Origin of the sequence: Saccharothrix lopnurensis, assembly GCF_042658445.1 — a bacterium.
GTDB classification, from domain to species: domain Bacteria; phylum Actinomycetota; class Actinomycetes; order Mycobacteriales; family Pseudonocardiaceae; genus Actinosynnema; species Actinosynnema lopnurensis.
The window spans coordinates 1-57,671 of record NZ_JBHSQO010000056.1; the positions used below are offsets into that span (position 1 = coordinate 1).

Here is a 57,671-nt window from a genome sequence, read left to right on the forward strand (position 1 = left end):
GTGGGGGGCCGGGGCCGGGCCGCCGCGGCGGGGGCGGACGCGGTGGCGGAAGCCCTGCTGCTGCGCCGCCGGGCCGCCGGGCGACCCGGGACCGCCGTCGCCTGGGCCGAGTGGGCGACCGGGCGCGGCGCGGAGCCGGCCGGGGCGCCCGGACTGCCCGCCCTGGCGCCGGACCGGGCGCTCGACGCGTTCGGCTCGGCCCTCGCGGGCGGGTGGGCGCAGCTCGTCGTGGCCGACTTCGGCTGGGAGCGGTTCGCGGCGTGGTTCGCCGCCGAGCGGCCCAGCCCGCTGTTCGCCGACCTGGAGGCGTTCCGGCGGGCCCGCGCCGACGCCGGACCGGTGGGCGGGCCGGCCGCCGAACCGGCGGACCTGCCCAGGGCGCAGGCCGTGCGCCGCCTGCTCGACCTGGTGCGCGACACCGCCGCCGCCGTGCTCGGCCACTCGTCCGCCGCGGACGTGCCCGCGCGGCGTGCCTTCAGCGAGCTGGGCTTCGACTCGTTGACCGCCGTCGAGCTGCGCAACCGCTTGCGGGCCGCCACGAACGCGCCGCTGTCCGCGACCGCCGTATTCGACCACCCCACGCCCGAGGCCCTGGCCGCGCACGTGGCGGAACTCGTCCTCGGGCCGGCCACCACCGCCCCGGCCGCCGCCGCCCCGACCGCCGCCGCCGGCGACCCCGCGACGAGCGATCCGATCGTGATCGTCGGCATGGCCTGCCGCTACCCCGGCGGTGTCGCGGACGCCGACGGGCTGTGGCGGGTGGTCGCCGAGGAGCGCGACGTGGTGACCCCGTTCCCCACCGACCGCGGCTGGGACCTGGCCGCCCTGACCACCACCAGCGCCACCGCCGAGGGCGGTTTCCTGGACGACGTGGCGGGCTTCGACGCGGGCTTCTTCGGCATCTCGCCGCGCGAGGCGCTGTCGATGGACCCGCAGCAGCGGCTCCTGCTCGAAACGTCGTGGGAGGCGCTGGAGCAGGCGGGCGTCGACCCCGTCGGCCTGCGCGGCTCGGCGACCGGCGTGTTCGTCGGCGCGGTCGGCACCGACTACCGGCCACCCGCCGACCCCGGGGGCCACCACCTGGCGGGCACGGTCGCCAGCGTGCTCTCCGGCCGCGTGTCGTACGTCTTCGGGCTGGAGGGCCCGGCGATGACGGTGGACACGGCGTGTTCGTCGTCGTTGGTGGCGTTGCACCTGGCGGCGCGGTCGCTGCGGTCGGGCGAGTCCTCGCTGGCGCTCGCGGGCGGCGTGGCGGTGATGTCCACGCCCGCCGCGTTCACCGGGTTCACCGCGCAGGGCGGGATGGCCGCCGGCGGGCGGTGCCGGTCGTTCGCCGACTCGGCCGAGGGCACCGGCTGGTCGGAGGGCGTCGGCGTGCTGGTGCTGGAGCGCCTGTCGGACGCGCGCCGCAACGGTCACACCGTGCTGGCGGTGGTGAAGGGCACCGCGGTCAACCAGGACGGCGCCTCCAACGGGCTCACCGCGCCCAACGGCCCCTCGCAGCAGCGGGTCATCCGCGCCGCGCTGGCCGATGCCGGCCTCGCACCGTCCGAAGTGGACGTGGTCGAGGCGCACGGTACCGGGACCACCCTGGGCGACCCGATCGAGGCGCAGGCGGTCCTCGCCACCTACGGTCAGGACCGCGACGAGCCGCTGCTGCTGGGCTCGATCAAGTCGAACATGGCGCACGCGCAGGCCGCCGCGGGCGTCGCCGGCGTGATCAAGGTCGTGCAGGCCATGCGCCACGGCCTGGTGCCCCGCACGCTGCACGTCGACCGCCCGTCCCCGCACGTCGACTGGTCCTCCGGCGCGGTGCGGCTGGTCACCGAGGCCGTCGCGTGGCCGGAGACCGGCAGGCCGAGGCGGGCCGGCGTGTCGTCGTTCGGCGCGAGCGGCACCAACGCGCACGTCGTCGTGGAGCAGGCCCCGCCCGTCGAGGTCCGCCCCACGACGACCGCGGGCCCGGTGCCGGTGCTGCTGTCGGCGGCCACCCCCGAGGGGCTGCGCGCCCAGGCCGAGCGGTGGCTGGACCTGGACGCCCGCCCGCTGGGCGACCTGGCCTTCTCGGCGGCCACGACCCGCGCGCACCTGGAGCACCGGGCCGCCGTCGTGTGCGCCGACCCGGCCGGGCTGCGGCACGGCCTGACCGTGCTCGCCGCCGGCGACACCGCGCCGGAGGTGCTGGTGGGCCGGGCGGACCGCGCGCCGACGACCGCGTTCGTGTTCGCCGGGCAGGGCGCGCAGCGGGCCGGCATGGGGGCGGAGCTGACGCGGTTCCCCGTGTTCGCGGCCGCGTTCGACGAGGTGCGCGCGCGGCTCGACGTGGACGTCCGGTCGGGCGACCCCGACGACACCGGTTTCGCGCAGCCCGCGCTGTTCGCGTTCGAGGTGGCGCTGTTCCGGCTGCTGGAGTCGTGGGGCGTGCGGCCGGACGTGCTGGTCGGCCACTCGGTCGGCGAGATCGCCGCCGCGCACGTCGCGGGCGTGCTGTCGCTGGACGACGCGTGCCGCCTGGTGTCGGCGCGTGCCCGCCTGATGGCCTCCCTGCCCGCGGGCGGCGCCATGCTGTCGGTGCGCGCGCCCGAGGCCGCGGTCCTGCCGCTGCTCCCGGACGGCGTGGTCGTCGCGGCGGTCAACGCCCCGGACGCGGTGGTCGTCGCGGGCCCGGCGGACGCGGTGGCCGAGGCCGGGCGGCGGCTGGCCGGGTTCCGCACCCGGCCGCTGCGGGTCAGCCACGCGTTCCACTCGCCCCTGGTCGAACCCGTGCTGGACGACCTGCGCGCCGCGCTGGCCGGCATCGCGTTCGCCCCGCCCGCGATCCCGCTGGTCTCCACGGTGACCGGCGCGCCCTCGGACATGTCCACCGCGGACTACTGGGTGCGCCAGGTGCGCGAGCCGGTGCGCTTCGCCGACGCGGTCGCCGCGCTGGACGCGGACACCGTCGTCGAGGTCGGGCCGGACGGCTCGCTGTCCGCCGCCGTGCGGGACACCGCCGGACCGGACGTGCTGGTCGTGCCCCTGGCCCGCCGCGACACCCCCGAGGACACCGCCCTGCTCGCCGGCCTCGCCCGCCTGCACACCCGAGGCGTCCCGGTGGACTGGGCGGCCGCCCTGCCCGGCAACCGGGTCGCGCTGCCCACCCACGCCTTCCGGCACGAGCGGTACTGGCCGACCCGGTTCGCCGCCGACGAGGTGGGCGCGATCGGCCTGGACGCCACCGGGCACGCGCTGGTGGGCGCGGCGACCCCGCTGCCCGACCCCGGCGGCGTGCTGCTCACCGGCAGGCTGTCCCGGCACACCCACCCCTGGCTGGCCGACCACCGCGTCGGCGACACGGTCCTGTTCCCCGGCACCGGTTTCCTCGACCTGGCCTTCCGCGCGGGCGACGAGGTGGGCTGCCCGAGCGTGGCCGAGCTGACCCTGGAGCAGCCGCTCCTGCTGCCCGGGGACGGCGCGGTGCGCGTGCAGGTGGTCGTGGGCCCGCCGGACGAGGGCGGGACGCGCGCGCTGGCCGTGTTCGGCCGGCCGGACGGCGAGGACGCGCCGTGGACCCGGTACGCGGGCGGCCTGCTGTCCCCCGAGGCGGTGGCGGGCGAGGCGCTGGACGGGCCCTGGCCGCCCGCCGGGGCCGAGCCGATGGACCTCGACGGCTTCTACGAGCACCACGCCGAGCGCAACTTCCACTACGGACCGGTGTTCCGCGGCCTGACCGCCGTGTGGCGGCGCGGCGAGGACGTGTTCGCCGACGTCGTGCTGCCCGACCACGACCGGGGCGCGGCGGAGGGCTTCGGCCTGCACCCGGCGCTGCTCGACGCCGCCCTGCACGCCATCTCCTTCGCCCACCCGGACACCGACCCCAAGCAGCTGCCGTTCTCCTGGTCCGGGGTCGCCCTGCACGCCACGGGCGCGGGCCGGCTGCGGGTGCGGCTCGCCTCGTCCGGGCCCGACTCGGTGACCTTGACCGTCACCGACACCGCCGGGGCCCCGGTCGCGACGATCGGCGCGCTGGTGCTGCGCCCGGCCGACACCGGCTCCCCGCGCGGCCGGGTCGACGGCCTGCACTCGCTGGTCTGGACACCGGTCGAGGCCGCCGGGACGGTGGGTGCCGGGACGGTGGGCGCCGGCGACCCGGTGGTGCTCGGTCCGGGCGCGCCCGACCTCCCCGGGCGGAGGGTGGCCGACGCCGCTGCCCTGGCCGCCGAACTCTCCCTGGCCGACCTCTCCGGGCCTGAACTCTCGGGGCCCGACCTCTTCGGGCCCGACCTCTCCAGGGCCGGCCTCTCCGGGCCCGGCCTCTCGGGGTCCGACCCTTCCGGGGTGACCCCCGCTTTCGCCGTATTGCCCGTGCCCGCCGAGGAGGGCGTCACCGCGACCGTGCTGGAGGTGCTGCGCGACTGGGTGGCGCGCGACGAGCTGGCCGCCGTGCCGCTGCTGGTGCTGACCCGCGACGCGGTGGCGGCGAGCCCGTCCGACGCGCTGACCGGGCTCCCGGCCGCCCCGGTGTGGGGCCTGGTGCGCTCCGCGCAGTGGGAGGAACCCGGCCGGTTCCTGCTCCTCGACCACGACGGCAGCGCGGACGCCGCCCTGCTGGCCGCCGCCGTCGCCTCCGGTGAGCCGCAGGCCGCCGTGCGCCGGGGCGCCCTGCTCGCGCCGCGCGTGGTGCGGCCCGCGCCCGGTGACGTGGTGGCCCTGCCGTCCGCGTTCGGCCTCGGCGGGGGCTGGCGGCTCGACGCGACCGGCAGCGGCGCGGTCGACGGCATCGCGGCGGTGCCGGTGGACGTGCCGGCCCCCGGCCCCGGCGAGGTGCTGATCGGGATGCGCGCGGCGGGCGTGAACTTCCGCGACGTGCTGTCCGTGCTCGGCCTCGCGGCGGGCGCCGAACCCGGCCCGCTCGGCGTCGAGGGCGCGGGCGTGGTGCTGGGGGTCGGGTCGGGCGTTCCCGACCTCGTGCCCGGCGACCGGGTGATGGGCGTGCTGTCCGGCGCGTACGGTCCGCGCGCGCTGGCCGACCGCCGCACCGTGACCAGGGTGCCGGACGGCTGGTCGTGGACCGACGCGGCGACCGTGCCGATGGCGTACCTGACGGCGTACTACGCGCTGGTGGACCTGGTGGGGCTCAAGCCGGGCGAGTCGGTGCTGGTGCACGCGGGCGCGGGCGGCGTCGGCACGGCCGCCATCCGCCTCGCCCTGCACCTGGGGGCCGAGGTCTACGCCACGGCGAGTCCCGGCAAGTGGGCCGCGCTGCGCGAACTGGGCCTGCCCGACGAGCGGATCGCCTCGTCGCGGACGCTGGACTTCGCCGAGCGGTTCCGGGCCGCCACGGGCGGGCGCGGCGTCGACGTGGTGCTGAACTCGCTGGCGGGCGCGTTCACCGACGCCTCGCTGGAGCTGCTCGCGCCCGGCGGTCGGTTCGCCGAGATGGGCAAGTCCGACGTCCGCGACCCCGCCGACCACCCGGGCATCACCTACACGGCGTTCGACACGGTCGAGGCGGGCCCGGACCGGCTCGGGCGGATGTTCGCCGAGCTGCTCGACCTCGACGCGGTCCGGCCGCTGCCCGCGACCACGTGGGACGTCCGGCGCGCGCCCGAGGCGTTCCGGTACGTGAGCCAGGCGAAGCACACCGGCAAGGTGGTGCTCACCCTGCCCGCGCCGTGGCGGGCCGACGGCACCGTGCTGATCACCGGCGGCACCGGCGCGCTCGGGTCGAGGCTGGCCAGGCACCTGGTCGCCGAGCACGGCGCGACGCGGCTGCTGCTGCTCGGCCGGCGCGGACCGGACGCGCCCGGCGCGGCCGAGCTGTGCGCGGAGCTGGGCGCCGCGGGCGCGCGGGTGGACGTGGTGGCGTGCGACGCCGCCGACCCGGGCGCGGTGGCCGCCGTGCTGGCCGCCGTGCCCGCCGAGCACCCGCTGACGGCCGTGGTGCACGCGGCGGGCGTGCTCGACGACGGCGTGCTGTCCGCGCTCACCCCGGACCGGCTCGCGACCGTGCTGCGGGCGAAGGCGGACGCGGCGCTCGTGCTCGACCGGCTCACCCGGGACGCCGACCTCGCCGCGTTCACCACCTACTCCTCCGTCGTCGGCACGGTCGGCGGCCCCGGCCAGGGCAGCTACGCCGCCGCCAACGCCTTCCTCGACGCCCTGGCCCAGCACCGCCGGGCGCGCGGCCTGCCCGCCCAGTCGCTGCGCTGGGGCCCGTGGACGGCCGAGGCGGGCATGACCGCGACCCTCGGCGGCGCGGCGGGCCGCTCCGGCACCCGGCCGCTGTCGTGGGCCGACGGGCACGCCCTGTTCGACGCCGCCTTGGCCGCCGCCGACCCGTCCCCGCTGCCCGTGCGGTTCGACCAGGCCGGGCTGCGCGCCAACACCGACCTGCCGCCGCTGCTGAGCGGCCTGGTCACCGCGTCGGCGCGCCGGTCCGCGGTGACCGGGGAGGTGGACGCGGGGTCCTTCGTGGACCGGCTGGCCGGCCTGACCCCCGGCGAGCGCAGGCGGGCCCTGGTCCGGTTCGTCCGCGAGCAGGTGGCCACCGTGCTCGGGCACCGCTCCGCCGACGCCGTCGAGGCCGACCGCGGCTTCACCGACCTCGGGTTCGACTCGCTGACCGTGGTGGAGCTGCGCAACCGCGTCAACGGCGCGACCGGGCTGCGGCTGGCCGCGACCACCGTGTTCGACCACCCGACCCCGACGGCCCTGGCCGCCCACCTGCTGTCGCTGCTGGAACCCCGCTTCGAGACCGTGCCGGACGCGCACCTGGCCGACCTGGCCGCCCTGGAGGCCGCGGTGTCCGGCGGCCTGCCCGAGCCGGCCCGGGACGAGGTGGCGGGCCGGCTGCGCGCCCTGCTCGACCTGCTCGGCGGCGGTGGGGCCGCCCCGGCACCGGTCGCCGCCGGGACGGGGTTCGTCGACGTGATCGACGACGCCAGCGACGACGAGATCTTCGAGTTCATCGACCGCGAGCTGCGCGGTACGTGACGCCCGACCGCGAGAGGGACCCCGATGGCCAGCGAGAACCAGCTCCGTGACTACCTGAAGCGGGTCACCGCCGACCTGCACCGCACCAGGACCCGGCTCGACGAGGTGCGGGCGCGGGCCGTGGAGCCGGTGGCCGTCGTCGGTGTCGGCTGCCGCTTCCCGGGCGCGGCCGGGCCCGCCGCGTTCTGGGACCTGGTGGCCTCCGGCGCGGACGCCACCACGGCGGTGCCCGCCGACCGGGGCTGGCCCGCCGCGCACCGGCGGTGGCGCGGCGGGTTCCTCGACGGCGTGGACCTGTTCGACGCCGACTTCTTCGGCATCCCGCCGCGCGAGGCCGTGACCATGGACCCGCAGCAGCGCCTGCTGCTGGAGACGACGTGGGAGGCGGTCGAGCACGCCGGCGTCGACCCGTCGTCGCTGCGCGGGTCGCGGACCGGCGTGTTCGTCGGCACCAGCGGCCAGTCCTACCCGGAGCTGCTGCGCGGGTCGGCGCAGCGCGACGAGGGGCACGTCAGCACCGGCAACACCGCGAGCGTGCTGTCCGGCCGCATCTCCTACGTGCTCGGGCTGCACGGGCCCACCGTCACGGTGGACACGGCGTGCTCGTCCTCGCTGGTGGCGCTGCACCTGGCGGTGCGGGCGCTGCGGGGCGGCGAGTGCGACCTGGCGCTGGCGGGCGGGGTCGCGGTCGTCGCCGCGCCCGAGGTGTTCGGCGAGTTCGACCGGCAGGGCGGGATCGCGGGTGACGGCCGGTGCAAGGCGTTCTCCGCCGACGCCGACGGCACCAGCTGGGCCGAGGGCGTCGGCGTGCTGGTGCTGGCCCGGTTGTCGGTGGCGCGGTCGCTCGGGTACCCGGTGCTGGCGGTCGTGCGCGGGACGGCGGTCAACTCCGACGGCGCGACCAGCGGGCTGACCGTGCCCAACGGGCCGGCGCAGCAGCGGGTGATCCGGGCGGCGCTGGACGACGCCGGCCTGGCGCCGTCCGACGTGGACCTGGTGGAGGCGCACGGCACCGGCACGTCGCTCGGGGACCCGATCGAGGCGCAGGCGTTGCTCGCGACGTACGGGCAGGGGCGGGCGACGCCCGCGTGGCTGGGGTCGGTGAAGTCGAACATCGGCCACGCCCAGGCGGCGGCCGGCGTCGCCGGGGTGATCAAGGTCGTGCAGGCGCTGCGGCACGAGCTGCTGCCGCGCACCCTGCACGTCGACCCGCCCACCCCGCACGTCGACTGGTCGGCCGGCGCGGTGTCGTTGCTGGCCACCGAGCGCGCGTGGCCGCGTGGTGAGCGGGTCAGGCGGGCGGCGGTGTCGTCGTTCGGGTTCAGCGGCACCAACGCGCACGTGGTCCTGGAGGAGGCCCCGCCCGCCGAGGAGCCCGCCGAGGAGCCCGCCCGGAGCAACCCGCAACTGCCCTTCGTGCTGTCGGGCCGCACCCCCGCGGCGTTGCGGGCCCAGGCGGCGGCGCTGGCCGGCTTCCTGGAGCGGGCCGACGGCGCGCGGGACGCGGACGTCGCCCGTGCCCTGACGACCGGCCGCGCGGCGTTCGAGCACCGGCTCGCGGTGGTGGGGGAGGACGCGGCGGCGCGGCGCGCGGCGTTGGGCGGGTGGCTGGCCGGGGGCGCGGCGCCGGGAGCGATCACCGGGACCGCCGCCGACGACCCCGGTGTGGTGTTCCTGTTCGCGGGGCAGGGTTCCCAGCGGCCGGGCATGGGTCTGGGGCTGGCGGCCCGGTTCCCGGTGTTCGCGGCGGCCCTGGACGAGGTCGCCGGGATCGTCGACCCGCTGCTGGGTCGCCCGCTCCGCGAGGTCCTCGCGGCGGGCGGGTCGGACACGGCCCTGGTCCAGCCCGCCCTCTTCGCGGTCGAGGTGGCGCTGTTCCGGCTGCTGGAGTCCTGGGGCGTCCGCCCGGACTCCCTGGTCGGCCACTCGGTGGGCGAGTTCGCGGCCGCCCACGTCTCCGGCGTGTTCAGCCTTGAGGACGCGTGCCGCCTCGTGGTGGCGCGTGGTCGTTCGATGGCCGCGCTGCCCGGGGGTGGCGCGATGGTGGCCGTCGAGGCGTCCGAGGACGAGATCACCCCCTACCTGGGCGACGAGGTCGCGTTGGCGGCGGTGAACGGCCCGCGCGCGGTGGTCCTGTCCGGGGTGGGGTCGGCGGTGCTGGCCGCCGCGTCCGAGTTGGCCGGGCGTGGTCACCGGACGCGCCGGCTCGCCGTGTCGCACGCCTTCCACTCGCCCCTGGTGGCGCCGGCGCTGGCGGAGTTCCGGGCGGCGTTCGACGGGGTGTCGTTCGGCCCGCCCTCGATCCCGCTGGTGTCCTCGGTGACCGGCTCGGTCACCGAGGTGGCGAATGCCGAGTACTGGGTGCGGCAGGCCGTCGAACCGGTGCGGTTCGCCGACGCGGTCCGCGCGGCCGAGGTCGGCGACGGGTGCGTGCTGGTGGAGGTCGGACCGGACTCGACGTTGAGCGCCGCCGCGCCGGGCGCGGTGCCGTTGCTGCGCAAGGGGCGCGACGAGGAGCAGGCCGTCTTCGGCGCCGTGGCGCGGCTGCACGTCGCGGGGCTGCGCGTCGACTGGCCGGCGTTCCACGGCAGCGGCGCGCACGTCGACCTGCCGACCTACCGGTTCCAGCGCGAGCGCTTCTGGCCCGACCCGCTCGACCGGCCCGCCGACGGCCTCGGGCACGAGGTCGAGTGGGTGCCGCGCGAGGTGGACGGCCCGCTCCGGGGCTCGTGGCTGGTGCTCGGCCCGGACGCGGGTCTCGCCACCCACCTCGGCGCCGACCACCTCCCGCTCGACGGCGGCGCCGACCGGGCGGCGGTGGCCGCCCTGGTGGGGGCGCGGCGTCCCACCGGGGTGGTCGTGACCGGTGGCGCGGCCGAGTTCCTGGCGGTCTGCCAGGGACTCGGGGACGCGGGCGTCACGGCCCCGGTCTGGTGCGTCACCCGGGGCGCGGTCAGCCTGCCCGGCGATCCACCCGCCGACCCGGCCCAGGCCGCGCTGTGGGGCCTCGCGGCCGTCGCCGCGGTCGAGCACCCGGACCGCTGGGGCGGGGTCGTGGACCTGCCCGCGCACGACAACCCCCGGCGCGCGGCCGCCGCGCTGGCCGCGGGGGAGGACCAGGCAGCGGTGCGCGGCGACCGCGTGTTCGCCCGGCGGCTCGTCCCCGCGGCCCCCGAGCCGACCGGGGCCCCCGAGCCGACCGGGGCGCGGGAGCACGGCACCGTGCTGATCACCGGCGGCACGGGCGCGGTCGGCCGGCACCTCGCCCGCAGGGTCGCCGACGCCCGGCGGGTGGTGCTGGTCGGCCTGCTCGGCGACGCCGACGACCTGACCGCCGAACTGGAGGGGCTCGGCACCGAGGTCACCGCCGTCGCCCTCGACCTGGCCGACCCGACCGCGCTCGCCACCCTCTCCGCGCTCGGCCCGTTCACCGGCGTCTTCCACGCCGTCCGCACCACCACCGGCGGGGTGCTCGACGACCTCGACCCGGCCGGCGCCGCCGCCGCGCTGGACCACGCCGCCGCCTGCCTGCGCACGGCCGCCGCCCTGGCCGGTGGCGCGGCCGAGTTCGTCGTCACCGTTCCGCTCGCCTCGCTGCTGGGCGCACCGGGCCGGGCGCTCGACGCCGCGGTCGGCGCGCTCGCCGGAGCCGTCGCACCCGACTCGACGGTGACCTGGTCGCCGTGGGCCGGGACCGGTGACGCGACCCGGGAGCGGATGCGGCGGGCGGGCATGGCGGTCCTCGACCCCGCCGACGCCCTGGCCGCGCTCGACCGCGCCGGGGGCCGGGTCGTCGTGGACGTGGACTGGGCCCGGTACGCCGCCGTCCTGCCCCGCCCGAACGCCCTGCTCGCCGCGATCCCGGCGGCGCGGACCAGGCCCCGCGCCGAAGCGCCGCCCACGGCGGACCTCGTCCACCTGGTCCGGGCCAGGGTCGCCGACGTGCTGGGCCACGGCTCGCCGGACGCGGTGGACCCGCGCCGCACGTTCCAGTCGATGGGCTTCGACTCCCTCACCGCCGTCGAACTGCGCACCGCGCTGGCCGCCGACCTGGGCCGGCGGCTCCCCGCGACGCTCGTGTTCGACCACCCCACGCCAGGGGCCCTGGCCGCGCACCTGGCCGGCGTCGACGGCGCCCGCGAGGTCCGCGCGACCACCGCCGCGGCGGACGACCCCGCCGGCACCGATCCCGTCGTGATCGTCGGCATGGGGTGCCGCTACCCGGGCGGCATCACCTCGCCGGAGGATCTGTGGCGGCTGGTCGCGGAGGGCCGGGACGGCATCACCGGCTTCCCGGTGGACCGGGGCTGGGACCTGGCCGCCCTGTTCGACGGCGGCGGCTCGGCCACCCGGCACGGCGGGTTCGTCGCGGGCGTGGACCGGTTCGACGCGGCGTTCTTCGGCATCTCGCCGCGCGAGGCGCTGGCCATGGACCCGCAGCAGCGCCTGCTGCTGGAGGTGACCTGGGAGGCGGTCGAGCGCGCGGGCATCGACCCGAGGTCGCTGGCCGGCACGGCGACCGGCGTGTTCGCGGGCAACAACGTCCACGACTACCCGCAGCTGCTCGCCGGGGCCGGCGCGGACGTGCTCGCCCACGTCGGCCTGGGCAACGCCACCAGCGTGCTGTCCGGCCGGGTCGCCTACCTGCTCGGACTCGAAGGCCCGGCGGTGTCGGTGGACACCGCGTGCTCCTCGTCGCTGGTCGCCCTGCACCTGGCCGCGCAGTCGCTGCGCTCGGGCGAGTGCGACCTGGCGCTGGCGGGCGGCGTGCTGCTGATGACCACACCCGCCGCGTTCATCGACTTCAGCACGCAGGGCGGGCTCGCGCCGGACGGCCGCTGCAAGGCGTTCTCCGACGCCGCCGACGGCACCGGCTGGTCCGAGGGCGTCGGCGTGCTCGTGCTGGAGCGGCTGTCCGACGCCCGCCGCAACGGCCACGAGGTGCTGGCCGTGGTCAGGGGCAGCGCGGTGAACTCCGACGGCGCGTCCAACGGGCTGACCGCGCCCAACGGGCCGGCGCAGCAGCGCGTGATCCGGCAGGCCCTGGCCAACGCGGGGCTCGCGCCGGCCGAGGTGGACGTGGTGGAGGCGCACGGCACCGGCACCGTCCTGGGCGACCCCATCGAGGCGCAGGCGATCATCGCCGCCTACGGGCAGGACCGCGACCGGCCGCTGCTGCTGGGCTCGCTCAAGTCCAACCTCGGGCACGCGCAGTCCGCGGCCGGTGTCGCCGGGGTGATCAAGGTCGTGCAGGCCATGCGGCACGGTGTCGTGCCGAAGACCCTGCACGTGGACACGCCCACCACGCACGTCGACTGGACCGCCGGGTCGGTGGAGCTGCTCACCGAGGCCCGGCCGTGGCCGGAGACCGGCGCCCCGCGCCGGGCGGGCGTGTCCTCGTTCGGGGTGAGCGGCACCAACGCGCACGTCGTGGTCGAGCAGGCCCCCGCCGCGCCGCCGGCGCCGCGCGGACCGCGCCGCGCCGTGCCGTGGGTGCTGTCCGCCCGCACGCCCGCCGCGCTGCGCGACCAGGCCGCCCGGCTCGCCGCCCGCCTGCGTGACGCCGACGCGGACCCGCGCGACGTGGCCCGCGCGCTCGCGGTGGGTCGTGCCGCGTTCGACCACCGCGCCGCCGTGTCCGGTGACGCCGGCACCCTGCTCGGGGAGCTGACCGCGCTCGCCGCCGGTGGGCCGGCGCTCGACGGGGTGGTGTCCGGGCCGGCCCGCGTGGGCCTGCTGTTCTCCGGGCAGGGCGCGCAGTGGCCGGGCATGGGCCGCGAGCTGGCGGAGGCGTACCCGGTGTTCGCCGCCGCGCTGGACGACGTGCTCGCGGACCTGGACCGCGCGCTCCCGCGCCCGCTGCGGCCGGTCCTGTTCGCCGGGCCCGGCACGCCCGAGGCGGCCCTGCTCGACCGCACCGAGTTCACCCAGCCCGCGCTGTTCGCGATCGAGGTCGCCCTGTTCCGCCTGGTCGAGTCGTGGGGCCTGCGGCCGGTGGCCCTCGTCGGGCACTCGATCGGCGAGCTGGCCGCCGCGCACGCGGCCGGTGTGCTGTCGCGGGCCGACGCGTGCGAACTCGTCGCCGCGCGCGGCGCGCTGATGGGCGCGCTGCCGCCCGGCGGGGCGATGGTCGCGGTCGAGGCGACCGAGGAGGAGGTGTCGCCGCTGCTCACGGCCGGTGTGGCGCTCGCGGCGGTGAACGGGCCGAGGTCGGTCGTCGTGGCCGGCGACGAGGGCGCGGCGGGCGCCGTCGCCGCCCGGTTCGCCGCGCTCGGCCGAAAGACTAGGCATTTGCCGGTCTCGCACGCATTTCACTCACCCCGTATGGACACCGTGGTGGAGGACCTGGCCCGGACGGCGCGCGGCGTCGTGACCGGACGGCCCGCCGTGCCCGTCGTGTCCACGGTGACCGGCCTGGTCGCCGGGGACGACTGGGGCGGCGCGGAGTACTGGGCCGGGCAGGCGCGCGCCACCGTGCGCTTCGCCGACGCGGTCCGCACCGCCGCGGACCTCGGCGTCGACGTGTTCCTGGAACTCGGCCCGGACGGCGCGCTGGCCGCGCTCGCGGGCGACACCACCGGCCGGCCGGCCGTGCCGCTGCTGCGCCGCGACCGCGCGGAGGACGCCGCCGCCGCGTCCGCGTTGGCCCACCTGCACGTCCACGGCGTGCCGCTGGACTGGGACGCGGTCTTCGCCGACCTGGGCGCGCGTCCGGTCGACCTGCCGACCTACCCGTTCCGGCACCAGGGCTTCTGGCCCGAACCCGCCCGCGAGCGGCCGCCGGTCGCCGACGACTGGTGGACCGCCCTCACCGCCGACGACCCGGCCACCGCGCTCGGCGTCGACCCGGCGGCCGTGGCCGCCGTCCTGCCCGCGCTGACCGCGTTCCGCGACCGCTCCCGCGACCGCGCCGCCGCCGACCACAACCGGTACCGGATCGCCTGGACCCCCGTGCCCGACCCGGCCCCGGCCGACCGCTCGGGCCGGTGGCTGGCGCTGGTGCCGAGCCGGCTGGACCGGGCGTGGGTCGACGCCGCCCTGGCCGACCTGGGCGAGGTGGAGGTGGTGGAGGTCGACGGCCTCGACGCCGGCGGCCGCGACCAGCGCCGCGAACTGGCGGAGGCGGTGCGCGGCCACCACGACCTGCGCGGCGTGGTCTCGCTGCTCGGCGCGGACGACGACGGCCCACCGTCGGCCCCGGCCGGTGTGGGCGCGACCGTCGCGCTCGTGCAGGCCCTGGGCGACACCGGCGTCACCGCGCCCCTGTGGTGCCTGACCAGGGGCGCGGTGTCCACCACCGGTGACGAACCCCTCCGCGCGCCCGCCCAGGCGGGCGTGTGGGGCCTGGGCCGCGGGGTCGCGCTGGAGCACCCCGACCGCTGGGGCGGCCTGGTGGACCTGCCGGTCGAGGTCGACGCCGCCACCGCGGGCCGGCTGGCCGACCTGCTCGCCGGCCCGGCGGGCGAGGACCAGGTGGCCCTGCGCGGCGGCGGGGCGCACGCCCGCCGGCTCGTGCCCGCGCCGGGCGGCCCCGGCGACACCGACCCCGCCGCCGAGGGCACCGTCCTGATCACCGGCGGCACCGGCGCGCTCGGCGGCTGGATCGCCCGCGACCTGGCCCGCGCCGGCGTGACGCACCTGGTGCTGACCGGCAGGCGCGGGCTCGACGCGCCGGGCGCGGACGCCTTGCATTCGGAGTTGGAGGGGCTGGGTGCGCGGGTGGACGTGGTGGCGTGCGACGCCGCCGACCGCGACGCCCTGGCCGGCGTGCTCGCCGGGCTGCCCGACCTGACCGGGGTCGTGCACGCGGCGGGCGTGCTGGACGACGGCATGGTGGACGACCTCACCCCGCGGCGGCTGGACGCGATGCTCGCGGCCAAGTCCGCCGCCGCCTGGCACCTGCACACCCTCACCGAGCACCTGGACCTGACCCGGTTCGTGCTGTGCGCGTCCATCGCGGGCAGCCTGGGCGCGGGCGCGCAGGGCAGCTACGCCGCCGCGAACGCGCTGCTGGACGCCCTCGCCGAGCACCGCCGCGACCGGGGCCTGGCCGCGCTGTCGGTGTCGTGGTCGCCGTGGGGCGAGGCGGGCATGGGCGCGGACCCGGCGGTGGAGGCGTGGATGCGCCGCGCGGGCGTCACGCCGATCACGCCCGCGCTGGGCGTCTCCGCGCTCAACCAGGCGCTGCGCCTGGGCGACACGACGCTGACGCTGGCCGACATCGACTGGTCGGTGTACGGGCCGGGGATCACCACCGTGCGGCCGACGCGCCTGTTCGACGCCATCCCGGCCGCCCGGCCCGCGACCACCGCCGCCGAGCGGCCCGAGGACGCCGACGACCTGACCGCGCGCCTGGTCGCCATGCCCGAACCCGAGCGGGTGTCCACCCTGACCCGGCTGGTGCGCGGGGTCGCGGCGGCCACCCTCGGCTACGGGGGCGCGGACGAGGTGACGGCCGGGCAGGCGTTCACCGACCTGGGCTTCGACTCGCTGACCGCGGTCGAGTTCCGCAACCGGCTCGCCGCCGCCACCGGACTCGACCTGGCCCGCACGGTCGTCTTCGACTACCCGTCACCGGCCGCGCTCGCCGAACGGCTGCGCGCCCTGCTCCTGCCCGAAGTTGCCGAGACGAGTCCCGACGACCGGGTGCTCGCCGAGGTCGACCGGCTGGAGAAGGCGTTGGCCGACCTCGGACCGGGCGACCCGGCCGCCCGGGGCCGGGTCGCCGAACGGCTCCGCGCGCTCGCCGCCCGCTGCGACGGCGCACCGCGCGACACCCCGGACCTCGACACCGCCTCCGACGACGAGGTGTTCGAGTTCCTGGGCTCGGAGTTCGGCATCTCCTGACGCCGCACCCGTTCCCGCACGTCACCACCCGCTGGTCCCCGAGGGAGTAGACACCGATGGACAACGAGGAGAAGCTGCGGTACTTCCTCAAGCGGGTGACCGCGGACCTCCGGCAGACCCGGCAGCGGCTGCGGGAGGCCGAGGAGGGGACGCAGGAGCCCATCGCGATCGTCGGCATGTCCTGCCGGCTGCCCGGCGCGGACACGCCCGAGGAGCTGTGGGACCTGCTGGTCGAGGGGCGCGACGCGGTCGGCGGGTTCCCCACCGACCGCGGCTGGGACCTCGACGCGGTCTACGACGCGGACCCGGAGAGCCGCGGCACCTCCTACGTCGACCAGGGCGGCTTCCTGCGCGGCGCGGCCGACTTCGACCCCGGGTTCTTCGGCATCTCGCCGCGCGAGGCCGTGGTGATGGACCCGCAGCAGCGCCTGCTGCTCCAGGTCAGCTGGGAGGCGCTGGAGCGGTCCCGGATCGACCCGACCGGGCTGCGCGGCAGCCGCACCGGCGTGTTCACCGGCGCGAACTACCAGGACTACAGCGAGTTCGTCGCCCGGCTCCCCACGGGCGCGGAGGACTTCCTGGCCACCGGGCTCGCCGCGAGCGTGCTGTCCGGCCGGGTCGCCTACGCGCTCGGGCTGGAGGGCCCGGCGCTCACCGTGGACACGGCGTGCTCGGCGTCGCTGGTGGCGATGCACCTGGCCGCGCACGCGCTGCGGCGCGGCGAGTGCGACCTGGCGCTGGCGGGCGGCGTGACCGTGATGGCCACGCCCGGGTTGTTCATCGGGTTCAGCCGGCAGCGCGGCCTGGCCCCCGACGGCCGCTGCCGGTCGTTCGCCGACGCGGCCGGCGGCACCGGCTGGGGCGAGGGCGCGGCCGTGCTGGTGCTGGAGAAGCTGTCGGACGCGCAGCGCAACGGGCACCCGGTGCTGGCCGTGCTGCGCGGGTCGGCGGTCAACTCCGACGGCGCGTCCAACGGGCTGACCGCGCCCAACGGGCCGTCCCAGGAGCGGGTGATCCGGGCGGCGCTGGCCTCGGCCGGGCTGCGGCCGTCCGACGTGGACGCGGTGGAGGCGCACGGCACGGCGACCGTGCTCGGCGACCCCATCGAGGCCACCGCCCTGCTGGCCACCTACGGGCAGGACCGGGACGAGCCGCTGTGGCTGGGTTCGGTCAAGTCCAACCTCGGGCACACCCAGGCCGCCGCCGGCGTGGCGGGCGTGATGAAGGTGGTCCTGGCCCTGCGCCACGGCCTGCTGCCGCGCACCCTGCACGTCGACAAGCCGACCGGGGCCGTGGACTGGTCCACCGGCCGGGTGCGGCTGCTGACCGAGGCCGTGCCGTGGCCCCGGACCGACCGGCCGCGCCGGGCCGGCGTGTCGTCGTTCGGCATCAGCGGCACCAACGCCCACGTCGTCGTCGAGCAGGCGCCCGACCCCGAGCCCGCCGACGAGGCGGGGCGGTGGCACGCGCCCGTCGTGCCGGTGGTGTTCTCCGCGAGGTCGGCCGAGGGGCTGCGCCTCCAGGCCGGCCGGCTGCTGTCCTTCGTGGACGGCGCCCGGCCGGAACTGCTCGACCTGGCCCGGTCCGCCGCGACCACCCGGGCCGCGCTGCCGCACCGCGCCGCCGTGGTCGCCGGCGACGCGGGCGAACTGCGGGCCGCCCTGGACGCCCTCGCCTCCGGTGCGCCGACCACCGCCCGCACCGCGCAGGTCAAGCCGGGGCACTCGGCGTTCCTGTTCAGCGGTCAGGGCGCGCAGCGCGCGGGTATGGGACGTGGGCTGCGCGCGGCGTTCCCGGCGTTCGCGCGGGCCTGGGACGAGGTGTGCGCGGTCCTGGACCCGCTGCTGCCCGTGCCGCTGGACGAGGTGCCCGCCGACCGCGTGCACGACACCGCGTTCGCCCAGACCGGGCTGTTCGCGTTCGAGGTGGCCCTGTTCCGGCTCCTGGAGTCGTGGGGACTGCGCCCCGACTACCTGATCGGCCACTCGGTCGGCGAGGTCGCCGCCGCGCACGTGGGCGGCGTGCTGTCGCTGGCGGACGCGTGCGCGCTGGTCGCCGCGCGGGGTTCGCTCATGGGCGCGCTGCCGCCCGGCGGGGCGATGATCGCCGTCGAGGCGACCGAGGACGAGGTGTCGCCGCTGCTCACGGCCGGGGTGTCGATCGCCGCCGTGAACGGGCCGCGCTCCGTCGTCGTGTCCGGCGAGGAGGACGGGGTCGAGGCGGTCGCCGCCGCGTTCGCCGACCGCCGCACCACCCGCCTGCGCGTGTCGCACGCGTTCCACTCGCCGCGCGTGGAGCCGGTGTTGGCCGACTTCGAGCGCGTCGTCCGCGGCCTGACCTTCAGCGCGCCCGTCGTGCCGATCGTCTCCACCGTCACCGGCCGCGTCACCGACCTCACCGACCCCGCCTACTGGGTGGGGCAGGTCCGCGCCGCGGTGCGCTTCCACGACGGCGTGCGCTGGCTCGCCGAGCGCGATGTGACCCGGTTCCTGGAAATCGGGCCGGACGCCGTGCTCAGCGCCCTGGTCGACGACGGCGTGCCCGCCGCGCGCCGCGACCGCCCCGAGGCCGCGTCCCTGCTCACCGCCCTGGTCGACCTGCACGGCCGCGGCTGGTCCCCGGACTGGTCGGCGGTGTTCGCGGGCTCCGGCGCGCGGGTGGTGGACCTGCCGACGCAGGCGTTCGAGCTGGAGCGCTACTGGATCGACGTGCCGCTGACCGGCCGCGGTGTCGGCGACCCCGGCCAGCTGGGCCTGTCCGCCGCCGGCCACCCGCTGCTGGGCGCGGCGATCAGCCTCGCCGACGGCGACGGCCTGCTGTTCACCGGCCACCTGTCCACCCGCACCGCGCCGTGGCTGGCCGACCACGTGGTCATGGGCGCGGCGCTGCTGCCCGGCACCGCGTTCCTCGACCTGGCCACCCGCGCGGGCGACGAGGTCGGCTGCGGCGTGGTGGAGGAGCTGACCGTCGAAGCGCCGCTCGTGCTGCCCGCCGCCGAGGGCGTGCGGTTGCAGGTGACCGTGGGCGCGGCCGACGAGGCGGGCCGCCGCGCGGTGTCGGTGCACTCGCGCGCCGAGGGCGATGCCGACCTCGCCTGGACCCGGCACGCCTCCGGGGTGCTGGCCCCCGGCGGCACGGCCGTGCTGGAGTCGCTGACCGCGTGGCCGCCCGCCGGCGCCGAACCGGTCGACCTGGACGGCCACTACGCCGGGCTGGCCGAGGCCGGTTTCGGCTACGGCCCGGTGTTCCGGGGCCTGACCGCGGTGTGGCGGCAGGGCGAGCGCGTCTACGCCGAGGTGCGGCTGCCGGAGGGGCAGGACGCCGCCGCGTTCGGGCTGCACCCGGCGCTGCTGGACGCCGCCCTGCACGCGCTGGGCACCGTGCCGTCGGGGTCGTCGGACGACGTGCGCGGGCGCATCCCGTTCGCCTGGTCCGACGTGGTCCTGCACGCGGTGGGCGCGTCGGCGCTGCGGGTGCGGCTGGACCCCACCGGTCCCGAGTCGGTGTCGCTGGTCGTCGCGGACGGGACGGGCGCGCCGGTCGCCTCGGTCGGCGGCCTGGCCCTGCGGCCCGCGTCGGTCGACGGGGTGCGCGCGGCCGGTCGCGGCCGGCACGAGTCGCTGTACGGCCTGGACTGGATCGCCACCCCTGCCCCGGGAACCGGGTCGAACCCCGGCGCGAACCCCGGCGCGAACCCCGACGTGGTCCGCCTGACCCGGCCGGGGGGAACGGTCCCCGAGGCGACCCGGGCGGCCCTGGCCGAGGTGCTGGGCCACCTGCGGGAGCGCCTGGCGACCACCGACCCCACGCCGCTGGTGTTCGTCACCTCGGGCGCGGTGGCGGTGTCCCCGGACGAGTCGCCCGATCCCGTGTCGGCCGCCGTGGGCGGTCTGGTGCGCGCGGCCCAGGCGGAGCACCCGAACCGCTTCGGCCTGCTCGACCTGGCCGCCGACCTGCCTGCCGACCGGACTGCCGCTGACCAGCCCGTCGCAGACCAGCCCGTCGCAGACCAGCCCGTCGCAGACCAGCCCGTCGCCGAACTGGCCGCCCGGTTCGCCGCGCTCGGCGAGCCTCACGCGGCCGTCCGGGGCGGCGAGTGGTTCGTCCCGCGCCTGACCCGCCTCCCGGTGGCCGACCACGCCGTGGTGCCCGACTTCTCCGCCGGCACCGTCCTGATCACCGGCGGCACGTCCGGTCTCGGCGCGCTGATCGCCCGTCACCTCGTGGTCGAGCACGGTGCCCAGGACCTGCTGCTGGTCAGCCGGCGCGGTGCGGAGGCCCCTGGTGCGGCGGACCTCGCCGAGGAACTGGGCGCGGAGGTCGTGGCGTGCGACGCCGCCGACCCCGTCGCGCTGGCCGCCGCTGTCGGTGACCGCCCCCTGGCCGCCGTCGTGCACGCGGCCGGTGTGCTGGACGACGCGACCGTGGAGTCCCTGACGCCCGAGCGGTTCGAGGCGGTGCTGCGCGCCAAGGTGGACGTGGCCTGGGCGCTGCACGAGCTGGCGCCCACCGCGCCCCTGCTGCTGTTCTCCTCCGTCGCCGGCCTGTTCGGCGCGTCCGGCCAGGGCAACTACGCCGCCGCGAACAGCGCCCTCGACGCCCTCGCCGAGCACCGGCGGGCCCTCGGCGCGCCCGCGCTGTCGCTGGCCTGGGGCACGTGGTCGGAAGCGGGCGGCATGACCGCCGGCCTCACCGCCGCCGACGTGGAGCGCCTCACCCGCACCGGCCTGCCGCCGCTGACCGCGCGCCAGGGCCTCGACCTGTTCGACGGCGCCCTGCACACCGACCGCGCCGTCACCGCCGCCGTCCGGCTCGACCTGGACACGCTCGCGGGCGTCGACCCGGTGCCGCCGGTGCTGCGCAAGCTCGTGCGGCCCAACCGCCGCCAGGCCCGCGCGAACCGCTCCGGCGACTCGGCGCTGGCCCAGCGCCTCGCCGGCCGCGCGCCCGCCGAGCGGAGCCGGGTCATCGCCGACCTGGTGCGCGCGCACGTCGCCGCCGTCCTCGGCTACGCCGCGCCCGGCCGCATCGGCGCGGACCAGGCGTTCACCGACCTCGGGTTCGACTCGCTGACCGCCGTCGAGCTGCGCAACGCCCTCACCGCCGACACCGGCCTGCGGCTGCCCGCCACCCTGGTGTTCGACCACCCCACGGTCGACGCCCTCGCCGCGTTCCTCGCCGTCGAGCTGAGCGGCGAGGACACCCCGGCCGACGTGGGCCCAGGGACCGGCGCGGCCGACGACGACCCGGTGGTCATCGTCGGCATGAGCTGCCGCTACCCGGGCGGCATCACCTCGCCCGACGACCTGTGGGACCTCGTCGCGCGCGACGGCGACGGCATCAGCGGGTTCCCCGACAACCGGAACTGGGACCTCGCGTCGCTCTACGACCCCGACCCCGACCGGCTCGGCACCAGCTACACCCGCGAGGGCGGCTTCCTGCACGAGGCGGGCGCGTTCGACCCCGACTTCTTCGGCATCTCGCCGCGCGAGGCGCTGGCGATGGACCCGCAGCAGCGCCTGCTGCTGGAGGTGTCGTGGGAGGCGGCCGAGCGGGCGGGCATCGACCCGCACTCGCTGCGCGGCACCCAGACCGGCGTGTTCGCGGGCCTGATGTACTACGACTACGCGGCCGGGAACGTCGAGTTCCCGCCGGACGTCGAGGGCTACCTGGGCACCGGCACCGCGGGCAGCGTCCTGTCCGGGCGGGTCGCCTACACGATGGGCCTGGTCGGTCCGGCGGTCACGGTGGACACGGCGTGCTCGTCGTCGCTGGTGGCCCTGCACCTGGCGGCCCGCGCCCTGCGGGCGGGGGAGTGCTCGCTCGCGCTGGCCGGTGGCGTGACCGTGATGTCGACCCCCGGCCCGTTCGTCGAGTTCTCGCGGCAGCGCGGGCTCGCCGCCGACGGCCGCTGCAAGTCGTTCTCCGACAGCGCGGACGGCGTGGGCTGGGGCGAGGGCGTCGGCGTGCTGGTGCTGGAGCGCCTGTCGGACGCGCGCCGCAACGGTCACACCGTGCTCGCCGTGGTCAAGGGCTCCGCGGTCAACCAGGACGGTGCCTCCAACGGGCTCACCGCACCCAACGGCCCCTCGCAGCAGCGGGTCATCCGCGCGGCCCTGGCCGACGCCGGGCTGCGTCCGTCCGAAGTGGACGCGGTCGAGGCGCACGGCACCGGCACCACGCTGGGTGACCCCATCGAGGCGCAGGCGCTGCTGGCCACCTACGGCCAGGACCGGGAGCGGCCCCTGCTGCTCGGTTCGATCAAGTCGAACATCGGCCACACCCAGGCCGCCGCCGGCGTCGCCGGGATCATCAAGGTCGTTCAGGCCATGCGCCACGGCGTGCTGCCGCGCACCCTGCACGTGACCGAACCGTCCACGCACGTGGACTGGACCGCGGGCGACGTCGCCCTGCTCACCGAGCCGACCCCGTGGCCGGAGACCGGCCGCCCGCACCGGGCGGGCGTGTCGTCGTTCGGCATCAGCGGCACCAACGCCCACGTCGTGATCGAGCAGGTCCCGACCGTCGAGCCCGCGCCGGTCGCGCCTCGCCCGGGGCTCGTGCCGCTCACCCTGTCCGCGCGCACGCCCGCCGCGCTGCGCGCCCAGGCCGCGAACCTGCTGCCGGTGCGGGAGCACCCGGCCGACCTCGCGTTCGCCCTGGCCTCGACGCGGGCGTTGTTCGAGCACCGCGCCGTGGTGCTGGCGTCCGACGCCGACCAGGCCCGGGGCGCCCTGCTCGCCCTGGCCGACGGCGACCCCCACCCGGACGTGGTCACCGGCACCGCCTCCGGCCACGGCGCGACCGGGTTCCTGTTCTCGGGTCAGGGTGCGCAGCGGCCGGGTATGGGTTTGGGGTTGGCGGTTCGGTTCCCGGTGTTCGGGGAGGCTGTGGACGAGGTCGCGGCGATTGTGGACCCGTTGTGGGGTCGGTCGTTGCGTGAGGTGTTGGCGGCGGGTGGGTCGGATACGGCGTTGGTGCAGCCGGCGTTGTTCGCGGTCGAGGTGGCGTTGTTCCGGTTGTTGGGGTCGTGGGGTGTGCGGCCGGACTTCCTGGTGGGTCATTCGGTGGGTGAGTTCGCGGCCGCGCACGTGTCGGGTGTGCTTTCCCTGGCGGACGCCTGCCGCCTGGTGGTGGCCCGGGGCCGCCTGATGGCCGAGCTGCCGTCCGGTGGGGCGATGGTGGCGGTGCGGGCGTCCGAGGCCGAGGTCTCGGAGTTCCTGGGTGACGCGGTCGCCCTGGCGGCGGTGAACGGCCCGCGCGCGGTGGTGCTGTCCGGCGAGGAGGAGGCGGTCCTGGCCGCCGCCGCCGGGTTGGCGGGGCGCGGGCACCGGACGCGCGGGCTGTCCGTGTCGCACGCCTTCCACTCGCCGTTGATGCGGCCGGTGCTGGAGGAGTTCCGGCGCGCCTTCGACGGGGTGTCGTTCGGTGAGCCGTCGATCCCGGTCGTCTCGACGGTGACCGGCGCGGTGGCCGACCTGGCGAACGCCGACTACTGGGTGGACCAGGTCGTCGCCCCGGTCCGCTTCGCCGACGCGGTGGGCCGGCTGGCCGACGAGGGCGTGACCGCGTTCGTGGAGATCGGCCCGGACGGCTCGCTGTCGGGCCTCGCCGAGACGGGCGCGGGGAACGGGTTCGTGGTCCCCGTGCTGCGCCGCGACCAGGACGAGGAACGCTCGGCGGTCACCGCGCTGGCCCTCCTGCACACCCGCGGCGTGCCGGTCGACCGCACCGCGCTCCACCCCGCCGGCGGCCGACGGGTCGACCTGCCGACGTACCCGTTCCAGCACGCCTGGTTCTGGCCCGGTCCGGCCCGCCGCACCGGCTCGCCCGCCGCGATCGGCCTGGCCGACGCCGGCCACCCGCTGCTCGACGGCGCCACCGACCTGCCCGACACCGACGGGCACCTGTTCACCACCAGGCTGTCCCGGCAGACCCACGCGTGGCTGACCGAGCACGTCGTGGCCGGTGTCGTGCCCGTGCCCGGCACCGCGCTGCTGGACCTCGCCCTGCACGCCGGGGCGCGCGCGGGCTGCCCCACCGTGGCCGAACTGACCCTCGAAGCGCCGCTCGTGCTGCCCGAGCGGGACGGCGTGCAGGTGCACGTCGTGGTCGGCGCGCCTGGTGCCGGCGGCGCCAGGCCGATCGGCGTGTACGGGCGCGTCGAGTCGGGCGACCAGCCGTGGGTCCGGCACGCGACCGGCCTGCTCGACGCCCGCCGCGCCACGCCGGTCGGCGAGTGGCCGACCGGTGGCGAGGACGTCCCCGTCGACGGCGTCTACGAGCGGTTCGCCGCCGACGGCTTCGAGTACGGGCCGCTGTTCCAGGGGCTGCGCGCGGTGCGGCGGCACGGTGACGAGGTGGTCGCCGAGGTCGGGTTCACCGGAGACCCGACCGGTTTCGGCGTGCACCCCGCCCTGCTCGACGCCTGCCTGCACGCCGCCGGTCTCGTCGGCCCCGCCGTCGCGGGCCTGCCGTTCTCCTGGGCCGGTGTCACCCTGCACGCGACCGGCGCGACCGCGCTGCGCGCCCGCATCACCCCCGCCGGCCCGGCGGCGGTGGCGCTGTCCGTCGTGGACGCCGACGGTCGCCCGGTGCTGGACGTCGACCGGCTCGTGCTGCGCCCCGTCCCGACCGACCTCGGCGCGACCCGCGCCCCGCTCTACGCGGTGGACTGGACCGAGGTCCCCGCCGACGCCGACGACGCCGCGACCGTGCTGCGCGTGGCCTCCGAACCGGGCGAGGACCCGGTGACCGCCACGCACCGGCTCACCGCCGAGGTGCTGGCCGCCCTGCGCGACCTGCCCGCCGACGGACCCCGGCTCGCGGTCGTCACGCGCGGCGCGGTGTCCACCGGCCCGGACGACCCGGTGACCGACCTGGCCGCCGCCGCCGTGTGGGGCCTGGTGCGCGCCGCGCAGTCCGAGCAGCCCGACCGCTTCCTGCTGGTCGACGCCGATCCCGACGCCAACGCCGATCCCGACGCCAACGCCAACGCCGGCGCCGGCACTGGCGCAGGCACCGGCCCCGACGCGCACGAGACCCGGCCGCACGGCGCGGAACCGCAGGTCGCCGTGCGCGCCGGTCGCGTCCTCGCGCCGCGCCTGGCGCGGGTGCCCGCCACCGGGGCGGCCGGGTGGACCGGGCGCGTGCTGATCACCGGCGGCACGGGCGGGCTGGGCGGTGTCGTCGCCCGGCACCTCGTCGCCGCGCACGGCGTGCGCGACCTCGTGCTGGTCGGCAGGCGCGGCCCGGCCGCGCCGGGCGTCGCCGAGCTGGTGGCCGACCTGGGCGGGGCGAGCGCGGCCGTGGTGGCGTGCGACGTCACCGACCGCGCCGACCTGGCCCGCGTGCTGGCCGAGCACCGGCCGGACGTGGTCGTGCACGCCGCCGGCGTGCTCGCGGACGGTGTGCTCGCCTCGCTCACGCCCGACGACCTCGCGGCCGTGCTGCGGCCGAAGGTGGACGCGGCGTGGCACCTGCACGAGCTGCTGCCCGACACGCCCCTGGTGCTGTTCTCCTCGGCCGGTGGTGTGTTCGGCGCGGCCGGGCAGGCCAACTACGCGGCGGCCAACGCGTTCCTCGACGCCCTGCCGTCGGTCCACCCCGGCGCGGTGTCGCTGGCCTGGGGCGCGTGGGCGCTGCCGGACGGCATGGCGGGCGCGCTGGACGAGGCCGACCTGACCCGGATGGCCCGTGCCGGGCTGCCCGCGCTGACCCCCGAGGAGGGGCTGTCGCTGCTGGACGCCGCGGTCGCCTCCGGTCGCGGTGCGGTCGTCCCGGTGCGGCTGGACCCGGTCGCGGTGCGCGCGTCGGGCGTGGTGCCACCGCTGCTGCGCGGCCTGGTGCGCACCGGCCGGGCCGGCGCCGCTCCGGGGCGGGTGGACCTCGTCCGCCGCCTCGCCGGCCTGGCGCCCGCCGAGCGGGTGGAGGTCGTCAGCGACCTCGTGCGCGCCCAGGCCGCGCTCGTCCTCGGCCACGCGGGCGCGGAGCTGATCGACCCCACCCGCGCGTTCAGCGACCTGGGCTTCGACTCGCTCACCGCGCTCGACCTGCGCAACCGCCTCGGCGCGGTCACCGGCCTGCGCCTGGTGGGCACGCTCGTGTTCGACTACCCGACCGCGGGCGCGCTGGCCGGGCACCTGCTGGACGAACTGCTCGGCGCGGACGTCCCGGTGGACCTGGTCCCGACCACGCGCGCGGCCGACGACGACCCGGTGGTGATCGTCGGCATGGCGTGCCGCTACCCCGGCGGCGTGCGGTCGCCGGAGGAGCTGTGGCGGCTCGTGGCCGACGGCGTGGACGCGGTGAGCGGGTTCCCCGCCGACCGCGGCTGGGACCTCGACGCCCTGGCCGGCGACGGCGCGGGCACCTCGGCCACCCGGCACGGCGGGTTCCTGCACGACGCCGCCGAGTTCGACCCGGCGTTCTTCGGCATGTCCCCGCGCGAGGCGCTGGCCACCGACGCGCAGCAGCGGTTGCTGCTGGAGGTGTCGTGGGAGGCCGTGGAGCGGGCGGGCGTCGACCCGCGATCGTTGCGCGGCAGCCGGACCGGTGTGTTCGCGGGCGTGATGTACAACGACTACCTGGCCGCGCTGAGCGGCGCCGACGGCGACTTCGAGGGCATGGCGGGCAACGGCAGCTCCGGCAGCGTCGCCACCGGTCGCGTCGCCTACACGATGGGGCTGGAGGGCCCGGCGGTCACGGTGGACACGGCGTGCTCGTCGTCGTTGGTGGCGCTGCACCTGGCGGCGCGGGCGCTGCGCGACGGCGAGTGCGACCTGGCGCTGGCCGGCGGGGTGACGGTGATGTCGACCCCCGGCACGTTCGTGGAGTTCTCCCGCCAGCAGGGCCTCGCCCCGGACGGCCGCTGCAAGTCGTTCTCCGACGGCGCGGACGGCGTGGGCTGGGGCGAGGGCGCCGGCCTCGTGCTGCTGGAGCGCCTGTCGGACGCGCGGCGCAACGGGCACACCGTGCTGGCGGTGGTGAAGGGCTCCGCGGTCAACCAGGACGGTGCGTCGAACGGGCTCACCGCGCCGAACGGCCCCTCGCAGCAGCGGGTGATCCGGGCGGCGTTGGCGGATGCCGGGCTCGCACCGTCCGAAGTGGACGTGGTGGAGGCGCACGGTACCGGCACCACGCTGGGCGACCCGATCGAGGCGCAGGCGCTCATCGCGACCTACGGCCAGGAGCGGGAGCACCCGCTGCTGCTGGGCTCGATCAAGTCGAACATCGGCCACGCGCAGGCCGCCGCCGGTGTCGCCGGGATCATCAAGGTGGTCGAGTCGATGCGGCACGGGATCGTGCCGCGCACCCTGCACCTGGACGCGCCGTCCTCGCACGTCGACTGGTCGGCCGGAGCCGTGGCACCGGTCGCCGAGGCCGTGGGGTGGCCGGAGACCGGCGGACCCCGCCGGGCGGGCGTGTCGTCGTTCGGCATCAGCGGCACCAACGCGCACGTCGTGCTGGAGCAGGCGGAACCGCCGGCCCCGGAGCCCGTCCGGGAGGGCGAGCGGGTGGCGCTGTGGACGCTGTCGGCGGTGACGCCGGAGGCGGTGCGCGAGCAGGCGGGCCGGTTGGCCGACCACCTGGCCGCCCGACCGGGGGCGGACCCGGTCGACGTGGGGTGGTCGCTGGCCACCACGCGCAGCCGGTTCGAGCACCGCGCGGCCGTGTGGGGGCCGGAGGGGCTGGCCGCGCTGGTGGCCGGCGACGTGCCGGTCACGTCGGTGCGCGGGACGCCGAAGGTCGCCTTCCTCTTTTCGGGTCAGGGTGCGCAGCGGCCGGGTATGGGTTTGGGGTTGGTGGCTCGGTTCCCGGTGTTCGGGGAGGCTGTGGACGAGGTCGCGGCGATTGTGGACCCGTTGTGGGGTCGGTCGTTGCGTGAGGTGTTGGCGGCGGGTGGGTCGGATACGGCGTTGGTGCAGCCGGCGTTGTTCGCGGTCGAGGTGGCGTTGTTCCGGTTGTTGGGGTCGTGGGGTGTGCGGCCGGACTTCCTGGTGGGTCATTCGGTGGGTGAGTTCGCGGCCGCGCACGTGTCGGGTGTGCTTTCCCTGGCGGACGCCTGCCGCCTGGTGGTGGCTCGCGGCCGGCTCATGGCCGAGTTGCCCGAGGGTGGCGCGATGGTGGCCGTCGAGGCGTCCGAGGACGAGGTCACCCCGTACCTGGATGACGCCGTCGCGTTGGCGGCGGTGAACAGCCCGCGCGCGGTGGTGCTGTCCGGTGAGGAGGAGGCGGTCCTGGCCGCCGCCGCCGGGTTGGCCGAGGGCGGCCACCGGGTGCGCAGGCTCGCCGTGTCGCACGCCTTCCACTCGCCCCTCGTGGCCCCCGTGCGGGACGGGTTCCGGCGCGTGCTCGACGGGGTGTCGTTCGGCGCGCCGACGATCCCGGTCGTCTCGACGGTGACCGGCGCGGTGGCGGACCTGGGCAACCCGGACTACTGGGTGGACCAGGTCACCGAGCCGGTGCGCTTCGCCGACGCGGTGCGGGCGGTCGTCGAGGCCGGCGGCACCACCCTGGTCGAACTCGGCCCGGACACCGCGCTGGTCAGCGCGGCCCTGGTCACCGCCGCCGCGACTGCGACCGGCGCGACCACCACCGCCGCGACCACCGGCGTCGAGGGCGTGGCGCTGCTGCGCCGCGACCGGGACGAGGTGGGCACCACCCGGGCCGCGTTGGCGCGGCTCGTGGCGCGCGGCGTCGAACCCGACTGGCGGGCCCTGCTGCCCGACGGCCGCCCGGTCCCGCTGCCGACGTACGCCTTCGCCCGGCAGCGCTTCTGGCCGCGCCGGGGCGGCGGGGCGGTCCGGGACGTGTCGGCCGCCGGCCTGCGCGCCGCCGGTCACCCGCTGCTCGGCGCGGTGCTCGACCTGCCCGACGGCGGTGGCGCGGTGCTCACCGGGCGGTTCTCGCTGCGCTCGCAGCCGTGGCTGGCCGACCACGCGGTGGGCGGCGCGGTGCTGCTGCCCGGCGCGGTGTTCGTGGACCTCGCGCTGCGGGCGGGCGAGGAGGTCGGCCGCGACCGGATCGCCGAACTCGTCGTCGAGGCCCCGCTGGTGCTGCCCGAGGACAACGCCGTGCAGCTGCGCGTCGTGGTGGACGCCGACCACGCCGTCACCGTCCACGCCCGACCGGAGGGTGACGGGGCCTGGACCCGGCACGCGTCCGGCCGGCTGGCCGAGGCGGCGGAACCCACCGCCTGGACCGAACCGGCCGGCGAGCCGCTGCCCGTCGACGACCTGTACGACCGCCTGGCGTCCGGCGGCTTCTCGTACGGTCCCGCGTTCCGCGCGCTGACCGCCGCCCGGCGCACCGGCCCCGGCGTCGCCGTCGAACTCGACCTGACCGCCACCGACGCGCCGGACGCCGGGTTCCGCGTCCACCCGTCGCTGCTGGACGCCGCCCTGCACGCGGTGCCGCTGCTCGGCCTGCCCGGTCTCGCCGGCCTGCCGTTCAGCTGGACCGACGTGACCGCGCACGCCCCGGGAGCCGTCGCCACCCGCGCGCTGGTCGAGCCGGTCGGACCGGACTCGGTGTCGGTGCGGCTGGCCGACGCCGACGGCGAACCGGTGCTGACGGTCGCCGGTGTGGTGCTGCGCGCCGCCGGCGCGCAGGCCGCCGGGGACCTGCTGGAGACCCGCTGGCGACCGGTGCGCGCGGTGCCGCCGGTCGGTGGGCACGCCGTCCTCGGCGACGCCGCCGCCCCCGGCGCGCGGGGGACCCGGTACGCGGACGCCGACGAGCTGTGGGCGGCGCTGGCGGCCGGCGAGGAGGTACCCGGGACCGTCTTCCACCCGCTGCCGGCGGTCGACGGGACCGTGCCGCACGCGGTGCGCGTGCTCGTCGCCGACGTGCTCGCCCTGGTCCAGGACTGGCAGGCGGAACCGGCGGTGGCGCACTCCCGCCTGGTCGTGGTGACCCGTGCGGGCGACCTGGCCCACGCCGCCGTGCGCGGCCTGGTGCGCACCGCCTGCTCCGAGGCCCCCGGCCGGTTCGCGCTCGTCGACAGCGACGGCTCGGCCGACCTCCCGTCCCTGCCCGACGAACCCGAGGCCGCCGTCCGCGACGGCCGGGTCCTCGTGCCCCGCCTGGCCCGCGCCGCGGCCGGCGCGACGGCCACCGACCTCGGCCACACCGTCCTCGTCACCGGGGCGTCCGGCGCGCTGGGCGTCGTCGTCGCCCGGCACCTGGTGGCCGCCCACGGCGTCCGCCGCCTGGTCCTGGCCTCCCGCAGCGGCCGGTCGGTCGAGGTCGAGGGCGCGGAGGTGGTGCCCGTCGCGTGCGACGTCGCCGACCGCGACGCCCTGGCCGCGCTGCTCGCCGCGCACCCGGTCACCGCCGTGGTCCACGCGGCCGGCGTGCTGGACGACGGCGTGCTGGACGCGCTCACGCCCGAGCGGTTCGACGCGGTCCTGCGCCCCAAGGTCGACGCGGCGCACCACCTGCACGAGCTGACCGACGTCCCGCTGGTGCTGTTCTCCTCGGCCGCGGGTGTGCTGGGCGCGGCCGGGCAGGGCAACTACGCCGCCGCCAACGCCTTCCTCGACGCGCTCGCCGAGCACCGCCGCGCCGGCGGCAGGCCCGCCGTGTCCCTCGCCTGGGGCGCGTGGACGGGCGGCATGGCGGGCGAGCTGGACGAGGCCGCCCGCGCCCGGATGGCCCGCGCCGGCCTGCCGCCGCTCACCGCCGAGCAGGGGCTCCGGCTGTTCGACACCGCGCTCACCGCCGACGCCGCCGCCCTGCTGCCGCTGCGGCTGGACACCGCCGCGCTGCGCGCCTCGGACGACGTGCCGCCGCTGCTGCGCGACCTCGTGCCCGCCCGCCGCGCCGCGACCCGCCGCGCGAACCCCACCACGCGCCTGGGCCGCGACCTGGCCGGGCGCCCGCCCGCCGAGCAGGAACGCGTCCTGCTGGCCGCGGTGTCGTCGGCCGCCGCGCAGGTGCTCGGGCACGCCGACGCCGCCGCCGTGCCCGCCGACCGCACGTTCCAGGAACTCGGGGTCGACTCCCTCACCGCGATCGACCTGCGCAACCGGCTGGACGCGGCCACCGGCCTGACCCTGCCGCCGACCCTGGTGTTCGACCACCCGACGCCGCTCGCGCTGGCCGCGCACCTGCGGACCGAGTTGGTCGCCGCGCCCGCGCCGGTCCGGGGGACCTCGCGCGCCGTCGCGGTGTCGGACGACCCCGTCGTGATCGTCGGCATGGGCTGCCGCTACCCGGGCGGCGTCACCTCGCCCGAGGAGCTGTGGGACCTGGTGGCCCGCGGCGGCGACGGCATCGGCGACTTCCCGGCCGACCGCGGCTGGGACGTCGACGCCCTGCACGACCCGGACCGCGTCCGCCCCGGCACCTCGGTCACCCGCGAGGGCGGCTTCCTGACCGGCGCGGCCGAGTTCGACCCGGCGTTCTTCGGCATGTCCCCGCGCGAGGCCCTCGGCACGGACCCGCAGCAGCGCCTGCTGCTGGAGGTGTCGTGGGAGGCCGTCGAGCGGGCGGGCATCGACCCGGTCTCGCTGCGCGGCAGCCGCACCGGCGTGTTCGCGGGCGTGATGTACAACGACTACGGCCTGCTCGCCCAGGCCGCCGCCGTCGACTCCGACACCCAGGGCAACGGCAGCTCCGGCAGCGTCGCCACCGGCCGAGTCGCCTACGCGATGGGGCTGGAGGGCCCGGCGGTCACGGTGGACACGGCGTGCTCGTCGTCCCTGGTGGCGCTGCACTGGGCGGCGCAGGCGCTGCGCTCGGGTGAGTGCGACCTGGCGCTGGCGGGCGGCGTCACGGTGATGGCCACGCCCACCCCGTTCGTCGAGTTCTCCCGCCAGGGCGGGCTCGCGCCGGACGGCCGCTGCAAGGCGTTCTCCGACGCCGCCGACGGCACCGGCTGGTCCGAGGGCGCGGGTGTGCTGCTGCTCGAACGCCTGTCCGACGCCCGCCGCAACGGCCACGAGGTGCTGGCCGTGCTCAGGGGCAGCGCGGTCAACTCCGACGGCGCGTCCAACGGCCTCACCGCGCCCAACGGGCCGTCGCAGCAGCGCGTGATCCGGCAGGCGCTGGACGCCGCCGGCCTCGCACCGTCCGAAGTGGACCTCGTCGAGGCGCACGGCACCGGCACCGTCCTGGGCGACCCGATCGAGGCGCAGGCGCTGCTGGCGACCTACGGCCAGGACCGCGCCGAGCCGCTGCTGCTGGGCTCGATCAAGTCGAACATCGGCCACACCCAGGCCGCCGCCGGCGTCGCCGGGATCATCAAGGTCGTGCAGGCCATGCGGCACGGCGCCGTCCCGCGCACCCTGCACGTGACCGAGCCGTCATCGCACGTGGACTGGTCGGCCGGCGCGGTGGACCTGGTCGTGGCCGACCGGGCGTGGCCCGCCGTCGACCGGCCGCGCCGGGCCGCCGTGTCGTCGTTCGGCATCAGCGGCACCAACGCGCACGTGATCGTCGAGCAGCCCGCGCCGACCCCGGCGCGGACGCCCGGGACCGCCGCCGAGGGGCCGTTCGCGCTCGCCGTGTCCGCCCGGGACCGCGACGGCGCACGGGCCCAGGCCGCCCGCCTCGCCGACCACCTGCGCGCCACCGCCGACGACCTCGCCGACACCGCCTTCTCGCTGGCCACCACGCGCGCCGCGCTGGAGCACCGGGTGGTCGTGGTCGCCGCCGACCGGGCCGAGGCCGCCGACCGGCTGGCCGCGTTCGCCGCCGACGGGGACGCACCGGGCGTGGTCGAGGGCGAACCCCGCCGCGGCGGGCTCGCGTTCGTGTTCGCCGGGCAGGGCTCGCAGCGCGCCCGGATGGGCCTCGGGCTGGACCGCCACCCGGTGTTCGCCGCCGCGCTGGACGAGGTGGCCGCCGTGCTCGACGCGGAGTCCGGCTGGTCGCTGCGCGACGCCCTGGCGACCGCGGACCTGGACCGGACCGGGTTCGCGCAGCCCGCGCTGTTCGCCGTCGAGGTCGCGCTGTTCCGGCTGCTCGACTCCCTGGGCGTGCGGCCGGACGTGCTGGTCGGTCACTCGGTCGGGGAGATCGCGGCGGCGCACGTGGCGGGGGTGTTCTCGTTGGCGGACGCGTGCCGCCTGGTGGTGGCGCGGGCGAACCTGATGCAGGCGCTGCCCGGGGGCGGGGTGATGGTCGCCGTGCGGGCGACCGAGGCCGAGGTCCGGCCGCTGCTGGTCGACGGGGTGTCGATCGCCGCGGTGAACGGTCCCGCGGCGCTGGTGGTGGCCGGGCCGGAGGACGCCGTGCTCGCCGTCGCCGCGGAGTTCGGCGACCGGGCCAAGCGGTTGCGGGTGAGCCATGCCTTCCACTCGGCGTTGATGGACCCGGTGCTGGAGGACTTCCGGCGTGTCCTGGACGGGATCGGGTTCGCCGAGCCGAGCCTCGCGTACGAGCCCACGGCGGTGGGTGCCTGGAACTCGCCGGACTACTGGGTCGGCCAGGTCCGCGACACCGTCCGGTTCGCCGACGCGGTGACCGCCCTGGTGGGGCGCGGCGTCTCGACCGTGCTGGAGGTCGGGCCCGGCGCGGCGCTGTCCGCCGCCGTGCGCGACACCGCCGACGTCGTGGCCGTCCCGCTGCTGCGCGGGGACGACGAGCCGACCGCGCTGGTCGCCGCCCTGGGCCGGCTGCACACCGCCGGCGCGCCCGTCGACCTGGCCGCGCTGACCCCGGGCGCCCGCCGGGTCGCCCTGCCCACCACCGCGTTCCGCCGCCGCCGGTTCTGGCCCGTCGTCACCGGCGCGGGCCTCGACCTGGCCGCGGCCGGCGTCGAACCCGCCGGCCACGCGCTGCTCGCCGCCGCCGTGGCCCTGGCCGGCTCCGACAGCCACGTGTTCACCGCCCGCCTGTCGCTGTCCTCGCACCCGTGGCTCGCGGAGCACCGGATGGGCGGCCTGGCCGTGCTGCCCGGCTCGGTGTTCGTGGAACTCGCCGTCCGCGCCGGCGACGAGGTGGGCTTCGGCGGCATCCGGGAGCTGATGCTCGTCGCGCCGCTCGTCGTGCCCGAGTCCGGCGGCGTCACCGTGCAGGTGCGCGTCGACGACCAGGGCGTGCCCGGCACGCGCGCGGTCACCGTGCACTCCCGGCGGGAGGACGGGACCGACTGGTCCCCGCACGCCGCCGGTGTGCTCACCGCCCTGGCCGAGCCGGCGCCCGACCAGGTCTTCGAGTGGCCGCCGGCCGGCGCGGAGGAGCTGTCCGTCGAGGACTTCCACGCCGACGCCACGCGCGGCGCGGGCGGGCACTACGGCCCGCTGTTCCGCGGCCTGCGGTCGCTGCTGCGGCGCGACGGCGAGGTGTTCGCCGAGGTCGTGCTGCCCGGCGACGCGCGCACCGCGGACGGCTTCGGCCTGCACCCCGCGCTGCTCGACGCCGTGGTGCAGGCGCTCAGCGCCACCTCCATGGGCGGTGACGAGGGCCGGCTGCCCTACGCGTGGGCCGACCTGCGCCTGCACGCGACGGGCGCCACCTCGGTGCGCGCCCGGATCACGCCGACCGGCCCGGACAGCGTCACCATCACCGCCGTCGACCCGACCGGCGCGCCCGTGCTCACGGTGGGCCGGCTGACCGTGCGCGGCCTCGCCGACGTGGTCGCGCCGGACGACCCCGGGCTGACGCGCGTCGAGTGGCACGAGGTCGAGCCGGCCACCGGCCCCGTCTCCGCCGTCGTCGTCGGCGACGCGGTCCACGTGCCCGGCGCGACGCGCCACCCCGACCTGGCCGCGGTGCTGGCCGCCGGCGCGCCCGACGTCACCGTGCTGCCGGTCGTCCCGGTGGGGGAGGACCCCGCGTCCGCCGCCCGGCACGCCGCCGCGACCGCGCTCGCCGACGTGCGCGCCTGGCTCGCCGAGGCGCCGCGCGGCGCACGGCTCGCCCTGGTCACCCGGGACCCCGGACCGGCCGGGGCCGCCGCGTGGGGCCTGGTGCGGTCCGCGCAGACCGAGTCGCCCGACCGGCTCGCGCTGGTCGACCTCGACGGGCCCGCCGACCTGCTGCCCGCCGCCGTCGCCACCGGCGAACCGCAGCTCGCGCTGCGCGGCGGCGTCCCGACCGCAGCCCGCCTGGTCCGCGCCGGCACGCGGGGCGACGCCCTGGACCTGGGCGACACCGTCCTGGTCACCGGCGGCACGGGTGGGCTCGGCCTGGTCCTGGCCCACCACCTCGTGACCGCGCACGGGGTCCGCGACCTGGTCCTCACCGGGCGCCGGGGCGCGGACGCGCCGGGCGTCGCCGAGGCCGTGGCCGGGCTGACCGCCGCGGGCGCGCGGGTCGTCGTCGCCGCGTGCGACGTGGCCGACCGCGACCGGCTCGCCGCCGTGCTGGCGGACGTGCCCGGTCTCACGGGCGTGGTGCACGCGGCCGGCGTCCTCGACGACGGCGTGATCGCCGCGCAGACCCCGGAGCGGCTGGCCACCGCGATGCGGCCCAAGGCCGACGGCGCGTGGCACCTGCACGAGCTGCTGCCCGACACCCCGCTGGTGCTGTTCTCCTCGCTCGCCGGGGTGCTCGGCGCGGCCGGGCAGGCCAACTACGCCGCCGGCAACGCCTTCGTGGACGCCCTCGCCGCGCACCGCCGCGCCGAGGGCAAGCCCGCCGTGTCGATCGCCTGGGGCGCGTGGGCGCTGCCCGGCGGCATGGCGGGCGGCATGTCGGCCGGCGACCGGCAGCGGCTGGCGCGCGCCGGGATGCCGCCGACGACCCGGGAGCGCGGCCTGGCCTGGTTCGACGCGGCGCTGGCCGCCGGCGACCCCGCCGTGGTGGCGCAGGAGTTCGCGGTGCGCGCGTTGCGCACCCTGCCCGAGGTGCCGCCGCTGCTGCGCGCCCTGGCCCCGGCGGTGACCCGCCGCGCGGCCGCGGCGCACGCCGACCGCGCCGGGTTCGCCGGCCTGTCCGGGCCGGACCTGGTCGCCGCGCTGCTGGAGGCGGTGCGCGGGCACGTGGCCGCGGTCCTGGGGCACCCCGGCACGGTGGTCGGCCCGCACCGCGCGTTCCGCGACCTCGGGTTCGACTCGCTGACCGGCGTGGAGCTGCGCAACCGGCTCGACGCGGCCACCGGGCTGGCCCTGTCGTCGACGCTGGTGTTCGACCACCCGACGCCCCGGGAGCTGGCCGGGCACCTGGCGGCCGAGCTCGGCGGCGGTCTTCCCGTCCCGCTCGACGCGCCGCCGAAGACCACCGGGCGGACCGACGACCCCGCCACGACCGATCCCGTCGTGATCGTCGGCATGGGCTGCCGCTACCCCGGCGGCGTGCGCTCGCCCGAGGACCTGTGGCGGCTCGTCTCCGACGGCGTGGACGCGGTCACCGACTTCCCGACCGACCGCGGCTGGGACGTGCCCGAGCTGCGCGACCCGGACGAGCCGGAGTTCGTGCGCGCCGGCGGGTTCCTGCTCGACGCGGCCGACTTCGACGCGGGCTTCTTCGGCATCGCCCCGCGCGAGGCGCTGGCCATGGACCCGCAGCAGCGCCTGCTGCTGGAGACCGCGTGGGAGTCGCTGGAGACCGCCGGGATCGACCCGGTGGGCCTGCGCGGCGGCGACGTCGGCGTGTTCGTCGGCGCGGGCGGCCAGGACTACGCGGGCGTGCTGCTGCACTCGGGCATCGACGTGGCCGCGCACCTCAACACCGGCACCGCGGGCAGCGTGCTGTCCGGTCGGCTGTCCTACGCGCTGGGCCTGGTCGGCCCGGCGGTCACGGTGGACACGGCGTGTTCGTCGTCGTTGGTGGCGTTGCACCTGGCGGCGCAGTCGTTGCGGTCGGGGGAGTGCTCGCTGGCGCTGGCGGGCGGTGTCACGGTGATGTCGACGCCGCTGGAGTTCGTCACGTTCTCCCGGCAGGGCGGCCTGGCCCCGGACGGGCGCTGCAAGGCGTTCTCGGCCGACGCCGACGGCACCGCGTGGGCCGAGGGCGTGGGCGTGCTGGTGCTGGAGCGCCTGTCCGACGCGCGCCGCAACGGGCACGAGGTGCTGGCCGTGGTGCGCGGTTCCGCGGTGAACCAGGACGGCGCGTCGAACGGCCTGACCGCGCCCAACGGACCGTCGCAGCAGCGGGTCATCCGCGCCGCGCTGGCCAACGCGGGCCTCGCACCGTCCGAGGTGGACCTGGTGGAGGCGCACGGCACCGGCACCCCGCTCGGCGACCCGATCGAGGCCCAGGCGCTGCTGGCCACCTACGGCCGGGACCGCGAGCGCCCGCTGCTGCTGGGCTCGATCAAGTCCAACATCGGCCACGCGCAGGCCGCCGCCGGCGTCGCCGGGGTGGTCAAGGTGGTCCAGGCGATGCGGCACGGGGTCGTGCCGCGCACCCTGCACGTCACCGAACCCACCGGCGAGGTCGACTGGTCCGCCGGCGCGGTCGAGCTGGCGGCGGCGAACGCGCCGTGGCCGGACGCCGGTCGCGCGCGGCGGGCGGCGGTGTCGTCGTTCGGCATCAGCGGCACCAACGCGCACGTCGTGCTGGAGCAGGCGGAACCCGCCGGGGCGCCCGTGCCGCCGGACCTCGGCGCGCCGGTCGACGTCGCGGTGCCGTGGGTGCTGTCCGGCCGCACCGAGGACGCGCTGCGCGCCCAGGCGGCCCGGCTGCGCGCCCACCTGGACGGGCACGACCCGGCGGCGGTCGGCGCGGCCCTGCTGCGCCGCGCCCGCTTCGACCACCGGGCCGTCGTGCTCGGCGACGACCGGGCGGGCGCGCTGGCCGCGCTGGCCCGGGGCGGGGCGCACCCCGGCCTGGTGCGCGGGACGGCCGCCGACCGCGGACCGGTCGCGTTCGTGTTCCCGGGGCAGGGCGGGCAGTGGGTGGGCATGGCCCGCGAGCTGGTCGCGTCGTCGCCGGAGTTCGCCGACCGGCTGCACGAGGTCGACGCGGCGCTGTCCGCGCTCGTGCCGTGGTCGCTGTTCGACGTGCTGGGCGACGCCGAGGCGCTGGCGCGGGTCGACGTGGTGCAGCCCGCGCTGTTCGCGGTGATGGTCTCGCTCGCGCACACCTGGCGTGCGCTGGGCGTGGAGCCGGCGGGCGTCGTCGGGCACTCGCAGGGCGAGATCGCGGCGGCCTGCGCGTCCGGCGCGCTGTCGCTGGAGGACGCGGTCCGCGTCGTGGTGCTGCGCAGCCGGGCCATCGCCGAGGTGCTGGAGGGCCGCGGCGGCATGGCGTCGGTCGCGCTGTCGCGGGCCGAGGTGGAACCGCTGCTGGAGCGCTTCGCCGGCCGCGCGGTCGTCGCGGCGGTCAACGGGCCGCGCGCGGTCGTGCTGTCCGGCGACGTGGACGCGCTGGACGCGCTGGTCGTCGAGCTGGTGGCGCGGGACGTGCGGGCCCGGCGCATCCCGGTCGGCTACGCCTCGCACTGGTCCGGCGTGGACGCGGTCGAGGAGCGCGTGCTGACCGACCTGGCCGGCGTCGAGCCGGTGTCGGTGCCCACCGGGTTCTACTCGGGGCTGCGCGGCGCGGCGGTCGACACCGCGGACCTCGACGCGGGCTACTGGTTCCGCAACCTGCGCGAGCGGGTGGACTTCGCGGGCGCGGTGCGCGCCGCGGCCGACGCGGGTACCGACGTGTTCGTGGAGGTCGGTCCGCACCCGGTGCTGTCGATGAGCGTGCGTGACGTGGTGGGTGACGACGCCGTGGTGGTGGGTTCGCTGCGGCGCGGCGAGGGTGGCGCGGACCGGTTGTTGTGGTCGGTGGCGGAGGCGTGGGTGGCGGGCGTGCCGGTGCGCTGGGAGGCGCTGTGCGAGGGCGTCGCGCCCGCCGCGCTGCCGACCTACGCGTTCCAGCACGAGCGGTTCTGGCCGCCGATGCCCGAGCCGACCGCGCCGAAGGCCGACGACGGCTTCCTGGCCGGGCTCGACCCGGAGATGTCGGTCGGGGACGCGCTGGCCCTGTTGGCGCGGCCCGGCGAGGCGGGCGACGACTGGCTGTACCGGGTCGCCTGGCGACCCGTGCCGCCGGTGGACGCCCCGCCGCTGTCGGGCGACTGGCTCGTGCTGGTGCCCGCCGACGACCCCGACCCGGGGTGGACCGCGCGCGTGGCCCCCGCCGGCACGGTCGTCGCGCTGGACACCGCCGCGCCCGACCGCGCCGCGTACGCCGCCGCGCTCCCGGCCGGGAACCACGCGGGCGTGCTGTCGCTGCTCGGCGCGGACGAGCGCCCCTACCGCACGGGTGCCGCCCGCGGCCTGGCCGCCACGCTCGCGCTGGTCCAGGCCCTCGGTGACGCCGGCACCACCGCGCCGCTGTGGTGCGCGACCCGCGCCGCCCACGCCGTCACCTCCGGCGAACGGGCGGGCAACCCCGCCCAGGCGGCGGTGTGGGGCCTGGGCCGGGTCGTCGCGCTGGAGCACCCCGAGCGCTGGGGCGGCCTGCTCGACCTGCCCGCCGACGCCGCCGACCTCGACCACCGGGCCCTGGCCGCGGTGCTCGACGGCTCCGGCGTCGAGGACCAGGTGGCGCTGCGCCCGGCCGGTGCGCACGGCCGCCGGTTCGAGCACGCGCCGCCCGCGCGGGTCACCGAGCGGACCGAACCGCCCGCCACCGCCCTGGTCACCGGCGGCACGGGCGCCCTGGGCGCGCACGTGGCCCGCTGGCTGGCCGGCGAGGGCGCGCGGCACCTGCTGCTCACCAGCCGCCGCGGCGCCGACGCGCCCGGCGCGGAGGCGCTGCGGGCCGAGCTGGAGGCGCTGGGCGCGCGGGTCACGATCGCCGCGTGCGACGTGGCCGACCGCGATCAGCTCGCCGCCGTGCTCGACGCGATCGGCGAGGACTGCCCGCTGACCGACGTCGTGCACACCGCCGCCGTCCTGGACGACGCCATGGTCGACGCCCTCACCCCCGGGCGGGTGGACGAGGTGCTCGCGGTCAAGGCGCTGGGCGCGTGGCACCTGCACGAGCTGACCCGCGACCGCGAACTGGTCTCGTTCGTGCTGTTCTCGTCGATCGCGGGCGTGTTCGGCGTGCCGGGCCAGGGCAACTACGCGCCCGGCAACGCCTACCTCGACGCCCTCGCCGAGCACCGGGCCGCCCTCGGGCTGCCCGCGCTGTCGGTGGCGTGGGGACCGTGGGGCGAGGGCGGCATGGCCGAGGGCGAGGTGGGCCGCACGGCCCGCCGCCACGGGTTCGTCGAGATGGACCCGGACGTCGCGGTCGTCGCGCTGCGCACCGCGATGGCGGGCCCGCGGCCGGCGCTGGCCGTGGCCGACGTCGAGTGGGACCGCTTCGGCGTCGCCTTCACCGCGAGCAGGCCCAGCCCGTTCGTCGCCGACCTGCCCGAGGTGCGGGCGCTCGCCACCCGCGTCGCCCCCGCGACCGACGACGCCGGCTTCGCCGCCCACCTGGCCGCGCTGCCCGCCGCCGAGCGGGTGCCGGCCGCGCTGGCGCTGGTCCGCGACCGGGTGGCCGCCACCCTGGGCTTCGGCTCGGCGGCCGACGTGCAGCCCCGCACCCCGTTCCGCGACCTGGGCACCGACTCGGTGACCGCCCTGGAGCTGCGCAACCTGCTCAACGCGGCCACCGGTCTGCGGCTGCCCACGACCGTGGTGTTCGACCACACCAGCCCGCAGGCCCTGGCCGAGCACGTCGTGGCCGAGCTGACCGGCTCCGGCGCGGACCGGGAGGGGGGCGCGGTCGCCGCCGCGGACGGGGAGCCGATCGCCATCGTCGGCATGGCCTGCCGGTTCCCCGGCGGCGTGTCCACCCCCGACCGGCTGTGGGACCTGCTGGCCTCGGGCGGCGACGCGATCACCGGCCCGCCGGCCGACCGCGGCTGGAAAGTCGAGGGAATTGCCTACTCCTCCCTTGACGACACTGGACGGGTGTACGCGCTGGCTGGTGGTTTCGTGCGGGAGGCGGCCGAGTTCGACCCGGCCTTCTTCGGCATCTCGCCGCGCGAGGCGCTGGCCATGGACCCGCAGCAGCGGCTGCTGCTGGAGACCTCCTGGGAGGCGTTCGAGGACGCCGGGATCGTCCCGGAGACCCTGCGCGGCACCAGGACCGGTGTGTTCGCCGGCACCAACGGGCAGGACTACGCCACGCTGCTGCGCGACTCGGACGCCGACCTCGGCGGGCACGTGGGCGTCGGCAACAACGCCAGTGTCCTGTCCGGGCGGGTGGCCTACGCGTTCGGCCTGGAGGGCCCGGCCGTCACGGTCGACACGGCCTGCTCGTCGGCGCTGGTCGCCATGCACCTGGCGGTCCGGTCGCTGCGGTCGGGCGAGTCGACGCTGGCGCTGGCCGGCGGCGTGACCGTGATGGCGACGCCCGGCGTGTTCGGCGAGTTCGCCCGGCAGGGCGGGCTGGCGCCGGACGGGCGCTGCAAGGCGTTCTCCGCCGACGCCGACGGGGCGACGTTCTCCGACGGCGCGGGCACCGTGGTGCTGGAGCGGCTGTCCGACGCGCGGCGCAACGGCCACCGCGTGCTGGCCGTGATCCGGGGCTCCGCGGTGAACTCCGACGGCGCGTCCAACGGCCTGACCGCGCCCAACGGGCCGTCCCAGCAGCGGGTCATCCGGGCCGCCCTGGCCGACGCCGGGCTGCGCCCGGACGAGGTGGACGCGGTGGAGGCGCACGGCACGGGCACGTCCCTGGGCGACCCGATCGAGGCGGGCGCGCTGCTGGCCGCCTACGGGCAGGACCGGGACGCGCCGCTGCTGGTCGGCTCGGTCAAGTCCAACCTCGGCCACACCCAGGCCGCGGCCGGCGCGGCGGGCGTGATGAAGGTCGTGCTGGCGCTGCGCCACGGCCTGCTGCCGCGCACCCTGCACGTGAGCGAGCCGTCACCGCACGTGGACTGGTCGAGCGGCGCGGTCGAGCTGCTGACCGCCGAACGGCCGTGGCCCGCGGGCGGGCGGCCGCGCCGGGCGGGCGTGTCCTCGTTCGGCATCAGCGGCACCAACGCGCACCTGGTCCTGGAGCAGGCCCCCGCGGTCGGGGAGCCCGCCGCGGAGCCGGCCGGGACCGGCCCGGAGCGGCCGGTGCTGCTGCCGCTCTCGGCGACGACCCCGGCGGCGCTGCGCGACCAGGCCGCCCGCCTGCTCACCCGCCTGACCGGCGGCGTGGAGCCGGGCGAGGTGGACCCCGACGGCGTTGATCCCCGCGACGCCGGGTTCGCGCTGGCCACCAGGCGGACCGCGTTCGACCACCGGGCCGTGGTGCACGGCGCCGACTGGGCGGCCGGGCTGCGGTCGCTGGCCGCCGGCGAGCCGTCCGCGTCGGTGGTCGAGGGCGTGGTCCGCGACGCCGCCGGCACGGCGTTCCTGTTCACCGGCCAGGGCGCGCAGCGCGTCGGCATGGGCGCCGGCCTGCGGGCCGCGTTCCCGGTGTTCGCCGCCGCGTGGGACGAGGTCCGGGCCGAGCTGGACCCGCACCTGTCCCGGCCGCTGGACGAGGTCGTGGCCTCGGACCTGGTGCACCGCACCGGGTTCACCCAGCCCGCGCTGTTCGCGTTCGAGGTGGCGCTGTTCCGGCTGGCCGAGTCGCTGGGCCTGCGGGCCGGGGCGCTGGTCGGCCACTCCGTCGGCGAGATCGCGGCGGCGCACGTCGCCGGGGTGTTCTCCCTGGCCGACGCCTGCCGACTGGTGGCGGCGCGCGGCCGGCTGATGCAGGAGCTGCCCGGGGGCGGCGCGATGGTCGCGATCCGGGCGGCGGAGGCCGACGTGCTGCCGCTGCTGGGCGAGGGCGCGTCGATCGCCGCGGTCAACGGGCCGGCCGCCGTGGTCGTGTCCGGCGACGAGGACGCCGTGGACGCGGTGGCCGCCCACTTCGGGCGGACCAGGCGCCTGGTCGTGTCGCACGCGTTCCACTCGCACCGGGTGGACCCGGTGCTCGACGCGTTCCGCGAGGTCCTGTCCGGCATCGCCTTCTCCGCGCCCCGCGTCCCGGTCGTGCCGACCGCCCCGAGCGGGCACGGCGTCGACACCCCGGACTACTGGGTGGACCAGGTGCGGCTGCCGGTCCGGTTCGCCGACGCCGTCGCCGGCCTGCGGGCGTCCACCCTGGTCGAGATCGGCCCGGACGGCGTGCTCGGCGCGCTGGCCGCCGACGTGGTCGCGGACCGCGTGGTGGTCGCCCTGACCCGGGCCGACCGGGACGAGGCCGCCGCGCTGGCCGCCGCCGTGGCCCGCCTGCACGTCTCGGGCACGGCGCTGGAGTGGACGGGCTGGTTCGGCGCCCGCCCCGCGCACGTCGACCTGCCCACCTACGCGTTCCAGCGCAGGCGCTTCTGGCCCGAGCCCGCCGCCGGCGCGCCCGCGTCGACCGACCCGGCCGAGGCGGAGTTCTGGGAGGCGGTCGACCGGGCCGACACCGACGCCGTGGCGACCGCGCTCGACCTGGGCGGCGACGCGGCCCTGGCGGGCGTGCTGCCGGCGCTGTCGGCGTGGCGGCGGAGGTCGCGGGAGACGGCGGAACTGGACGCGTGGCGCTACCGGGCCACGTGGGAGCCGGTCCCCGACCGGCAGGCGCTGCTGTCGGGCACCTGGCTCCTGGTGACCCCGCCGGAGCCGGAGCCGCGGGACCTCGCGGTCGGCGAAGCCCTCGCCGCGCACGGCGCGGAGGTCGTGCGCCTCGCCGTGCCGCCGGGCGCGGACCGGGCGGCGGTCGCCGTGCGGCTGCGCGAAGCCCTCGGGGGCGCCACCCCGGCCGGCGTGGTGTCCCTGACCTCCGCGGGGACCGACGCCCACCGCAACCTCGTCGCCACCGCCGGCCTGGTGCAGGCGCTCGGCGACACCGGCGGCGCCGGCCCGCTGTGGGTGCTGACCCGCGGCGCGACCGGCGACCGGCCCGACCCCGCCCAGGCGGCGGTGTGGGGACTCGGCCGGGTCGTGGCGCTGGAGCACCCCGGCCTGTGGGGCGGCCTGGTCGACCTGCCGCCGGTCCTCGACGCCCGGTCCGCCGAACGGCTCGCCGGCGTCCTCGCCGGCCGGGCGGAGGACCAGGTGGCCGTGCGCCCGACGGGCGTCGTGGCCCGCCGCCTGGTGCCCGCGCCCGGTGGCCCGGCCACCCGGACGTGGCGTCCCTCCGGCACGGTCCTGGTGACCGGTGGCGCGGGCGCGCTCGGCCGCCGGGTCGCCCGCGCCGTGGCCAAGGCCGGCGCGCGGCACGTCGTGCTCGTCGGCCGGCGCGGTGAGCGCTCGGACGGCGCGGCCGAGCTGCGGACCGAGCTGGCGGACCTGGGGGTGGGCGCCACCTTCGCCGCCTGCGACGTGGCCGACCGGGACGCGCTGGCCGCCGTGCTGGCGGACGTGCCCGACCTGACCGCCGTGGTGCACGCGGCCGGCGTCCTGGACGACGGCGTGGTGGAGACCCTGTCGCCCGAGCGGTTCACGGCCGTCCTGCGCGCCAAGGCGCTGGGCGCGCGGAACCTGCACGAGCTGACCCGGGACGTGCCGCTCGACGCGTTCGTGGTGTTCTCCTCGTTCGCCGGCGCGGTGGGCGCGGCGGGCCAGGGCAACTACGCCGCCGCCAACGCCTTCGTCGACGCGCTCGCCGAGCGGCGGCGCGCCGAGGGCCTGCCCGCGACCTCGATCGCGTGGGGGCCCTGGGCCGAGGCGGGCATGGCGCGCGACCCCGGCGCGGCGGACCGGCTGCGGCGCAGCGGGTTCACCCCGCTGGACCCGGAACGCGCCGTCGCCGCCCTGTGGCACGCCGTCGAGCGCGACGCCACCGTGATCGTCACCGAGGTGGACTGGGCGCGCTTCGCGCCCGGCTTCACCGCGGCCCGCCCGTCGCCGCTGCTCACCGGCATCCCGCAGGCCCGGTCCCGACCGGCCGAGGCCGAGCCGGACACCTGGCGCGACCGGCTGGCCGCGGCCGACGCGGCGACCCGGGACCGGCTGCTGCTGGAGCTGGTCCTCGCCACCACCGCGCAGGTGTCCGGCCACCAGGCCGGCGAGGAGCCCGACCCGACCGTGGCGTTCAAGGACCTCGGGTTCGACTCGCTGATCGCGGTGGAGTTCCGCAACCTGCTGGGCGCCCGCGTCCGCGCGGACCTGCCCGCCACGTTGATCTTCGACCACCCGACGCCGCGGGCGGTGGCCGACCACCTGGTCCCGCTGTTCGGCGGGGCCGAGGTGGACCTGCACGCCGAACTGGCCCGGGTGGAGCGGCTCCTGGCCGCCGCGCCAGGGGGCGAGCGCGCCGCGATCTCGGTGCGGCTGCGTTCGCTCGTACGGGCCTGGGACGCCGACCGGCGCCCCGCCGACCCCGGCGCCGACCCGGGGCCCGCGCTCGACTCGGCGACCGCCGACGAACTGTTCGACCTGCTCGACGACGAACTCGGGAAGTGACCGCCGTGGCCAGTGAAGACAAGCTGCTCGACTACCTCAAGCGGGCCACCGCCGACCTGCGCGACACCAAGCGCAGCCTCGACGAGGCACGGCGCCGCGAACGGGAGCCGATCGCGGTGGTCGGGATGGGCTGCCGGTTCCCCGGCGGCGTCGACGACCCGGAGCAGCTGTGGGACCTGGTCGCGGCGGGCGGTGACGCCATCGGCGGTTTCCCGACCGACCGGGGCTGGGACCTGGCCGCGCTCGGCGCGGCGGCGGCCACGGCGCGCGGCGGGTTCCTGCCCGGCGCGGGCGACTTCGACGCGGACTTCTTCGGCATCTCGCCGCGCGAGGCGCTGGCGATGGACCCGCAGCAGCGGCTGCTGCTGGAGGTCGCGTGGGAGGCGCTGGAGCGGGCCGGGCTCGACCCGACCGCGCTGCGCGGCGGCGACACCGGCGTGTTCGTCGGCACGAACGGCCAGGAGTACGGGCACCTCGTGCACGCCTCGGGCGCGGACGTCGAGGGCCACCTGGGCACCGGCAACGCGGCCAGCGTCCTGTCCGGCCGCCTGGCCTACGTGCTGGGCCTGGAGGGGCCCGCGGTCACGGTCGACACGGCGTGCTCGTCCTCGCTGGTCGCGCTGCACTGGGCGGCGCACGCCCTGCGCACCCGGGAGTGCGGGCTGGCGCTGGCCGGCGGCGTCACGGTGATGTCCGCGCCCGGCGCGTTCGTCGAGTTCTCCCGGCAGGGCGGGCTGGCCGCGGACGGCCGGTGCAAGGCGTTCGCCGACGGCGCGGACGGCACCGGCTGGTCCGAGGGCGTCGGCGTGCTCGTGCTCGAACGGCTCTCCGACGCCCGGCGCAACGGGCACCGCGTGCTGGCGGTGGTCCGGGGCTCGGCGGTCAACTCCGACGGCGCGTCCAACGGCCTGACCGCCCCCAACGGCCCGTCCCAGCGCCGGGTGATCTGGCAGGCGCTGGCCAACGCCGACCTGTCCCCGGCCGAGGTGGACGTGGTCGAGGCGCACGGCACCGGCACCGCGCTGGGCGACCCCATCGAGGCGCAGGCCCTGCTGGCGACCTACGGCCTGGACCGCGACGAACCCGCCTACCTCGGGTCGGTCAAGTCCAACCTGGGCCACACGCAGGCCGCCGCCGGCGTCGCGGGCGTGATCAAGGCCGTGCAGGCGATGCGGCACGGCGTGCTGCCCGCGACCCTGCACGTGGCGCGCCCGACGACGGCCGTCGACTGGTCGGCGGGCCGCGTCGAGCTGCTGACCGAGGCCCGCGACTGGCCGGAGGTGGACCGGCCGCGCCGGGCCGCGGTGTCCTCGTTCGGCCTCAGCGGCACGAACGCGCACGTCATCCTGGAGCAGGCCCCGGAGGAGGAACGCGCGGAACCCGCGGAACCGGTCGTGGGCGCGGTCCCGGTGTCGGCGCGGGACGCGGACGCGGTGGACGCGGCGCGCGCCCGCGGCGCGCTGGGCGCGGTGCCGGTGCTGGTGTCGGCGCGGGGCGCCGCCGCCCTGCGCGCCCAGGCCGCGAGGCTGCGCGACCACGTCGCCGGGTCCACCGCGCCCGCCGCCGACCTCGCGTTCGCCGCCGCCACCACGAGGGCCGCGCTCGACCAGCGGGCGGCCGTCGCCGCCCGCGACCGCGCGGCGGTGCTGGCCGGCCTCGACGCGCTGGCCGCCGGCACCCCGCACCCCGACGTGCTCACCGGCACGCCCGCCCGCGGCGGCCTGGGCGCGCTGTTCGCCGGCCAGGGCGCGCAGCGCGCGGGCATGGGCCGGGAGCTGCACGCCCGGTACCCGGTGTTCGCCGCCGCGCTGGACGAGGCGCTGGCCCTGCTCGACACCTCGACCGAGGTGCTGTTCGCCGAGCCCGGCACGCCCGGCGCGGCCCTGCTGGACTCCACCGACCACACCCAGGCCGCGCTGTTCGCGTTCGAGGTGGCGCTGTTCCGGCTGCTGGAGTCGTGGGGCGTCCGCCCGGACCTCCTGCTCGGCCACTCCGTCGGCGAGATCGCCGCCGCGCACGTCGCGGGCGTCCTGACCCTCGCCGACGCCTGCCGCCTGGTCTCCGCGCGCGGCCGGCTCATGCGCGCCCTGCCCGAGGGCGGCGCGATGGTCGCCGTCCGCGCGGCGGAGGCCGACGTGCTGCCGCTCCTGCCGCCCGGGGTCGCGGTGGCGGCGGTGAACGGGCCCGCCTCCGTCGTCCTGTCCGGGCCGGAGGACGCCGTGCTCGCCGTCGCCGGGCGCCTGGGCGACAGGGCGAGGCGGCTGCGGGTGAGCCACGCCTTCCACTCGCCGCTGATGGACCCGGTGGCGGAGGAGTTCCGCGCCGTCGCCGAGACGATCACCCACGCCGAGCCCGTCATCCCGATCGTGTCCACGGTGACCGGTGGGCCGCTGCGGCCGGACAGCTGGGCCGACCACTGGGTCACCCAGGTCCGCTCCACCGTGCGGTTCGCCGACGGCGTGCGGCGGCTGGTGGACGACGGCGTGCGCACGCTGCTGGAGATCGGTCCCGACGGGTCCGTGTCCGGCATGGCGCAGGCCAGTGCCGGCGCCGCCGCCGTGGTGCCCACCCTGCGCCGCGACCGCGGCGAGGACGAGGCACTGGCCGCCGCGGTCGGCGCGCTCGCGGTCGGCGGCGCGCGCCCCGACTGGGCGGCGTTCCTCGGCCCGCGCACCGCGGTCGAGCTGCCGACCTACGCGTTCCGGCACGAGCGGTTCTGGCCCGAGGCGCCCGAGGCCGCCGAACCGGGGGACGACGGCTTCTGGGACGCCCTGACCGCCACCGACCTCGACCGGCTCAGCGCCGACCTCGACGTGGACCAGGCCGCCCTGGGCGCGGTCGTGCCCGCGCTGTCGGCGTGGCGGCGGCGCAGGCGCGAGCGGTTCGTCACCGACGGCCGCCGCTACCGCGCGGTGTGGACCCCGGTCGAGCCGGGGCCCGCCGGGAACCCCGACCCGTGGCTGGTCGTCGTGCCCGCCGCGCACCTCGGCTCCGACTGGGTGGGTCGGGTCGTCGCCGCGCTCGGCGTGACGGCCGTCGTGACGCCGGACGACCTGACCCGCGCCGGGCTGGTGGCCTCGCTGCGGCCCGCCCTGCTCGACGGGGCGGACTTCGGCGGCGTGCTGTCCCTGCTGGCCCCGGCGGACCCCACCGCCGGCGCGTGCCTGGTGCAGGCGCTCGGCGACCTGGGCGTGGACGCCCCGCTGTGGTGCGCCACCCGCGAGGTCGAGGCCGACCCGGCGCAGGCCGCCGCGTGGGGCCTCGGCCGCGTCGCCGCCCTGGAGCACCCGCGCCGCTGGGGCGGTCTGGTCGACCTGCCCGCCGCGGTGGACGCCGCGACCGCCGCCCTGCTGCCGCGCGTGCTCGCGGGCGACGAGGACCAGGTGGTCGTGCGCGCCGGCGGCGTGCTGGCCCGACGCCTGGTCGCCGCCCCCGCTCGGACTGCACATCCGTCCAGTGTGTGGTCCGGTGACGCCGTGCTCGTCGCCGGCGGCACCGGCCGGGTCGGCTCGCGGATCGCGCGCCACCTGGCCCGCGAGGGCGTCCACCTGCTGCTGGTCGCCCGCACCGCCGACGCCGGCGCGCACGCCGACCTGCGCGCCGAACTCGAAGCGGCGGGCGCCCGGGTCACGTTCGCCGCCTGCGACCTCACCGACCGCGCCGCCGTGGACGCGCTGCTCGCCGAGCACCCTGTGACGTCCGTCGTGCACGCCGTCGGCGTCCACGACGACCGGGTGCTCGACGGCGCGGACGCCGACCACCTCGCCCACGCCCTCACCGGCGCGCGGACCGCCACCACCCTGCACGAGGCCACCGCCCACCTCGCCCTCGACGCGTTCGTCCTGTGCTCCTCGCTCACCGGGGTCACCGGCGTCCTGGGCCGCGCCGGGCACGCCGCCGCGCACGCCGTCCTCGACGCCCTGGCCGAGCACCGCCACGCGCGCGGCCTGCCCGCCACCGCCGTCGCCTGGGGACCGTGGGACCTGCCGGACAACCCGGCCGCCACCGCCTTCGGGCGCGGGGCGGCGCCCCTGGACCCCGACTCGGCCCTGGACGCGCTGGACCTCGCGATCGCCGAGGGGCTGCCCGCGCTGACCGTCGCCGACGTGGACTGGTCGGCGTTCCTGGACCTGGCGCTGCTCAGCCGCCCCGCGCCGCTGTTCGCCGACCTCCCGCAGGCCCGGCGCACCGTCGCCGCCGCCGAGGCCGACCGCACCGACGCCGGCACCACCACCTCCGAGCTGCGCGACCGCCTCGCCGCCATGCCCGCCGCCGACCGGGGCGCGGCGGTGCTCGACGCCGTCCGCACCGTCGCCGCGTCCGTGCTGCGCCGCACCGATCCCGACGCCATCGAGGCCGACCGGCCCTTCCGCGACCTCGGGTTCGACTCGCTGACCGCCGTGGAGCTGCGCAACGGCCTGGGCGCGCTCACCGGCCTGGACCTGCCCGCCACCCTCGTGTTCGACCACCCGACGCCCGCCGTGCTCGCCGCGCACGTCCTCGCCGAGCTGGTCGGCGGTCCCGCCGCGCTGGTGCCGACCGCCGCGCGCGCCGCGGTGGACGACGACCCCGCCAGGACCGACCCGATCGCGATCGTCGGCATGGCCTGCCGCTACCCCGGCGGCGTGCGCTCGCCGGAGGACCTGTGGGACCTGCTGGTGGAGGGGCGCGACGGCATCGGCCCGTTCCCCACCGACCGCGGCTGGGACCTGGACGCGCTGGCGGGCGCGGACTTCGGGTCCTCCCGCACCCGCGAGGGCGGCTTCCTGGAGGCCGCGGCGGACTTCGACGCCGGGTTCTTCGAGATCTCGCCGCGCGAGGCCCTGGCGATGGACCCGCAGCAGCGCCTGCTGCTGGAGGTCACCTGGGAGTCCCTGGAGCGCGCCGGCATCGACCCGGCCACCCTGCGCGGGCGGGACACGGGCGTGTTCGTCGGCACCAGCGGCCAGGACTACGCGGGCGTCGCGGCCCACGCGCACGAGGAGGTGCTGGGCCACCTCAACAGCGGCAACTCGGCCAGCGTGCTGTCCGGGCGCATCTCCTACGTGCTCGGCCTGGAGGGGCCGGCGGTCACGGTGGACACGGCGTGCTCCTCGTCGCTGGTGGCGCTGCACCTGGCCGCGCGGTCGCTGCGGGCGGGGGAGTGCGACCTGGCGCTGGCCGGTGGCGTGATGGTGATGTCCACCCCGGCGGGGTTCATCGAGTTCAGCGAGCAGGGCGCGATGTCGGCCGACGGCCGCTGCCGCTCGTTCTCCGCCGGCGCGGACGGCGTGGGCTGGTCCGAGGGCGTCGGCGTGCTCGTGCTGGAACGGCTCTCCGACGCGCGCCGCAACGGCCACGACGTGCTGGCCGTGGTGCGCGGTTCCGCGGTGAACCAGGACGGCGCGTCGAACGGCCTGACCGCGCCCAACGGGCCGTCGCAGCAGCGGGTGATCCGCGCCGCGCTGGCCGACGCCGGCCTGCGTCCGTCCGATGTGGACCTGGTGGAGGCGCACGGGACCGGCACCACGCTGGGCGACCCGATCGAGGCGCAGGCCGTGCTCGCCGCCTACGGCCGGGACCGCGAACGCCCGCTGCTGCTGGGCTCGATCAAGTCCAACATCGGCCACGCGCAGGCCGCCGCCGGCGTCGCGGGCGTGATCAAGGTCGTGCAGGCCATGCGGCACGGCCTGGCCCCGCGCAGCCTGCACCTGGACGCGCCGTCGCCCCACGTGGACTGGACGGCCGGGTCCGTCGAGCTGCTGGCGCGGGCCCGCTCGTGGCCGGAGACGGGTCGGCCGTGGCGGGCCGCCGTGTCGTCGTTCGGCGTCAGCGGCACCAACGCCCACACGATCATCGAGCAGGCCCCCGACGCGCCGGCCGTGCGCGAACCGGCTCCCGAACCGGAGCCCGCACCGGCGGCCGACCGCGTCCTGCCGTGGGTGCTGTCCGCGAAGACCCCGGCCGCGCTGCGCGACCAGGCCGCCCGGCTGGCGGCGTTCGTCGGTCGGCGCACCGACCTGCGCACCGTCGACCTGGCGTACTCGCTGGTCACCAGCCGCTCGGCGTTCGCGCACCGCGCCGCCGTGGTGGCCGCCGACCGGGACGAGGCGATCGCCCGGCTGACCGCGTTCGCCGAGGGCGGCGAGGGCGTCGTGGCCCGCGGCAGGCCCCGCACCGCGTTCGTGTTCGCCGGGCAGGGCTCGCAGCGCGCCCGGATGGGCTGCGGGCTGCACGAGTCGCACCCGGTGTTCGCCGCCGCGCTGGACGAGGTGGCCGCCGTGCTCGACGCGGAGTCCGGCTGGTCGCTGCGCGAGGTGCTGCTCGACGGCGACCTGGACCGGACCGGGTTCGCGCAGCCCGCGCTGTTCGCGGTCGAGGTGGCCCTGTTCCGGCTGCTGGAGTCGGCCGGGGTGCGGCCGGACGTGCTGGTCGGTCACTCGGTCGGGGAGATCGCGGCGGCGCACGTGGCGGGGGTGTTCTCGTTGGCGGACGCGTGCCGCCTGGTGGTGGCGCGGGCGAACCTGATGCAGGCCCTGCCGGCGGGCGGGGCGATGGTCGCGGTGGCGGCGCCCGAGGAGGTCGTCGCGCCGCTGCTGGTCGACGGGGTGTCGATCGCCGCGGTGAACGGTCCCGCCGCGCTGGTGGTCGCCGGGCCGGAGGACGCCGTGCGGGCGGTCGAGGAACGGCTGTCCGGTCACCGGACCAAGCGGTTGCGGGTGAGCCACGCCTTCCACTCGGCGTTGATGGACCCGGTGCTGGAGGACTTCCGGCGCGTCCTGGACGGGATTTCGTTCGCCGAGCCTCGCCTCGCCTACGAGCCCACGGCGGTGGGTGCCTGGAACTCGCCGGACTACTGGGTCGGCCAGGTCCGCGACACCGTCCGGTTCGCCGACGCCGTGCGCGCCACGGGCGCCGGGTTGTTCGTTGAGATCGGGCCGGACGGGTCGCTGACCGGCGCGGTGCAGGACGGCGCGGCGGACGGCGCGCTCGTCGTGCCGCTGCTGCGCCGCGACCGGGACGAGCCCACGGCGCTGGTCACCGCCCTGGCCCGGCTGCACACCGCGGGCGCGGGCGGTGTCCTGGCCGCCTTCGCGGGCACCGGGGCGCGCCGCGTCGACCTGCCCACCTACGCCTTCCAGCACACCCGCTACTGGCCGCGCGCCGCGGACGCCGCGGGCGACGTGACCGCGGCGGGCCTGCGCCCGGCCGGTCACCCGCTGCTCGGCGCGGCCGTCGAGCTGCCCGACTCCGACGGGCACCTGTTCGCCGGCAGCCTGTCCGTGCGCAGCCACCCGTGGCTGGCCGACCACGCCGTGCTCGGCGCGGTCGTCGTGCCCGGCACGGCCCACCTGGAACTGGCCGTCCGCGCGGGTGACGAGGTCGGCTGCTCCCGGGTCGAGGAGCTGACCCTGCACACGCCGCTGGTGCTGCCCGCCCGGGGCCGGGTGGACGTGCAGGTCGCCGTGGGCGCGCCCGCCGACGACGGCACGCGCGCGCTCGCCGTGTACTCCCGCCCCGAGGCCACCGACCAGCCGTGGACGCGGCACGCGACCGGCGTGCTCGCCACCGGCGCGGTCCCGGCCGCGCCCGGCGAGGCGCAGTGGCCGCCCGCGGGCGCGACCGCCGTGCCGCTGGAGGGCTTCTACCCCGACCTCGCCGAGGGCGGGTTCGGCTACGGACCGGTGTTCCAGGGGCTCACCGCCGTGTGGCGGCGCGGCGACGACACCTTCGCCGAGGTCGTGCTGCCGGAGACAGGCGACTCGGCGGGCGCCTCCGCGTTCGCCCTGCACCCCGCGCTGCTCGACGCCGCCCTGCACGCCACCGCGTTCGCCCTGCCCGGCGGCGGTGGCGCGGCCCGCCTGCCGTTCTCCTGGTCCGGTGTCACCGTCCACGCGGGCGGCGCGGGCGCGGTGCGGGTCCGGCTCACGCCGGTCGGCCCGGACGCCGTGGCGCTGGCCCCGGCCGACGCGGACGGCGAGCCGGTCGCCACGGTCACCTCGCTGACCCTGCGCCCGTTCGCCGCCGACGCCCTCGCCGCCCCGGCCGCGCCGCCCTCGGTGTTCCGCGTCGACTGGACGCCCGCGGCGGTCGCGGCGACGCCGCCGGTCGGGGCGACCCCGCCGGCCGCGCCGGTCGTCGTCGGCCCGCACGACCTGGGCCTGCCCGGCGCGGTGCGCCACACGACCCTGGCCGACCTCGCCGAGGCGACCGGCGTGGTGTTCGCGCCGGTGCAGGGCGACCCGTCGCGCCCGGTCGAGTCCGCGCACGAGGTCGCGGTGCGCGTGCTGGAGCTGTGCCGGACCTGGGTGTCCGACACCCGGTTCGGCGACGCGGTGCTGGTCGTCGTCACGCGCGGCGCGGTGTCCGCGCGCGGCGAGGACGTCGCCGACCTCGCCGCCGCCGGCGCGTGGGGCCTCGTGCGGTCCGCGCTGATGGAGGAACCCGGCCGCTTCGCGCTGGTCGACCTCGGCCCGGACGACCCGGCCGAGTCGCTGGCCGCGGTGCCGACCGCGGCCGAACCGCAGGCCGCGGTGCGCGACGGCGAGGTGCTCGTGCCCCGCTTCGCCCGCGTGCCCGCCGACGCGCCCCGCCGCACCGCGCCGCTGGTGGAGGAGGAGCGCGCGGTCCTCGTCGCCGGTGGCACGGGCGGCCTGGGCGGGATGCTCGCCCGGCACCTGGTGGTCAACCACGGCGCGCGCAGGCTGGTGCTCGCGGGTCGTCGCGGCCCGGCCGCCGCCGGGGTGGGCGAGCTGGTCGCCGACCTGACCGGGCTGGGCGCGGAGGTCTCCGTGGTCGCCTGCGACCTCACCGACCGCGACGCCGTGCGCGCCCTCGTCGCCGCGCACCCCGTGGGCGCGGTCGTGCACGCCGCCGGCGTCCTGGACGACGGCGTGCTGTCCTCGCTGACGCCCGAGCGGATGGCCGGCGTGCTGCGGCCCAAGGTCGACGTGGCCTGGCACCTGCACGAGGCCACCGCCCACCTGGACCTGACCGCGTTCCTGGCCTACTCGTCGGTGTCCGGCACGCTGGGCAGCCCCGGCCAGGCCAACTACGCCGCCGCCAACGCCTGGGTCGACGCGCTCATGCGGCACCGCGCCGCCGCCGGCCTGCCCGCCCAGTCGCTGGTGTGGGGGCCGTGGGCGCGTGAGGGCGGCCTCACCGGCACGCTCACCGACGCCGACCTCCAGCGCATGGCCCGCTCCGGTATGCCCGCCATGCCCGCCGAGACCGGCCTCGCGCTGTTCGACGCGGCCGTGGCGACCGCCGAACCCGTCGCCGCGCCCCTGCACCTGGACCTGACCGTGCTGCGCGGCCGGTTCGAGGTGCCCGCCCTGCTGCGCGGTCTGGTGCCGCCCACCCGGCGGTCCGCCGCCCGAGCCGGCTCCGACGCCGCCCACGCCCTGTCCGAGGTCCTGTCCGCGCTGCCCGTCGAGGAACGGGCCGGCGCGCTGGCCGGGATGGTCGCCGAGCAGGTCGCCGTCGTCCTCGGGCACGGCACGGCCGACGCCGTGGACCCCGACCTGCCCTTCCGCGAACTCGGCTTCGACTCGCTGACCTCGGTCGACCTGCGCAACCGGCTCGGCGCGGCCACCGGGCTGCGGCTGCCCGCGACCCTGGTGTTCGACTACCCGACCCCGGTGGCGCTCGCCGCGTACCTCGGCGACGAACTGCTGGGCGCGCTCGCCGACGCGCCCACCGCCGTGCCGGCCACGCGCGCCGCCGCCGACAACGACGACCCGATCGTCATCGTCGGCATGGGCTGCCGCTACCCCGGCGGCGTGCGCTCGCCCGAGGACCTGTGGCGGCTCGTCTCCGACGGCGTGGACGCGGTCACCGACTTCCCGACCGACCGCGGCTGGGACGTCGACAACCTCTACCACCCCGACCCCGCGCACCCCGGCACGTCGTACACCCGCTCGGGCGGGTTCCTGCACGAGGCGCCCGAGTTCGACGCGGCGTTCTTCGGGCTGTCGCCGCGCGAGGCGCTGGCCACCGACGCGCAGCAGCGGCTGCTGCTGGAGGCGTCCTGGGAGGCGGTGGAGCGCGCGGGCGTGGACCCGGTGACGCTGCGCGGCAGCCGCACCGGCGTGTTCGTCGGCGTGATGTACAGCGACTACGCGTTCACCCTGTTCAACGTCGCCGACGCGGAGGGCTACGGCGGCAACGGCAGCGGCGGCAGCATCGCGTCCGGCCGGGTCGCCTACACCCTCGGCCTGGAGGGCCCGGCGATCACCGTCGACACGGCGTGCTCGTCGTCCCTGGTCACCCTGCACCTCGCGGCGCAGGCGCTGCGGCAGGGGGAGTGCGACCTGGCGCTGGCGGGCGGGGTGACCGTCATGTCCACGCCCAACGTGTTCGTCGACTACAGCCGGCAGCGCGGCGTGTCCCCGGACGGCCGCTGCAAGTCGTTCTCCGACTCGGCCGACGGCGTCGGCTGGGGCGAGGGCGTCGGCATCCTGGTCCTGGAGCGCCTGTCCGACGCGCGCCGCAACGGGCACGACGTGCTCGCGGTGGTGCGCGGTTCCGCCGTCAACCAGGACGGCGCGTCGAACGGCCTGACCGCGCCCAACGGGCCGTCGCAGCAGCGGGTCATCCGCGCCGCGCTGGCCAACGCCGGCCTGACGCCGGCCGACGTGGACGTGGTCGAGGCGCACGGGACCGGCACCACGCTGGGCGACCCGATCGAGGCGCAGGCGGTCCTCGCGACCTACGGCCAGGACCGGGAACGCCCGCTGCTGCTCGGGTCGATCAAGTCGAACCTGGGCCACACCCAGGCGGCGGCCGGTGTCGCGGGCGTCATCAAGGTGGTCATGGCGATGCGGCACGGGGTCGTGCCGCGCACCCTGCACCTGGACGCGCCGTCGTCCCACGTGGACTGGGACGCCGGGGACGTCGAGCTGCTGCCCGAGCCGGTGCCGTGGCCGGAGACCGGCCGGGTGCGCCGCGCGGGCGTGTCGTCGTTCGGCATCAGCGGCACCAACGCGCACACCGTCATCGAGCAGTGGCCGGTGGACGACACCCGGCCCACCGCCGCCGCCACCCCGTCCGCCGTGCCGCTCGTGGTGACCGCCAAGACGCCCGAGGCGCTGCGCGACCAGGCCGCCCGGCTGGTGGCCCACCTGGACACCGCCGACCTGCTCGACACGGCGTTCTCCCTGGTCACCACCCGGTCGTGGTTCGAGCACCGGGCCGCCTTCACCGCCGTGACCAAGGCCGACGCCATCGGGGCGCTGACCGCGTTCGCCGAGGGCGGCACGTCGACCGCCGTGCGCGGCAAGGCCCGCGTGGGCCTGCTGTTCGCGGGCCAGGGCGCGCAGCGGGTCGGCATGGGGGAGGAGCTGGCCGCCCGCTTCCCGGTGTTCGCCGAGGCCCTGGCCGAGGTCTACGCCGCGCTCGACGCCGAACTGGGCCTGTCGCTGCGCCAGGTCGTCACCGCCGGCGACGGGCGGCTGGACGACACCGCCTTCACCCAGCCCGCCCTGTTCGCCGTCGAGGTGGCCCTGTTCCGGCTCGTGCGCTCGTGGGGCGTGCGGCCGGACGTGCTGGTCGGCCACTCCGTCGGCGAGGTCGCCGCCGCGCACGTCGCCGGCGTGCTGTCCCTGGCCGACGCCGCGCGCCTGGTCGTCGCGCGCGGCCGGCTCATGTCCGCGCTGCCGGCCGGCGGGGCGATGGTCTCGGTGCGCGCCTCGGTGGCCGACGTCGCGGCCGTGCTGGACGACGACGTGGTGCTGGCCGCGGTGAACGCGCCGGACGCCCTGGTGATCGCCGGTCCGGAGGACCGCGTGCTGGCCGCCGCCGACCGGCTGGCCGACGCCGGTCACCGCACGCGCCGGCTCGCCGTGAGCCACGCCTTCCACTCCCCGCTGGTGGACCCGGTGCTGGACGACTTCCGGGCCGTCGTCGAGGGGCTGGCGTTCGCGCCGCCGCGAATCCCGATCACCTCGACGGTGACCGCGCTGCCGCTGGACGCCGAGACCGCGTGCTCACCGGACTACTGGGTGGACCAGGTGCGGCGGACCGTGCGGTTCGCCGACGCGGTGGCCTCCCTGGAGGTCACCGCCCTGGTGGAGATCGGCCCGGACGGCTCGCTCAGCGCCGCCACCGGGGCGGTCCCGCTGCTGCGGCGCGGCACCGGCGAGGAGGTCTGCGCCGCGACCGCGCTGGCCCGGCTCGCGGTGGCGGGCGTGCCGGTGACGTGGTCGGAGGTGTTCGCGGGCACCGGCGCGCGGCGCGCCGACCTGCCGACCTACGCCTTCCAACACCGCCACTACTGGCCGCAGGGCCTGCGCCTCATGGCGGGCGGCCTGGGCAGCCTCGGCCTGCGCGACTCCGGGCACCCGCTGCTGGCGGCGAGCGTGGAGCTGACCGAGACCGGCGGGCACCTGTTCACCGGCAGCCTGTCGTTGGACACGCACCCGTGGCTGGCCGACCACGCCGTGCTGGGCGCGTCGATCCTGCCCGGCACCGCGTTCCTCGACCTGGCCCTGCACGCCGCCGCCGAGGCGGGGTGCGCGCGGGTGGAGGAGCTGACCCTGGCCGCGCCGCTCGTGCTGCCCGAGCGCGGCTCGGTCGTGGTCCAGGTCGCCGTCGGCGCGGCCG

General features: G+C 77.9%; 3 protein-coding genes and 1 pseudogene (1 of these 4 running past the window's edge). All 4 read left to right on the forward strand.

The window, feature by feature from the left end:
- Positions 1–366 precede the first annotated feature (366 nt).
- Positions 367–6,975: pseudogene (locus ACFP3R_RS33095) on the forward strand (SDR family NAD(P)-dependent oxidoreductase); the annotation flags it as partial.
- A gap of 24 nt (positions 6,976–6,999) precedes the next feature.
- Complete coding sequence (locus ACFP3R_RS33100; RefSeq protein ID WP_417750605.1) at positions 7,000–15,822, forward strand: type I polyketide synthase; 8,823 nt, start codon at positions 7,000–7,002, stop codon at positions 15,820–15,822.
- A 56-nt stretch (positions 15,823–15,878) separates the two neighbouring features.
- On the forward strand, positions 15,879–45,089 hold the full coding sequence (locus ACFP3R_RS33105; protein WP_380642089.1) for a type I polyketide synthase: 29,211 nt from the start codon (positions 15,879–15,881) through the stop codon (positions 45,087–45,089).
- Positions 45,090–45,094: 5 nt separating this feature from the next.
- Positions 45,095–57,671, forward strand: part of the annotated coding region (locus ACFP3R_RS33110; RefSeq protein ID WP_380642091.1) for a type I polyketide synthase (this coding region is incomplete at its 3' end). 130 nt of the annotated region lie beyond the right edge of the window; 12,577 of its 12,707 annotated nt are in view.

Bases quoted from the DNA above. Each gene is read 5' to 3' on its own strand.
- ACFP3R_RS33100 (WP_417750605.1), top strand. From the start codon at position 7,000: ATGGCCAGCGAGAACCAGCTCCGTGACTACCTGAAGCGGGTCACCGCC.
- ACFP3R_RS33105 (WP_380642089.1), top strand. From the start codon at position 15,879: ATGGACAACGAGGAGAAGCTGCGGTACTTCCTCAAGCGGGTGACCGCG.